This is a genomic window from Ralstonia pickettii (genome assembly GCF_001699815.1).
Lineage (GTDB): Bacteria > Pseudomonadota > Gammaproteobacteria > Burkholderiales > Burkholderiaceae > Ralstonia > Ralstonia thomasii.
On record NZ_MCGB01000097.1, the window covers coordinates 111,001 to 168,671 of the forward strand.

The 57,671-nt window shown below is 62.0% G+C and carries 49 protein-coding genes and 2 pseudogenes (1 of these 51 running past the window's edge); 33 read left to right on the top strand and 18 right to left on the bottom strand.

Annotated features, from left to right (window positions below; genetic code table 11):
- The 3 genes from BEK68_RS21365 to cadR all read right to left on the bottom strand — a co-directional run.
- A protein-coding gene (locus BEK68_RS21365; RefSeq protein ID WP_012435720.1) for a site-specific integrase crosses the window boundary here: on the bottom strand, positions 1-306 show its start. Its footprint begins 657 nt before the window's first position; only the first 306 of its 963 coding nucleotides appear in the window; the start codon lies at positions 304-306; the stop codon falls past the left edge of the window.
- 24 nt (positions 307-330) lie between these two features.
- On the bottom strand, positions 331-2,259 hold the full coding sequence (locus BEK68_RS21370) for an FTR1 family protein (protein WP_012435721.1): 1,929 nt from the start codon (positions 2,257-2,259) through the stop codon (positions 331-333).
- A gap of 144 nt (positions 2,260-2,403) precedes the next feature.
- Positions 2,404-2,835 carry a Cd(II)/Pb(II)-responsive transcriptional regulator gene (gene cadR / locus BEK68_RS21375; protein ID WP_009277754.1) on the bottom strand — a complete coding sequence of 144 codons (432 nt, stop codon included), beginning with the start codon at positions 2,833-2,835 and terminating at the stop codon, positions 2,404-2,406.
- A gap of 87 nt (positions 2,836-2,922) precedes the next feature.
- Here cadR and BEK68_RS21380 point away from each other — a divergent pair, with 87 nt between their 5' ends.
- Together BEK68_RS21380 and BEK68_RS21385 are read left to right on the top strand one after the other, a co-directional pair.
- The gene (locus BEK68_RS21380) at positions 2,923-5,325 is read left to right on the top strand and encodes a heavy metal translocating P-type ATPase (RefSeq protein ID WP_012435722.1); all 2,403 of its coding nucleotides are present in this window, start codon (positions 2,923-2,925) and stop codon (positions 5,323-5,325) included.
- Positions 5,322-5,927: a phosphatase PAP2 family protein gene (locus BEK68_RS21385; protein WP_009241695.1), complete on the top strand. Its 606-nt coding sequence runs from the start codon at positions 5,322-5,324 to the stop codon at positions 5,925-5,927. The genes BEK68_RS21380 and BEK68_RS21385 overlap by 4 nt, the downstream gene beginning before the upstream one ends.
- 51 nt (positions 5,928-5,978) lie before the next feature.
- On the opposite strand, the gene BEK68_RS21390 is transcribed toward BEK68_RS21385, so the two are convergent.
- The 7 genes from BEK68_RS21390 to BEK68_RS21425 all read right to left on the bottom strand — a co-directional run bounded on the left by BEK68_RS21390 (position 5,979) and on the right by BEK68_RS21425 (position 14,278).
- The gene (locus BEK68_RS21390; RefSeq protein ID WP_004635229.1) at positions 5,979-6,317 is read right to left on the bottom strand and encodes a copper-binding protein; all 339 of its coding nucleotides are present in this window, start codon (positions 6,315-6,317) and stop codon (positions 5,979-5,981) included.
- Positions 6,314-9,481: an efflux RND transporter permease subunit gene (locus tag BEK68_RS21395; protein ID WP_004635226.1), complete on the bottom strand. Its 3,168-nt coding sequence runs from the start codon at positions 9,479-9,481 to the stop codon at positions 6,314-6,316. Before BEK68_RS21395 ends, BEK68_RS21390 begins: the two co-directional genes overlap by 4 nt.
- Complete coding sequence (locus BEK68_RS21400) at positions 9,478-11,028, bottom strand: efflux RND transporter periplasmic adaptor subunit (protein ID WP_004635224.1); 1,551 nt, start codon at positions 11,026-11,028, stop codon at positions 9,478-9,480. The genes BEK68_RS21395 and BEK68_RS21400 overlap by 4 nt, the downstream gene beginning before the upstream one ends.
- A complete protein-coding gene (locus BEK68_RS21405; protein ID WP_004635223.1) occupies positions 11,025-12,329 on the bottom strand; it encodes a TolC family protein in 1,305 nt (434 codons plus the stop codon). The genes BEK68_RS21400 and BEK68_RS21405 overlap by 4 nt, the downstream gene beginning before the upstream one ends.
- A 71-nt stretch (positions 12,330-12,400) precedes the next feature.
- On the bottom strand, positions 12,401-12,820 hold the full coding sequence (locus BEK68_RS21410; protein WP_009277756.1) for a hypothetical protein: 420 nt from the start codon (positions 12,818-12,820) through the stop codon (positions 12,401-12,403).
- A 150-nt stretch (positions 12,821-12,970) separates the two neighbouring features.
- Complete coding sequence (locus BEK68_RS21415; RefSeq protein ID WP_004635218.1) at positions 12,971-13,171, bottom strand: hypothetical protein; 201 nt, start codon at positions 13,169-13,171, stop codon at positions 12,971-12,973.
- A 606-nt stretch (positions 13,172-13,777) separates the two neighbouring features.
- The gene (locus tag BEK68_RS21425) at positions 13,778-14,278 is read right to left on the bottom strand and encodes a hypothetical protein (RefSeq protein ID WP_004635214.1); all 501 of its coding nucleotides are present in this window, start codon (positions 14,276-14,278) and stop codon (positions 13,778-13,780) included.
- 185 nt (positions 14,279-14,463) lie between these two features.
- Between BEK68_RS21425 and BEK68_RS21430 the strand changes: the two genes are divergently transcribed.
- Genes BEK68_RS21430 through BEK68_RS21450 form a run of 5 tightly spaced genes read left to right on the top strand, consistent with a single transcriptional unit; the run spans position 14,464 to position 18,407 of the window.
- Entirely contained in the window at positions 14,464-16,917 is a 2,454-nt protein-coding gene (locus BEK68_RS21430) for a heavy metal translocating P-type ATPase (protein ID WP_004635213.1), read from the top strand.
- Positions 16,914-17,132: a hypothetical protein gene (locus BEK68_RS21435; protein ID WP_004635211.1), complete on the top strand. Its 219-nt coding sequence runs from the start codon at positions 16,914-16,916 to the stop codon at positions 17,130-17,132. The genes BEK68_RS21430 and BEK68_RS21435 overlap by 4 nt, the downstream gene beginning before the upstream one ends.
- Positions 17,133-17,146: 14 nt before the next feature.
- Positions 17,147-17,446 (top strand): YHS domain-containing protein, encoded by a 300-nt coding sequence (locus BEK68_RS21440; RefSeq protein ID WP_004635209.1) that lies wholly within the window; start codon positions 17,147-17,149, stop codon positions 17,444-17,446.
- Positions 17,447-17,490: 44 nt separating this feature from the next.
- Positions 17,491-17,742, top strand: coding sequence for a DUF2933 domain-containing protein (locus BEK68_RS21445; RefSeq protein ID WP_004635207.1), 252 nt, complete (start codon positions 17,491-17,493; stop codon positions 17,740-17,742).
- 2 nt (positions 17,743-17,744) lie between these two features.
- Complete coding sequence (locus BEK68_RS21450; protein ID WP_004635205.1) at positions 17,745-18,407, top strand: methyltransferase family protein; 663 nt, start codon at positions 17,745-17,747, stop codon at positions 18,405-18,407.
- Between the two features lie 415 nt (positions 18,408-18,822).
- Here the strand turns inward: BEK68_RS21450 and BEK68_RS21455 are convergent, their stop codons facing one another.
- Entirely contained in the window at positions 18,823-20,706 is a 1,884-nt protein-coding gene (locus tag BEK68_RS21455; RefSeq protein WP_004635203.1) for a DUF3141 domain-containing protein, read from the bottom strand.
- Between the two features lie 186 nt (positions 20,707-20,892).
- The gene (locus tag BEK68_RS21460; RefSeq protein ID WP_004635201.1) at positions 20,893-21,138 is read right to left on the bottom strand and encodes a hypothetical protein; all 246 of its coding nucleotides are present in this window, start codon (positions 21,136-21,138) and stop codon (positions 20,893-20,895) included.
- Between the two features lie 490 nt (positions 21,139-21,628).
- Here BEK68_RS21460 and BEK68_RS21465 point away from each other — a divergent pair, with 490 nt between their 5' ends.
- From BEK68_RS21465 to BEK68_RS21490, 6 genes are all read left to right on the top strand, one after another.
- Entirely contained in the window at positions 21,629-21,853 is a 225-nt protein-coding gene (locus BEK68_RS21465; protein WP_004635200.1) for a hypothetical protein, read from the top strand.
- Between the two features lie 9 nt (positions 21,854-21,862).
- Positions 21,863-22,666: an outer membrane lipoprotein-sorting protein gene (locus BEK68_RS21470; protein WP_021197388.1), complete on the top strand. Its 804-nt coding sequence runs from the start codon at positions 21,863-21,865 to the stop codon at positions 22,664-22,666.
- Positions 22,663-23,367 (top strand): ABC transporter ATP-binding protein, encoded by a 705-nt coding sequence (locus BEK68_RS21475; RefSeq protein ID WP_004635197.1) that lies wholly within the window; start codon positions 22,663-22,665, stop codon positions 23,365-23,367. Before BEK68_RS21470 ends, BEK68_RS21475 begins: the two co-directional genes overlap by 4 nt.
- The gene (locus BEK68_RS21480; protein ID WP_004635192.1) at positions 23,364-25,856 is read left to right on the top strand and encodes an ABC transporter permease; all 2,493 of its coding nucleotides are present in this window, start codon (positions 23,364-23,366) and stop codon (positions 25,854-25,856) included. The genes BEK68_RS21475 and BEK68_RS21480 overlap by 4 nt, the downstream gene beginning before the upstream one ends.
- Complete coding sequence (locus BEK68_RS21485) at positions 25,849-26,994, top strand: hypothetical protein (protein ID WP_004635189.1); 1,146 nt, start codon at positions 25,849-25,851, stop codon at positions 26,992-26,994. Before BEK68_RS21480 ends, BEK68_RS21485 begins: the two co-directional genes overlap by 8 nt.
- Positions 26,995-27,090: 96 nt before the next feature.
- Entirely contained in the window at positions 27,091-28,788 is a 1,698-nt protein-coding gene (locus tag BEK68_RS21490; protein ID WP_004635187.1) for an ABC1 kinase family protein, read from the top strand.
- Between the two features lie 50 nt (positions 28,789-28,838).
- Here the strand turns inward: BEK68_RS21490 and BEK68_RS21495 are convergent, their stop codons facing one another.
- Positions 28,839-30,023: a methionine adenosyltransferase gene (locus BEK68_RS21495; RefSeq protein ID WP_004635185.1), complete on the bottom strand. Its 1,185-nt coding sequence runs from the start codon at positions 30,021-30,023 to the stop codon at positions 28,839-28,841.
- Positions 30,024-30,277: 254 nt separating this feature from the next.
- Here BEK68_RS21495 and BEK68_RS21500 point away from each other — a divergent pair.
- The 4 genes and pseudogenes from BEK68_RS21500 to BEK68_RS21515 all read left to right on the top strand — a co-directional run bounded on the left by BEK68_RS21500 (position 30,278) and on the right by BEK68_RS21515 (position 32,784).
- Positions 30,278-30,900, top strand: a pseudogene (locus tag BEK68_RS21500) (LemA family protein).
- Positions 30,897-31,754: pseudogene (locus BEK68_RS21505) on the top strand (TPM domain-containing protein); the annotation flags it as partial. The pseudogenes BEK68_RS21500 and BEK68_RS21505, both read left to right, overlap by 4 nt.
- A 1-nt stretch (position 31,755) precedes the next feature.
- A complete protein-coding gene (locus tag BEK68_RS21510) occupies positions 31,756-32,256 on the top strand; it encodes a TPM domain-containing protein (protein WP_004635178.1) in 501 nt (166 codons plus the stop codon).
- Positions 32,257-32,307: 51 nt separating this feature from the next.
- A complete protein-coding gene (locus BEK68_RS21515) occupies positions 32,308-32,784 on the top strand; it encodes a hypothetical protein (RefSeq protein ID WP_009241694.1) in 477 nt (158 codons plus the stop codon).
- Between the two features lie 156 nt (positions 32,785-32,940).
- On the opposite strand, the gene BEK68_RS21520 is transcribed toward BEK68_RS21515, so the two are convergent.
- The gene (locus BEK68_RS21520; RefSeq protein WP_004635173.1) at positions 32,941-33,189 is read right to left on the bottom strand and encodes a hypothetical protein; all 249 of its coding nucleotides are present in this window, start codon (positions 33,187-33,189) and stop codon (positions 32,941-32,943) included.
- 348 nt (positions 33,190-33,537) lie between these two features.
- On the opposite strand from BEK68_RS21520, the gene ppk2 reads away from it, so the two are divergent.
- Both ppk2 and BEK68_RS21530 read left to right on the top strand, forming a co-directional pair.
- A complete protein-coding gene (ppk2, locus tag BEK68_RS21525) occupies positions 33,538-34,398 on the top strand; it encodes a polyphosphate kinase 2 (protein ID WP_004635170.1) in 861 nt (286 codons plus the stop codon).
- 76 nt (positions 34,399-34,474) lie between these two features.
- Complete coding sequence (locus BEK68_RS21530; RefSeq protein WP_009241693.1) at positions 34,475-35,080, top strand: YqaA family protein; 606 nt, start codon at positions 34,475-34,477, stop codon at positions 35,078-35,080.
- A 112-nt stretch (positions 35,081-35,192) separates the two neighbouring features.
- Here BEK68_RS21530 and ftsH read toward each other — a convergent pair whose 3' ends face one another.
- Positions 35,193-37,133, bottom strand: coding sequence for an ATP-dependent zinc metalloprotease FtsH (gene ftsH / locus BEK68_RS21535; protein WP_009241692.1), 1,941 nt, complete (start codon positions 37,131-37,133; stop codon positions 35,193-35,195).
- Between the two features lie 378 nt (positions 37,134-37,511).
- Here ftsH and BEK68_RS21540 point away from each other — a divergent pair, with 378 nt between their 5' ends.
- The 11 genes from BEK68_RS21540 to BEK68_RS21590 all read left to right on the top strand — a co-directional run bounded on the left by BEK68_RS21540 (position 37,512) and on the right by BEK68_RS21590 (position 50,940).
- Entirely contained in the window at positions 37,512-39,107 is a 1,596-nt protein-coding gene (locus tag BEK68_RS21540) for an oleate hydratase (RefSeq protein WP_004635167.1), read from the top strand.
- 771 nt (positions 39,108-39,878) lie between these two features.
- Positions 39,879-40,172 (top strand): heavy-metal-associated domain-containing protein, encoded by a 294-nt coding sequence (locus tag BEK68_RS21545; RefSeq protein WP_004635162.1) that lies wholly within the window; start codon positions 39,879-39,881, stop codon positions 40,170-40,172.
- A gap of 73 nt (positions 40,173-40,245) precedes the next feature.
- A complete protein-coding gene (locus tag BEK68_RS21550; RefSeq protein WP_004635160.1) occupies positions 40,246-40,560 on the top strand; it encodes a DUF2933 domain-containing protein in 315 nt (104 codons plus the stop codon).
- Between the two features lie 23 nt (positions 40,561-40,583).
- Complete coding sequence (locus tag BEK68_RS21555; RefSeq protein ID WP_004635159.1) at positions 40,584-41,249, top strand: methyltransferase family protein; 666 nt, start codon at positions 40,584-40,586, stop codon at positions 41,247-41,249.
- A gap of 16 nt (positions 41,250-41,265) precedes the next feature.
- Positions 41,266-42,630, top strand: coding sequence for an MBL fold metallo-hydrolase (locus BEK68_RS21560; protein ID WP_004635157.1), 1,365 nt, complete (start codon positions 41,266-41,268; stop codon positions 42,628-42,630).
- A complete protein-coding gene (locus BEK68_RS21565) occupies positions 42,627-44,141 on the top strand; it encodes a thymidine phosphorylase family protein (RefSeq protein WP_004635154.1) in 1,515 nt (504 codons plus the stop codon). The genes BEK68_RS21560 and BEK68_RS21565 overlap by 4 nt, the downstream gene beginning before the upstream one ends.
- Positions 44,138-45,043: a ribose-phosphate pyrophosphokinase gene (locus tag BEK68_RS21570; protein ID WP_004635153.1), complete on the top strand. Its 906-nt coding sequence runs from the start codon at positions 44,138-44,140 to the stop codon at positions 45,041-45,043. Before BEK68_RS21565 ends, BEK68_RS21570 begins: the two co-directional genes overlap by 4 nt.
- Positions 45,044-45,185: 142 nt before the next feature.
- Positions 45,186-46,529, top strand: coding sequence for an SAM-dependent methyltransferase (locus BEK68_RS21575; protein WP_009241691.1), 1,344 nt, complete (start codon positions 45,186-45,188; stop codon positions 46,527-46,529).
- Positions 46,530-46,533: 4 nt separating this feature from the next.
- Positions 46,534-47,184, top strand: coding sequence for a DUF6629 family protein (locus BEK68_RS21580; RefSeq protein ID WP_004635145.1), 651 nt, complete (start codon positions 46,534-46,536; stop codon positions 47,182-47,184).
- Positions 47,181-49,625, top strand: coding sequence for a heavy metal translocating P-type ATPase (locus BEK68_RS21585; protein WP_004635142.1), 2,445 nt, complete (start codon positions 47,181-47,183; stop codon positions 49,623-49,625). The genes BEK68_RS21580 and BEK68_RS21585 overlap by 4 nt, the downstream gene beginning before the upstream one ends.
- A gap of 7 nt (positions 49,626-49,632) precedes the next feature.
- The gene (locus BEK68_RS21590; protein ID WP_004635140.1) at positions 49,633-50,940 is read left to right on the top strand and encodes an MFS transporter; all 1,308 of its coding nucleotides are present in this window, start codon (positions 49,633-49,635) and stop codon (positions 50,938-50,940) included.
- Positions 50,941-51,105: 165 nt separating this feature from the next.
- On the opposite strand, the gene BEK68_RS25220 is transcribed toward BEK68_RS21590, so the two are convergent.
- Positions 51,106-51,432 (bottom strand): four-helix bundle copper-binding protein, encoded by a 327-nt coding sequence (locus BEK68_RS25220; RefSeq protein ID WP_012435756.1) that lies wholly within the window; start codon positions 51,430-51,432, stop codon positions 51,106-51,108.
- A 577-nt stretch (positions 51,433-52,009) separates the two neighbouring features.
- On the opposite strand from BEK68_RS25220, the gene copC reads away from it, so the two are divergent.
- A complete protein-coding gene (gene copC, locus BEK68_RS25225; RefSeq protein WP_009277764.1) occupies positions 52,010-52,396 on the top strand; it encodes a copper homeostasis periplasmic binding protein CopC in 387 nt (128 codons plus the stop codon).
- Positions 52,397-52,518: 122 nt separating this feature from the next.
- Here the strand turns inward: copC and BEK68_RS21595 are convergent, their stop codons facing one another.
- On the bottom strand, positions 52,519-53,916 hold the full coding sequence (locus BEK68_RS21595; protein WP_009241690.1) for a heavy metal sensor histidine kinase: 1,398 nt from the start codon (positions 53,914-53,916) through the stop codon (positions 52,519-52,521).
- Positions 53,916-54,602 carry a heavy metal response regulator transcription factor gene (locus tag BEK68_RS21600; protein WP_012435757.1) on the bottom strand — a complete coding sequence of 229 codons (687 nt, stop codon included), beginning with the start codon at positions 54,600-54,602 and terminating at the stop codon, positions 53,916-53,918. Before BEK68_RS21600 ends, BEK68_RS21595 begins: the two co-directional genes overlap by 1 nt.
- 171 nt (positions 54,603-54,773) lie before the next feature.
- Here BEK68_RS21600 and BEK68_RS21605 point away from each other — a divergent pair, with 171 nt between their 5' ends.
- Both BEK68_RS21605 and BEK68_RS21610 read left to right on the top strand, forming a co-directional pair.
- Positions 54,774-56,669 carry a copper resistance system multicopper oxidase gene (locus tag BEK68_RS21605; protein WP_009241688.1) on the top strand — a complete coding sequence of 632 codons (1,896 nt, stop codon included), beginning with the start codon at positions 54,774-54,776 and terminating at the stop codon, positions 56,667-56,669.
- Positions 56,669-57,643, top strand: a complete 975-nt coding sequence (locus BEK68_RS21610) for a copper resistance protein B (protein ID WP_009241687.1) — start codon at positions 56,669-56,671, stop codon at positions 57,641-57,643. Before BEK68_RS21605 ends, BEK68_RS21610 begins: the two co-directional genes overlap by 1 nt.
- The last annotated feature ends 28 nt before the right edge of the window (positions 57,644-57,671 follow it).

The window sequence follows — 57,671 nt, forward strand, 5'->3', positions numbered from 1 at the left end:
CTTGGCGCGCCGCTCCTGCGCGGGGTGCAGTGCCTGGATGCCCTTGAGCACCTTGCGGACGTGCGGTGCTCGCGTGGGGTCGGGAAAGCCCTGCGAAACGTGCCACTGCGCGATCGCAGCCAACCGTTGGCGCAGCGTGTTGATGGAAAGCGTCTGTGCGTGCTCAGCCAGATAGCGTGCAACGCTGTCGGCGCTGGCCGGCAGGAAGCCACCCCACTCTTGCTCGAAATGACGGATGGCGGACTGATAGCTGCGCCGTGTGTGATCGCGGGTCGCTGCCTGCAGATACCTGTCGATATCCGCCATTGAACTCTCAAATCAAGGTAGCGACTACGCTTTGCTCGATGCCTTCTGCGATCGGAGGTTATACGCGAAGCTGAGCACAATGATCAGCAAGATCGCCACCTGTGCGATCACCGTCTGCATGGACGGGTAAATCCCCAGCACGTCAATACGCGGCATCGAAATCGGCGTGATGTGCAGAAAACCAACCTTCTGCAACGCCGCAACGCCCTTGCCGATCAGCACCACTGCCAGGACCGCGACCAGAGCCGAGCTGAAGGCAAAGAACTGGCGGATCGGCAGGCGCGCCGAGGAGCGCAGCAGCACGACGGCGATGATCGCCAGGATCGCAATCCCGGAGCCCAAGCCGGCCAGCAGGTAGATGCCGTTCCCTTCGCTCCACAGCGCGGCGTAGAACAGCACGGTCTCGAACACCTCGCGGTACACCGTCACGAATGACAGCACGAACAGCATGATCGCCGAGCGCTTGTTCAGCGCGGAGGACAGCTTCTGCTTCACATAGGCCTGCCAGCGACCGGCCAGGCTCTTCTGGTGCATCCACATGCCCACGCCGAGCAGGACCACGGCCGCAAAGATTGCCGAGAAGCCTTCGGTCATCTCGCGGCTGGCACCGCTCAAATCCACCAGGTAGGTAGCGACGGCCCACGTCAGTCCACCGGCGGCCAGCGCAACAATCCAGCCGGCATGGACGTATGGCAGCACGTCGGTGCGTTCGGCCTTCTTCAGGAAGGCCATCATGGCGACCACGACAAGCAGTGCCTCCAGGCCCTCGCGCAGCAGGATCGTCAAGGCGCCCAGGAACGTCGACAGCGGGTCGTTGGTGCCACCCAGTGCATCCTGGGCTTCAGTCAGCATCGTCTGCAGATGCTGCGCGATGTCCCGTACCTGCTCGGCCTGACCGGTAGTGATCGCGTTGCGATACAGGCCCATCATTTTTTCGATGTCCTGGAACAGCGACTGGTTCTTGGCGGCCAGGGCCGGTTCGACCGGCTCGAAGCCGTCGAGGTAGGCGGAGAGCGCCAGGCGCGAGGCAGTCGCTTTGTCGCCCTGGTCGAAGGCGGCTACGCTCTCTTTGAGCTTGTCCTTGGCGATTGCGAGACTGTCTGCGTTGGAGGCGTTCAGCACATCCGGCGCGCTTCTCAAATAGGCGGTCAATTGCCGCGCGGCATCCGGGCTGATCGTCTTGGCCAGCAACGCTTCTGGCGTCTGGCTGAGCTTGGCGAGCGTCGGCACCGCGCTATGCAGCTCCGGGCGGGATGCCCACAATTTGGCGCCGGCTTGCCGGTCCGCATCGGAATAGGACAAGGTCGACGCAAAATAGGCCAGTGCCCAGCGATCATCGTCAGTGAGCTGCGCGAAGCTCGGCATCGAGGTGCCCTCGACACCGCGCGTGATGATCTGCTGGAGGGCGAAGACGCTGCGCTCCTGGGCGCGCTGATGATCGGCCAGGGCTATGGGGGGCGGGCTCAGCTTGGCGGCCAGCGGACCATCGGCGTGTCCGGTGTTGCCATGGCAGGACGCGCACTGGCTTTGATACAGCGTAGCTCCATGCTTCAGGTCGGGCACCTTGCTGGGCGCCATCGGCACCGGGTAGGCGGCCAGCAAGCTGTCCGCGAGCTTATGCGCCTGTTCACCGACGACGGTGGGTGCGGCCTTGTCGGCGATGAGCGTGCGCAACGCGCCAGCATCCTTGAGCAAGGCTTGCGTCTGTGGCCCCGCCGGCAACTCGGCAATCTGGCGCTGCGCCGCATGCGCAAACTCCTGCATTTCGGCGTACTCATCGGCATTGGCCACCTGGCCGTCCTTGACGGAGCGACCGTAATCGACCGCCAGATAGTCGAGTAATTGCCAGACCTGCTTGGTCTTGTCTTGAGTGGACAGCGTGTCGGCGTACGCGCTTGAAACCGATGTCAGCAGGTAGAACAGGATGAGGGTGACGACGCGCTGCAGTTGCATGAAGAGCCTACCGGCGAAGCGGGAGAAATGGCTTTAAATGAGAATGATTGTAATTCATGTTTCGTGACGCAGATGTCGCGCTGGTCAAAAAACATGCGGCCGAAGGGGTCACATAGCGAACCCGTTCGGCCATTCCCCTTCGTGTCAGCGGTGCGTGCCGTCTCCAGTGCACGTGCCGCTACCTTCGGACAACCCCTGCAGGATTCCGCAAGCTTCTGCAGCTCGCCCGTCGGAACAGGTCTCGCGCAGCGCGCACAAATGGTGCTTTAACACCCCCAGTGCCTCGATACGCCGCTCGACTTCCTCGATGTGCTTGTCCAGGAGGGTGTTCACCGCGCCGCAATCCTCGTCCGGTCGCTCGCGGTAGCGCAGGAGTGTCCGCACGTCGTTCAGCGGCATGTCCAATGACCGGCAGTGGAGGATGAACTGCAGCCGCTCAATGTGCCGCTCGCTGTACAGCCGGAAGTTGCCCGAGCTGCGGTCCGGCGGCGGCAACAGGCCTTCGCGCTCGTAGTACCGGATGGTTTGAATCGGGCAGGCCGTGCGCTTGGCGAATTCACCGATCTGAATGTTCATGATGTCGGGCCGAAGTCCCTTGACTCTATAGTAGCTATAGAGTGTGTACTTGAGTCCAATCCATTTCAAGCGACAAAGGGAGGTGCTGTGAGTGATTGCGGCTCCAAGGGGTGCGGTTGTGCTGCCACCAACGTGGTGACGCCGGCGGACGGCGATGCGGCGGCTGTTGACCTGAAACGATCCCGCTACCGGATCGACAACATGGACTGCCCGACGGAAGAAACGCTCATTCGCAATAAGCTGGCGGCGCTGCCCGGCGTGGTCAACCTTGAGTTCAACCTGATGCAGCGTTCGCTGGCCGTCCAGCACCGGCTGCCATCCCCGGCGCCGATCGAGCAAGCCTTGGCAGCCGTTGGCATGCGAGCGGTTCGCGCCGATGAAAGCCCCGCCGGGCAGAGCACAGTCCTGACCATTCGTCAGATGGACTGCCCGACCGAAGAAACGCTGATTCGCGGCAAGCTGGCGGGCATGGCGGGCGTGTCAGACATGCAGTTCAATCTCGTCCAACGCACACTCGCCGTTCAACACGCTGCCGATGCGCTACCGCAAGTGCTGGCTGCCATTCAGTCGCTTGGCTTCGATGCCGAGGTGCGCGACCGCTCTGCCGCAGCACCGCTTCCCGAACAAGATGCCGCGCCCACCAAATGGTGGCCGCTTGCCATTGCCGGCGCGAACGCCGTCTTGGCGGAAGTGGTGTATTGGCTCAACGGTGGCAACCATTGGGTGGTGGTGATCCTGGCGCTGGCCGCGATCCTGACCGGCGGGCTGTCCACCTACAAGAAAGGCTGGATCGCGCTCAAGAACCGCAACCTGAACATGAACGCCCTCATGTCGATCGCAGTCACTGGGGCGATGGTGATCGGCCATTGGCCGGAAGCGGCGATGGTGATGGTCCTCTTCGCCTTGGCGGAGGTCATCGAAGCCCGTTCGCTGGACCGCGCCCGAGATGCGATCCGGGGGCTGATGGATCTCGCCCCGGAGACAGCCACGGTACAGCGCAGCGACGGCAGTTGGTCCGACGTCGATGCCAAGACCGTGGCCGTTGGCAGCCGTGTGCGGGTCAAGCCGGGCGAGCGCATCGCGCTCGATGGCACGATTCTGCAGGGGCGGTCATCCGTCAATCAGGCGCCGATCACGGGCGAGAGCCTGCCGGTCGAGAAGGCAGCGGGCGACTCCGTGTTCGCCGGCACCATCAACGAATCCGGGTCGTTCGAATATCGCGTCACCGCAGCGGCAAGCGACTCCACACTGGCACGGATCATTCACGCCGTCGAGGCCGCGCAAGGCAGTCGAGCGCCCACGCAGCGCTTCGTTGACCAGTTCGCCCGGCTGTACACGCCCATTGTGTTCGCGGTTGCGCTTGCGGTGGCCATCGTCCCTCCGCTGGTCTTCGGTGCGACTTGGCTGGACTGGATCTACAAGGCCCTAGTTCTTCTCGTGATTGCTTGCCCCTGCGCGCTCGTGATCTCGACGCCGGTGAGCATTGTGAGCGGCCTGGCGGCCGCCGCGAAGCGCGGCATCCTCATCAAGGGCGGCGTCTATCTGGAAGAGGGACGCAAGCTGAAATGGTTGGCGCTCGACAAGACCGGCACGATCACGCACGGCAAGCCAGCGCAGACGGACGTCGTGGCCTGGAACGGTGCGGACGCGTCCGCCGCCCAGATCCTGGCAGCTAGCCTGGCTGCCCGCTCCGACCATCCCGTCTCCCTGGCCGTGGCCCGCGCGGCGCAGGACCAAGGCCTAGCCCTGCGCGACGTCACCGATTTTGCGGCCTTGCCCGGACGCGGCGTCCGGGGCCATGTCAACGGTGCGCTCTATCACCTGGGCAATCATCGTCTGGTCGAGGAACTGGGCGTGTGTTCGCCGGCATTGGAAGCACAGCTTGCCGTGCTGGAAACCCAGGGCAAAACGGTCGTGATGCTGATCGGCCAGGACGGCGTACGCGCGTTGTTCGGTGTGGCGGACACCATCAAGGACAGCAGTCGCCAAGCGATCAAGGAATTGCACGCACTGGGCATCAAGACTTTGATGCTGAGCGGCGACAATCCGCACACCGCAGAGGCGATTGCGCAGCAGGTCGGTATCGACGAGGCTCGCGGTAATCTGCTGCCGGAAGACAAGCAGCGCGAAATCGAGCGCCGATCCGCACAAGGAACCATCGGCATGGTCGGCGATGGCATCAACGATGCGCCGGCGCTGGCACGGGCCGATATTGGATTCGCAATGGGCGCGGCCGGGACGGACACGGCGATCGAAACGGCCGACGTTGCGCTGATGGACGACGATCTGCGCAAGCTCCCGGCGTTTGTACGACTATCCCGGTCCACGGCCGGGGTGCTGAAGCAGAACATTGCGCTGGCGCTCGGCATCAAGGTCGTGTTCCTGGCACTGACCTTTACAGGCCAGGCCACCATGTGGATGGCGGTGTTTGCCGACATGGGCGCCAGCCTGCTGGTGGTCGGCAACGGGCTGAGGTTGCTGCGCAAATGAATTGGAAGTTCCTCGTGTACGACTGGGGCGGCTGGAACGTCGCGCTATTCCACGCCATCAACTCGGGGATGCCAAGCGCCCTGGACCCGGTGGCGTGGTGCTTTAGCCTGATTGGCAACTACTGGACTGCGCCGCTCTTGCTGCTGGGGCTCTGGCGGTGGTCGATATCAGCGTCGAATCCAGCGCGCGCGTGCGCTGTCAGGCAACGCCTCGTCACGTTTGGGTTGGCCTTCGCGCTTGCCCTGCTGGCCGCTTCCGCCTTGAAGTGGTGGCTGGATTTCCCACGGCCACCGGCGGTACTCGGCCACCTCGTGCACGTCATTGGTGAGCCGGAACTGCACTACAGCCTGCCGAGCGGGCACTCGACGTTCGCAGCGCTTGTGGTCGGGGCACTCTGGCCCTTGGTGGGTTTTCGGGGGCGTCTCGCGTTGGTGTTCTACGCCGCGTTGGTCGGGTGGTCGCGTGTTGCCGCCGGGATGCATTTCCCGGCGGATGTGGTCGCCGGCTGGATGCTCGGGGCTAGCAGCGTCGCTATAGCAGGGTTGTTGCGCTCAGCATTGATGTCACGACAAGGCGCCCTCGTGAAGGGACTTTCTGGCTGATTCCGCAGCATGCAGCGGCGCACGACCGATGGGCCGTGCGCCGCCGAGGGTTTACTTGCTCCGCAAATCGACGACGGTCGGCTGACCGTCGACCATATCAAAGACGGCCCACACCGCTTGGCCCTCCTTGAAGTGCTGCAGTGATGCCTTGTCCTTGACGGCAAACGTCATCGTCATGGCGCCCATGCCGAGATTGTCGATGGCGCCGTGCTTAAGCGTGACCTTGCCGGTGTCGAGGTAGATCTTGCGGACCTCTGCTGCCACGGGCTTGGGCGCCTGCTTGGTTTGACCAGCAGGCTTCATGTCCATACCTTCCATCGGCGTGGCCGCAAAGGCGGCTGGAGTCGACGCCAGCGTCAGGGCGAATACAACAGCGGAAACGTAGTTCATCGTGAGACCTTGTCATGAGAGGGTGGTTGGGGAATGGATTGCCCGCTGCCACGCCTGCGCAGCAGCAGGTAGACAGCAGGAACGACAAACAGGGACAGCAACGGCGCGGTGATCATGCCGCCGACCATCGGCGCGGCAATGCGCTGCATGACTTCGGAGCCTGTGCCGTCCGACCACATGATCGGGAGCAGGCCAGCCAGGATGACGGCCACCGTCATGGCCTTGGGGCGTACACGCAGCACGGCGCCTTCCTGAATCGCTTCCAGTAGCGCTTGGGTAGAAGTTTGACCGTTTTCCTGCCGCTCGGTCCAAGCGTGTTTGAGATAGAGCAGCATGATCACGCCGAATTCGGCCGCCACCCCGGCGAGCGCAATGAAGCCGACGACTCCGGCCACCGACAGGTTATAGCCGAGCAGATACAGCAGCCAGAACCCGCCGATCAGTGCGAGCGGCAGCGTGCCCATGATGAGCAGCGCCTCGTCGATACGGCCGAACACGAGGTACAGCAGCACGAAGATGATCAGCAAGGTGAATGGTACGACCACCTGCAGCTTGGCACTCGCACGCTCCAGGTACTCGAACTGCCCTGACCAGCTCAGCGCGTAGCCCGCCGGCATCGGCACCGCCTTGGTCACTGCTGCCTGCATGTCCTTCACCGCCGAGCGCAGGTCGCGCCCCCGGATATCGACATAGATCCAACCCGAGAGCCGGGCATTCTCGCTGCGCAGCATCGGCGGGCCCTGCACGACGCGGATGTCCGCGACGTCGGACAACACAATCTGCTGGCCCCGGTCAGTGACAATCGGCAAACGCCGCAACTGCTCCACGGAATCCCGATAATCGCGCGGATAGCGGAGGTTGATCGGGAAGCGGGCCAGGCCGTCAACCACCTCACCGACATTATCGCCACCGATGGCGGATGACACGATGCTTTGCACGTCGTCGATGTTCAGGCCGTATCGGCCGGCGGCCTGTCGGTTGATGTCCACGTCGATGTATCGTCCGCCGGACAACCGCTCCGCTAGCGCAGAGGTGACACCCGGCACGGTTTTGACGGTCTCCTCGATCCGAGTGGTCAGTCGATCGATCTCCTTCAAGTCCGTGCCCGCCACCTTGATGCCGACCGGGCTCTTGATGCCGGTGGCGAGCATGTCGATGCGGTTGCGGATCGGTGGCACCCAGATGTTGGACAGCCCCGGCACCTTGACCACGCGGTCGAGTTCTTCCACCAGTTTGTCGGTCGTCATACCGGGGCGCCACTGGTCGTGCGGCTTGAACTGGATGGTGGTCTCGAACATCTCGATCGGCGCCGGGTCCGTTGCGCTGTCCGCGCGCCCAGCCTTGCCGTACACGCTGGCCACTTCGGGAACCGTCTTGATGAGGCGGTCGGTCTGCTGCAGGAGCTGAGCCGCCTTGCCGGCCGACAACCCAGGCAATGCTGACGGCATATACAGCAGATCGCCCTCATCCAGCGGCGGCATGAATTCGCCGCCTGTGCGCAGGATCGGCCAGGCCGTTGCCCCCAGCAGCACAATGGCGATAGCGACCGTCGCCTTGGGATACGCCAGCACCTTGGACAGCATTGGCTGGTAGAGGCGGATCAGCCAGCGGCTGAGCGGGTTCGATTGCTCGCTCGGGATACGCCCGCGGATCAGGTAGCCCATCAGCACAGGCACCAGCGTGACCGACAACCCAGCCGCTGCCGCCATCGAATACGTCTTGGTGAACGCCAGCGGCGAGAACAGGCGGCCCTCCTGCGCCTCCAGCGTGAACACGGGGATGAACGACAGCGTGATGATCAGCAGCGAGAAGAACAGCGCCGGCCCCACTTCTGCCGCCGATTCCCCGATCACGTTCCAGCGCTCGTGGCCTGTGAGTTCGCGGCCGGGGTTGTCCTCGAGCCAATGCTCCAGATGTTTGTGCGCGTTCTCGATCATCACCACGGCCGCGTCGACCATGGCGCCGACGGCGATGGCGATGCCACCCAGCGACATGATGTTGGCGTTGACGCCCTGGTATCGCATCACCAGGAAGGCCGCCAGGACGCCCAGCGGCAGCGAGACGATTGCCACCAGTGCCGAGCGCAGATGGAACAGGAACACCAGGCACACGACAGCGACGACGATGAATTCCTCGATCAGCTTGTGCGTCAGGTTGTCCACCGCGCGCTTGATCAAACCGGACCGGTCGTAGACAGGAACGATCTCCACGCCTTCGGGCAGACTGGTGCGCAGCGTGGCGAGCTTGGCCTTGACGGCTTCGATCGTCTCCAGGGCATTCTTGCCTGAACGCAGGATGACGACGCCACCTGCCACCTCGCCCTGACCGTTCAGTTCCGCGATGCCACGGCGCATCTCGGGCCCGAGTTGGACGGTGGCGACATCGCCCAAATGCACGGCGATGCCCGCATCGTTCGTCATCAGGGGAATCTGCCGGAAGTCGTCGAGCGTCTTCAGGTAGCCGCTGGCGCGGACCATGTACTCGGCTTCGCCCAGTTCCAGCACGGAGCCACCGGTCTCCTGGTTGGCACCCTTGAGCGCTGCCAGCACCTTGGCCTGTGTCAGGTTGAACGCACGCAGCCGGTCCGGCTGCAACACCACCTGGAACTGCTTGACCATGCCGCCGACGGAAGCGACCTCCGCGACGTTCGGCAGGGCCTTCAACTCGAAGCGCAGGAACCAGTCCTGCAACGCCCGCAGTTGGGCCAAGTCGTGCCGGCCGGTCTTATCGACCAGCGCGTATTCGTAGATCCAGCCCACGCCGGTGGCATCCGGGCCCAGCGCCGGTTTGGCCGCCGCAGGCAGGCGGGACTGCACCTGGTTCAAGTACTCCAGCACGCGCGAGCGTGCCCAATACAGGTCAGTCCCGTCCTCGAACAGCACATAGACGAACGAATCGCCGAAGAACGAGTAGCCGCGCACCGTCTTGGCGCCCGGCACCGACAGCATGGTGGTGGTCAGCGGATACGTGACCTGGTTTTCCACGATCTGCGGCGCTTGGCCAGGGAACGGCGTGCGGATGATGACCTGTACGTCCGACAGGTCGGGCAGCGCATCGAGCGGCGTGCTGCGCGCGGCCCACAGACCCCAGGCCGTCAGCATGACGGTCGCTAGCAGCACCAGGAAGCGGTTGCGGATGGACGCGAGAATCAGCCGTGCGATCATGGCTTGCCCCCCTGATCCGCGCCGGCCGGCTCGACCGAGGACAGGACTGCCATGCCATCGTCATGCAGTTGGAACCGGAAGCGCACACGGTCCCCAGGCTTGAAGCGCTTTGGCAGGCCGGAGGGCGGTGCGGCAAAATCCATTGTCATCGCGCTCCAGTGCGCGGACGGAATCGCGCCATGTGAGATCGTCAGGCCTTCGCTGGTGACAGCCTCAATGCGGCCGACGCCTTCATGCTCGATGGCGGCCGCTGCGGGCGCGGAGGCCGCAGGTGGCGATGCCATGCGTTGGGCGGTGCCGCGCAGGCTAGCTTCCGAATCAATCAGGAACTGCCCGGAAACCACCACCTTCTGTCCCGCGCTCAAACCGTCGGTCACTTCGGTCTGCCCATTGGCTTCGGCTCCGGTCTTGACTTCGATGGGGTTGAAGCCGCCATTGCCGGCGTCCACCATGACGATCGTGCGCGTACCGGTGCGAATCAACGCCTCCGTGGGGACCAGCAGCTTGTCCGGGCCGGCTTGCGCGCCAAACCGCACGTTGGCGAACATGCCGGGCAAGAGGCGGCGGTCCCGGTTCTGGAGTTCGACGCGCACCTTGACGGTTCGCGTATTGGCATTGACGTCGGGCAGGATGGCATCCACCTTGCCGGTCAGCGCGTGTCCAGCGATTGCCGTCGCCGTGGCCGTCACCGCCTGGCCCGGGCGGATGGCCGATGCTTGGCTCTCGGGAATCTCCGCCAAGACCCACACGGTGGACAAGTCGGCAATCTTGAAGAGCGTCATGCCGGGTGCGACAGCCATGCCGTCCCGGACCCCGACCTCGGTGATGACGCCATCGATGTCGCTGGAAATCGCCAGCCGTGGCTGTGGCTTGCCGGTGGATTCGACCAGCCGGATCTGCGCCTCCGTCATGCCGGCCTGGCGCATGCGCAGCAACGCTGCGCTGCGCAGGTCCCCCTGCAGGGCGTTGGCCGTACGCGAAACGGCCAGGTACTCCTCTTGTGCGGCGACCCATTCCGGCGCGTAGACGACGATCAGCGGTTGCCCGCGCTTGACCGGGTCTAACGTGGTTTTCGCGTACGCCCGTTCGACAAAGCCGGCGGCGCGCGCTTGAATGATCTCGATGCCGCGCTCGTTGATGGCGATATTGCCGGGCACTTCCAGCATGGCGTCCAGCCGGCCGGTCTTGACCTCAGCCGTGCGCACAGCAAGATTCTGTGCCACACGGCCATCAACCGTGACGGCGGCGCTCCCGCCGGCGCCATTCTCGTAGACGGGGGCAAGCGGCATGTCCATGAAAGGTGATTTGCCTGGTTTGTCGAAACGCTGGCCAGGTGCCATGGGGTCTTGCCAATAGAGAATCCGCTTGCCCGTCTTGGGATCGATGTCGCCCGCTTTGAGCGGGGCATCGGCGGCTTGGGCAGATGCTGCCGCCTGCGTGGGCGCGCTCCGCTGTCCCTGCCTCACGCCAAGGTAGTAGGTGGCGCCCATGCCAAGGCTCGCCAACACCAGACTGGCTGCAATGCGCGCAAAGATGGTTCGGTTCATGGTTGAACTCCAACGTTGGAGGTCGGCTGGTTTGCCGTGGGGAGCGGTTTGAGGAAGGCGAGCTCGGCCCAGAGTTGGGCCGTCGACGCTTCGAGCTTGAGACGTTCCAGCGCAAGGTCGAGTGCCTTGCGGCTTGCCTCGGCGACCGCGGCGAGCGAACCGCTTCCAGTCCGGTAGGACGTTAGCGCTGCCTCGGTTTGCGCGCGCGCTAGCGGGACGGTCGTGGTTTGATAGCGATCCAGGCGGCGTTGGTTCAGTCGCAACGTCTCGCGCTTGCCCAGAATCTGGCCCACCATGTTGCGCCGCAAGACTTCTGCTTGAGCGCGCGCGGCATTGGCTTGCGCCAGCTTGGCCGAGACCTCGCGGTCCTGGCGGTTCTTCTGATCCCAGGGAATCGGCAGGGAGACGTTCAACGACACCATGTTGGCGTAAGCCGGTCCGCGCTGGCTATACATCAGCTCCACCGTCACGTCGGGTGTCTTGGCCGCACGAGAGACACGTCCTTCAGCGTCCGCCATGGCGGCTTGCGCGCTGGCAGCGGCCACATCGGGCAGGGTATCGATGGCCGCGTCGTCCAGCGCGTCGAGCCACTGCGGGACGTCGAACCTGGGGGGCGCGGCGGGCGGGCGGCTGGATGCGTCGCCTACCCAGCGCCGCAGCATGGCCTTGGCAGACGCTTCCGTCGCCCGGGCCTCGTCGGTCCGGTCTTGCAACTGCTGCCGTTCAAGGCGTGCAGCTACGATGTCGGCGCGTGAGCCGCGATTGCCGCGATAGGCCGCCTCGGCTGCCTCGACCTGCAAGGCGACAGAGGCTGTTTGTTCCGCCAGCAGTTGAACGGTACGTGCGGCATACCAGCGGTCAAGCCAGGCTTGCGCTGTGCTGCGCTGGACGGCTGCCAGCGCGGCGACACGCTGTGTTTCGGCCGCGGAGGCCTCGGCGTTGAAACGTTCCGCACGGGCACGGCGCTTCTCGGTCCGCGTGAGCTCTTGCATCACGCTGACCGAGCGCATGGTCATGAAATCGGTGCCGATGGAGAACCGGTCGCTGCCATCGGCGGGAACATTGTTCACGCCGAATTTGAGGACAGGGTCGGGCAGTTGGGCTGCCGCCACGGCCATGTCGAGCGCCGACTGTACACCGGCGCGGGAGGTTTCCGCGTCGGCGGAGCGGGACGATGCCAAGCCGATCGCTTCCTGCAAGGAGAGCGCATCGGTCTGGCTATACGCCAGATGACTGCTTAAAAGCAGCAGGACGGCGAGCGCGAGCAAGCGCCCACCGCGTGGGGGAAAACGCAAAAGCATAAAGCCTCCGGAAAGCAACGACCACCTTGCCGGTTAGGCGGCAAGGCGTGAGAGATACGTCGCTTCGGAGGCTACGTGCGGAAACAGCAGTTCAGGATGGGAATCGGGGGTGGTGGTGCACGGGGCGCCACATCGGCGAGCAAGACCGATTGGCCGTCCGCCATGATGACTGGCTCGGCCGTGATCATCCGGATCAGGACGGGCAGGAAGATGGGAATCTGCGGCGATACGTGATTGGCCGACTTGGTGCCGCTCTGGCAGTGCTCAAGACAGAGGCCGTCATGCTGGTGCACATCCTGCTGCGCCTGCATGGCCATCTCGGGGCACGACTGCACCATGGCACCGGCGTCGGTCGCATCGGCCATGGTGGGCATGACCTCCGCTGAGCCGCGGCTTGCCGCACAGGCGTATGCTGCCGCTGCCAGTTGAACTGTCAGGAAAGCGATGACTAGGAATCCGGCGAACCACGGCCGGCGAAGCGATGCGCGCACGTTCTGCAGATGATGTGATTGGATCGAATGGTAACAGCGGCTACGCGCGATGTGCACGCGGACGCGGCTTATGATCGAACGGGTTGATCTGCCGCAAACGTGCCATCGCGCGATGGGCGTCCTGCCGATAATGCAGAACGCCCCACCGTGTTATTTCGGCGCTTGAATCATGTCTTGGCAGGGCTGCGGCATCGCAGGCATGCCAGCGCTTTTCTGCGCTTGCGCTGCGCGGATCTGCGCAAGTTTCGCGTTGCGAGCTTTCTCGATGACCTGCCAGTCTGGCCCGGCAATGGCCGTCAACGATGTCAAAACAGCCGCCAAGCCGACAGCGGAAAGAATGACCTTCTTCATGGTGATGCTCCAGTGATTTCACGCGGGGCCGGCATGAATGCCGGCTTAGCAATTTGCGTGGCGTATTCGCTTACGCCGCTATACGGATGCCGCACTGCAAAAAGGCGCGATCCGTAAAGCTAAATGGAGCGGGCTCGGGGTGGCCGTTCGAGCGGCACAGGAACTGCGGAAATATAGACAGGCTCCTGGGCGGGAACCAGGATGTGCATCCCCTTGGCGCCGAGCGGCATCGCTGGGCTGGAAAGCGCCCCGATCACAGCGCAGAAAGACACGCAAGGAGCGGTGTCCGTGCAGTCGGAACCACTCTGGGCATGGCCGTCACCGGTGATATGGCAGGGGTGTCCTTTCTCGGCTTGTACGACATCATGCGCTGTCGACAGCCCTGGCAGACCCACAGCGCCGTGCATCTGCATTGATGCCATGGGGAGCCCGCGCGCAGGCAACGCCACGGCAAGCAGCACGATCATCAGCATGCGCCAAAGGGGATTCATCGCGCGCGGATTTTTGTCAGATGTTGCGTAGGTTCAAGCTAACGGTCAGCAGGTATGCGTCACGCACGCCTGTTGACCAATTCTGGGCAGTATTCACCTTCCCACAATGGCAACGTCAAGGTTTCTTTGATGGTTCCTGCTGTTTGAGCATCTGGTCCATCATCATCTGCATCATGTCCATGCGGTTTTCCATCATGTTCATGCGCTGCTCCATGGGCATGCCCGAGCCGCCCATCATCGGCGCCGCACCGCCGGCCCCCATCCCTTGACCGCCCATCATGTCCATCATCATCGGGCCGCCCATACCGTGCATTGTCTGCATCGTGTCCTGCATGGCCTGCATGTGCTCGGCCATCAGACGTTGCCGTTCCTTCGGGTCCTTGGTCTGATGGATCTTGTCCATCTGGGCCTGCATCTTCTTCATCTGCTGACGGGCTTGCTCGAAGCGCTTTTCCGTATCCGCAGAGTTTGCCGTGGCAGGGGCAGTCTTCGCTGGGGTTGCCGCACTAGGCTGGCTCGCTGCGGCGGGGTGGTGCTCGTCAACGGCCCAGACCGATGCACTGGCGATCAGCAGCGCGCCTGCTACAAGAAAGCCAACATGCTTGTTGTTCGTCATGGTGCTGCCTCCTGAAATGATGGGATTTCATTTTGATATGCGATCGGTGGTCGCCAGTTGACGTATCACAACGAATTGCTCTCGCTTGACCCGTATCAACCTCCCGTTCCGGGCGTGGAACACACTGCAATCGTAGTTGTGCCCAGACCTAATCAAGTTAAACAATCAGCACATCCGAGGTTGGCATGCCAAGCGATTCCATCGGACACCATCGTGGCGATCAAGTGGTCGGTCGGCAGAGCGCGCTGCGCATCGCTCAACCGGTCGTCGATGCCGGTCGCGTGCGCGATCCGGTTTGCGGTATGGAGATTTCCCCTGCGCAGGCAGCAGCCAGCACGGAAGTCGGGCATCAGCGCTATTGGTTCTGTTCTCGGCACTGTGAGAAGACTTTTCTCGCTGATCCGGCGCGATATCTCTCGCATGACGCGCATGACGCGCATGACCACGACGGCGCGGCCCATGATCACGCGCCAACCGGAGTTGCTGCGGTGTCCGCAAGCACGAAGCAACTGGCCAAGGACCCCATCTGCGGAATGATGGTTGACAAGGCCACTGCCTTGTCCGCAGAGCGAGGAGGGCGAAAGTACTACTTCTGCAGCGAGAGCTGTCTGCACACGTTTGAGTCGCCGGAGTCCGAACTGAAGGCGATGAAGACGCGCGTCACCATTGCCTTGACCGGTGTGCTGGCGTTGGCGGTGTTACGCGCCGGGGCGTTTCTGGCCTTGGCTGCAGGTGCGACCCTGCTGACTTGGGCGCCCATTCCGGCGCTGCCTTGGTTCACATGGGGAATATGGCTGTTCCTGCTGGTGACCCCCGTACAGTTCATTGGAGGTTGGAGCTTCTACAAAGGCGCGTGGAACGCGGTCCGCACGCGCAACATCAACATGGATTTCCTGATCGCGCTGGGTACGTCGGTAGCGTACTTCTACAGCGTGGTCGTGTTGTTCTTCCCATCCTGGTTGCCGGTGAAGGTGGCCGAACGCGATGTCTACTTCGAGGTGTCCGCGGTCATCATCGCTTTTGTGCTGCTGGGCAAGTACATGGAGGAGATCATCAAAAAGAAGTCCTCCGCCGCAGTCCGTCGCCTGCTTGACCTCAAGCCCGCTGTGGCGCACGTGATTCGCGATGGCAAGGAAGTCGAGATTCCCGCCGAAAGCATCATGGTCTCGGAGCTGGTAGTGGTCCGCCCCGGCGAGAAGATTCCAACCGATGGCAAGGTGACGGACGGGCAAACCAGCGTGGACGAATCGATGCTGACCGGGGAGTCGATGCCAGTTGACAAGAAGCCTGGGGCAACGGTGATCGGCGGTACGCTGAACCGGTCAGGCGCCTTTACGTTCCAGGCGACCCGCATCGGTGCGGATACGGCGCTGGCGCAGATCATCAAGATGGTAGAAGACGCGCAGGCAAGCTCGGCACAGATTCAGCGGCTGGCCGACCAGGTGACCGGCTATTTTGTGCCGGCGGTCGTGGGCGTTGCACTGCTGGCTGTCATCGGATGGACGCTCGCGGGGCATTTCCCGCAGGGGCTGCTCGCCTTTATTGCCGTGCTTATCATCTCCTGCCCGTGCGCTCTGGGTGTAGCGACGCCTGCCGCCTTGATGGTCGGCGTGGGAAAAGGCGCGGACGCCGGCATCCTGATCCGCGGCGGCGAAGTGCTCGAACGCGCTGAGAAATTGACCACCGTTGTCTTTGACAAGACGGGCACGATTACGCGCGGCGAACCGACCGTGACCGATATCCTGCCGCTTGGGACACACCAGGAAGCCGAGCTGCTCAGTATTGCTGCAGCGGTCGAGTCCGGCTCGGAGCATCCGCTGGGCGAAGCGATCGTCCGTGCCGCACAGCATCGTGAGCTGGCGACGCGTAAGGCGAACAACATCCAGGCGCTGTCGGGGATGGGTATTCAGGGGGCCATCGACGGCCAGCAGGCCTGGCTAGGAAACCGGCGCATGCTCGCGCAGCAGGCCATCTCAGTCGATACGATTGAAGCGACGCTGGCCGGGCTGGAGGCTGATGGCAAGACAGCGATGCTGGCGGGGATCGGGCATGAACTGCTTGGCATCATCGCCGTGGCCGATACGGTCAAGCCAGAGGCGTCAGAGGCCATTGCCATGCTCAAGTCGCGCGGCATCAAGGTGGTTCTGCTCAGTGGGGATAACCAGCGCACCGCGCAAGCTATCGGGCGGCAGGTCGGCATCGAGCGCGTAATCGCAGAGGTCATGCCGGAAGACAAGGTCAAGACCATCCAGGGCTTGCAGAAGGACGGCGAGGTGGTTGCCATGGTCGGCGATGGGGTCAACGACGCGCCCGCGCTCGCTGCGGCGGATATCGGCGTCGCTATCGGCTCGGGCTCGGATGTGGCCAAGGAGACCGGCAGCATCATCCTGATCCGCAATGACGTACGCGACGTGGCGGCTTCCATCGAGTTGTCCCGCGCCACGATGCGCAAGATCAAGCAGAACCTGTTTTGGGCCTTCTTCTACAACACCATCGGCATTCCGGTGGCGGCTTTCGGCCTGCTCAATCCCATCCTGGCGGCGGCGGCGATGTCGCTGTCCTCGCTTAGCGTGGTGGCGAATTCGGCCATGCTCAAGCGCGTGCGGCTGACAAGTAAGGCGCAGGAGGTGCCGGCATGAAACCCGCTGTCTGGTTCTGTGCCGCCGTGGCGACGGCGCTGGCCGCCGCCATCCTCTATTGGTACGGAATCTCACTGTTCTCGGTGCTGGTTGCGCTGATTCTCCTGGCCTGTCCGGTCTGGGTGATCTGGATGAGTTTGCGTCTTTCACGGCAAACCAGACGAGAGGTTGAGGCGGCAGTGGAGCGGGAACTGAAATCGCGTAGGAAGTCGTAAGACGGAGGTGGAAAATGACCTGGCTTTCGCAAAACCTGATCTGGATCGTGCTGGGCGGATTGGTGGTGGTGTTCCTTTGGCGCAGCCAAGCGATGCGCTCCAGAGGCGGCGAGGGTGCCGGCATGATGCACGGCGCTCCAGATGCAAACAGTGACCCAGTGACCGGAAACCGGGTTGACCCGACCCACGCCATCACGGCCAATTTTGAAGGGAAGACGTTCTACTTCGAGTCTGAGCAATCTCGCGCGGTCTTTCAGCAGAATCCTTCACGTTTCGTCCACCAACACCATCGCCATCACGGCGGGTGCTGCTAGCCAGCCTTTTTTCAAGCCGATTGCCTGTGGACGAGGAGGCTCGCATGAATGATCAAATGAACCCTGAAGATGGGCCGCACGCGGCGCACAGGACAGTCTTCAGGTCCAGGTGGGTTTTGATAGGCTTCCTGCTTGTGATCGCCTATTTCCTGTTCACGGAACATCGGGCACACGTGATCCCGTTCCTGCCCTTCCTGTTGCTCGCTACTTGCCCGTTGATGCACCTGTTCATGCACCACGGCCACCAAGACGAAGGGGGCGAGCCGTCAACGCACGTACATCCAAAGGGAGAGTAACGATGCAGCACGACACACAATCCGGCTACGGGCTCTGGTCGTTGGTCATCATCAACTCGGCCATCTTCATCATCTTCGCTTTCAGCTTCACCAAGCCAAAGACCTCGCGTGACTGGCGGTCCTTCGGGGCCTTCTCGGCGTTTCTCGTGGCGCTGTTTACGGAGATGTACGGGTTCCCACTGACGATCTACTTGTTGCTGCCCTGGTTGAGCAAGCATTTTCCCGGTATCGATTTCCTCTCTCACGACGCGGGGCATTTGCTGGAGGTGATGTTCGGCTGGCGCGCTAATCCGCATTTCGGGCCGTTCCACATCCTAAGCAACCTGCTGATCTTCGGTGGTTTCATCATGCTCGCTTCCGCCTGGCGGGTGCTGTATCTGGCGCAGCAGCAGCACCGTCTGGCCACCGGTGGACTCTATACCCGCATGCGCCATCCGCAATATGTGGCGTTTGTCCTGATCATGCTCGGCTTCCTGCTGCAGTGGCCGACGTTGCTCACGCTGATCATGTTTCCAGTGCTGGTCTGGATGTATGTTCATCTCGCGCTGACTGAGGAGCGAGATGCGCTGGCCGAGTTCGGCCGGGCATACGAAGCGTATTGTGAGCGCACACCACGTTTCATCCCCCGTTGGAGCAGTGGTGCGTCGAAGGCGTCGTCTCATTGATCACGACATCCTCGGCAGGAGGCAACCCTTCGCAGCCGCTGTAACAGAGTCCGCCACTCTGATCCTCTTCTCCACGTAATGCACGTTGGCTTGGCTGGCGGCGCCCGAACCTTTCGTGGATTTCATGGGCACGCTTTTCCATGGCGTAGATTTCAAGCATCTGCCGGCCAACTGCTCACGTGATGGTCCCTTCTGTATCCCGCCATCATGTTTGTAGTACGGTTCTTTGCGGCGGGCGCCTTCTTTTAGTCGCCGCACAACGGCCAGTTAGGTCAAAGAGAAAGCGCTGCCCGCTGAGGCTCGCGTTGCTAGTGCGCTTGGCCGGCAAATTCGAGCGCCCGTTGATTGGGCCATTGCCCATGTCTGGATCATCACAACCGCCCATTGGATATGCAGCTAAGAGTCGCCGGAAACCTCACCGCACGTCAGTGTCGCAAGCGCTGCAAGCTTGGCGAACCGTTGCTTCTCCAACGTCGCAGTCACGATGGTCTGATGCCGGAATATAAGACTGCGCAAACGAGTAGGGCCAAGATGGCCCGTAAAGCCACTGGAATGCCGTCTCGGCCACCAAGTCGCGCACTGACCGACCTGTCTCAAGTGTGTGTGTCAGCGTGGCGCTAAGCGCTTCTTCCGAAGCGCGCCAGATATTGTCTTCCCCGGCTTTTCGCCTGGAGGCCCTCACGCCCGCAGCCATGGCGGCTACGAGCAACAGCCATGGTTGGAACCGCTCGGACCATGCATAGCGCGTCCAGCGCATCGGATGGCTCCATTTCAGCCATTCAGCGCTCCACGGCGTTGCCAGCGCGCGCACGGTTGGGCTCCAGAACTGGTCATACAGCCGTTCGTTGATTTCCGAGACGGCGCGCACATGCTCGAACAGGGCACGCGGGTATGGGAATTGAATGTCTTCGACGCGACGCGGCTCAAACGTGACCCCGCGTTGGGAGTTGTTCTGTGGCGGCGCATCGGAGTGTTCCGACAGCTTCATCTCGTACAAGCCGGGCGGCAGCGCCTCAATCGCATCGAGGCTTTGCAGGATCGCGCGATGCTCGTGACGCGCCACGCTTGCGGAGACGAAAATGCCGAGGTGTCCGACATGCGGGTTGGTGAGATACACGATTCGCTGGCCGGCGGCGACCAGAGCTTCCGTACTTTCGTACACGACGGGAATCCAGCCGAGCGCCTGGTGCGGTGGCGTGATGTTGTCGCCGTACGAGGCAAAGATGACGATCGGTTTGCAAATGCGCCGTAAGTCGACCGTGCACTTACCGTCGACATGCACTTCGCCGGTTTCCAACTTGTTGCCGACAAAAAGATCCTGGATGGTTGCGACCAGTTCTTCCCGGCTGAGAAAGTAAAAGCCATTCCACCAGCGCTCGAATTCCAAAAACCGGTCACCTTCACCATCCGGATCGGCGAAGACAGTGTAGAGCTTGGTCCAGAGCGCGGACTCAGGCTTGAGTGCCTCGAAGTTCTGTACCAGCCATGCACCGTCAAAACGGCCGTTGCCCAGATCGGCAAGAAAGTTTGCTGACCACACGCCGCCGGTGAACGCCCCGAGCAGGCGCATCGGGTTGACGCCTGCTTCGCCGGACCAGTACGAGAGCGGGGAGCCGTTGAGCACCGCAGGGCAGGCGACGCGCTCGCAGCAGTGGGCAGACAGGAGCATCACTTCCCAGCCGGCCTGGCAGTTGCCGTAGAGCACCGGCGCCTGCCCGTCATGCCGTCGCGCGACCTCCTCGACGAAGGTACGAAGCGCGTTCAGGACGTCGCCAAGGGTCTGTCCGCGGCAGGGGGCCGGGAAGAAGCTGACAAAGTAGACAGGATGGCCTTCGGCGAGGGCCATGCCGACTTCCGAATCGCGCTTGAAGCCCCCAATGCCCGGTCCGTGACCGGCACGCGGGTCGATGACGATGACGGGGGTTGCATCCGCCCGAACCTGTCGCTCCAGGTGGTCGGTGCCACAGCGCGTGATACGGAGCAGGGCATAGTTGGCCGGGCGCTCGAAGGTTCGCGCATCCAGTAGCAATTCGTAGTCGAAATGCAGCGGTGGCGGCAGGCCGGCCTCCTCATGGGCCAACATATTGTTGGCGCGTTGCCGCAGGATATCGATGAACAGAATCCACCGCTGCGTGACATCCACCCAGTAGTCCCACCCTTGCTCAAGAGGGGGCTCGGCAGGTGCCGGCTGTGGCTCGGCCTGGTGGTCCGGTTCGCTAACCAACCGCAGCGCCGGGGCTGCTACACCCGGCGCCGATCGGGCCGGACGTCGTTTGCGCTGTACCGTACGGTCTGTCATCACACCACCTCATCACTTCCTGTGAAAGTCGTGATGTCCGTCACCAGACAGTGCGGACACGGGCTGCAAATCATGCGGTGCAACTGCATGGGCCTTGTAGGCCAGCTTAGCCGCATCGGGCCGAACTTCGTTGTCGCAGGTCAGGTGAATTGAAGCGCGGGCTCTTTTCTGAGCCCGCGCGCAGACTTACTTGGTATCGGGATGGAAATGCTTGGACTTGTCCCTGCCCTTGGTGTCCTCGGCGGGGGCGGCCGCCGGCGCGCTGGCGGCGGAAGCGCCAGCTTTCTCGGCGACGTGCGAATGCGGTTTCATTTTGTGCGCGCCGGAGGCTTCGGATGCCATGGGCATGTCGTTGTCCGTGGCAAATACGCCGGCCGACATGGATGCGGCGGTTGCAAGCAGCAGTGCGGAAAGGATGGTTTTGCGGTTCACGTTGTGTCTCCTAGCGATAAAAGTTGGCGGTTCAGTTTTGCAGTCCATTCTGGGTGATGAGGGGCCACTATTGCACTGACTCCTGCTGGATAGCGACCGTGGCTTGATCCATGTCAAGCCGGATCGGCGCTCCATGTCTCATTTCACCCAGCCAATAGCAGGATGTTTGGTCTCGTACGCCATGCCCCAATGCTCTTGGGCAGGGGCGGTGGGTGCGGGGATGGTTTCCATGAGCGGGGTATCGGCAGTCTGCCAACTGCTTCCCGATGGGAAGCTGACCGGAAGGTGACTTTTCTGTCATGCATTCCAGTTGCTTGATCTTCAGGTGCATGTTTCTGGCACATGGGGGCTGAAATGGCGACGGGTAAGCTATTACCTGCTACGCAATTGGATCGAATATGCCTTGATCCAGGTAAAGCGATGCCGCCCATAAAGGTGTAACGTGAATTGTGCTTGGGGTTACACCTTGGGTTTCACGAGGAGGTGCACGATGATGGTTCACGGGTTCGACATGGCCGGCTATGGTCTCGCTCACTGGATCACGTTTGCCGTCATGGCGGTGGTATTGCTGTATCCCATCGGCCGAATCCTGATGCGGATCGGGTTGTCGCCTTTTTGGGCCATTCTGGTGCTGGTGCCATTCTTCAACCTGATCGGGCTTTGGGTGCTGGCATTTGTCGAATGGCCACGGCAAGGGTCTGGCCGTCCTGGCTAGTCGGATGCCATGAAATCGTTCAGCTGCCCGGATGGCACCATGGTTCGCAAGGCCATTCCCTCTCTGGTGTCCGCGTGCCTTGTGGCGTTTGCTGCCGCATGCATGGTGGGTGGGGCTTGGGCTGAGGAACCAGACGGCCGCACGCTCGTCGATCGCGTCGATACCCTGCTGTGGGGCAAGACGCTGCAAGGCGAGTTCCAGATGACGATCACCACACCGCGCTGGCAGCGCGCGCTTGACCTGCGCGCCTGGATGGAGCGGCCGCGGCGCTCGTTCATCCGCGTTCTGGCGCCGGCCAAGGAGGCCGGTATTGGGTCGCTGCGTATCGGCTCGGAGATGTGGAACTACCTGCCCAACATCGAGCGCACCATCAAGATTCCGCCGTCGATGATGCTGCAGCCCTGGATGGGCTCCGACTTCACCAACGACGACTTGGTCAAGCAAAGCAGCGCCGTGGATGACTACACGCATCGGGTTCTCCGCACGGAGGTGCTGAACGGCGCCGCGTCTTACGTGATTGAATCGATTCCCAAGCCGGATGCCGCCGTCGTGTGGGGAAAGATTCTCTACTGGATTCGGCAAGCGGATACGATTCCGCTCAAGCAGTATTACTACAACGAGCGCAACGAACTGGTGCGGGTCCTGACGTTCTCCGACGTTGGCCCGATGGGTGGCCGCACCATTCCGACCAAATGGGAAATGCGCCCCGTGAATGATCCAGGCCACGCAACCGTGATCGTCGTCAAGGCCGCGCGCTACGACCAGCCGATTGACGACGAACGCTTTACGCAGCGCAATCTGCAAAAGCCATGAATGCTGCAGCCGATACAGTCGTCAAGCTCGTAGGTGTCTCCAGGCTGTATCGGCAAGGTGCCAGCGTCGTGCATGCGCTGCAGCATATCAATCTGGAAATCCGCAAAGGCGACTTTGCGGTGCTGGTAGGGCCGTCCGGCTCGGGCAAGACAACGCTCCTGAACGTGATCGGTGGCTTGGACTCACCCACCGAAGGCCATGTCTGGGTCGACGGCAGCGAGATCGGGACACTGGGTAAAGCCGCGCTTTCGGACATCCGCTTGCGCAAGATCGGCTTCGTCTTCCAGGAGTTCAATCTGATTCCCGTTCTTTCCGCGCTAGAAAACGTGGAATTCGTGATGCTGTTGCAGGGGGTGCCAGAGATGCAGCGCCGGGACCGCGCCATGACGCTGCTCAAGGAACTGGGATTGGAAGGGATGGAGCACAGGCGTCCGCAGCAACTCTCCGGTGGGCAGCAGCAGCGCGTGGCGGTGGCGCGCGCCATCGCGGCCGAGCCGATCATCGTGCTGCCCGATGAGCCGACCGCCAATCTGGATTCCAAAGCCGGCGCCGCGCTCATGGACATGATGAAGGCCATGAATGAACGGCGCGGCGTGACGTTCGTGTTCTCCACCCACGACCCGATGGTGGTCGAACGCGCGCGGCGGGTCATTCGCCTGCGTGACGGCCGGATCGAAGCCGATGAGCGCCGACCGCCATGATGCTGCTGCCACTCGCCGTGCGCAATGTGCTGCGCAACCGCAGGCGTTCCGCCATCACCATCTCGTCGATCGCCATCGGCCTAGCGGCGATGATCTTCAACTGGGGATTCACCGCTGGCATGAACCGCGAGATGGTCGAGAACACCACGCGGTATTTCGCCGGCGATGCGCAGGTGCATCTCAAGGGCTACCACGACGATCCGATCCTTGATCTCGCCATGCCAGACTCGGCCCCCATCCTGCATGCCGTGCGCAACGAGGCTGGGGTGGCAGCCGCCAGCATCCGCCTGGAAACCAAAGCGCTGGCCAGCCGGGGCGACAAGTCGCGCGGCCTCATGCTCGTCGGCGTCGAGCCGGCAGACGAGGCGCAGGTGACGATGCTCTCGGACGCCATCGTGGCCGGGCAGCCGCTGACGACCGGCGCGCCCGGCGTGCTGATCGGGGAGATGCTTGCTGAAGCGCTCGCGGTGCGGCCCGGGCAGAACATCGTGTTCGTGGGGCAGGGCTACGACGGCTCGATATCGAGCGGAAAGTATCCGGTGCGCGGCATCTTCCGCAGCAAGATCGACGATCTCGACGGCTACGTCGCCGTGATGCCGCTGCCTGTTGTGCGGGAGTTTCTCTCCGCGCCCGGTGGCGCCACCGCCATCGCCCTGCGGCTGCGCGAGCGCTCGCGCCTGGAGCCGGTCAGCGCGGGGCTCGCCGAGCGCCTGGGAGATCGTTACGAAGTCGTGGGGTGGCCACGGCTGCTACCGATGGTAGCGGTCAGTTCGCGCTTTCACGAGGTCACGACCTACGTGGTGCTGTTGGTGTTCTTCGTGGTGGTCGTCTTCGCGGTGGCGAATCCTGTGCTGATGTCCGTGATGGAGCGCACGCGCGAATTCGGCATCATGCTTGCCGTCGGCATGAGCCGCACGCGCGTGCTTCGGCTGGTCCTGTATGAATCGATCCTTCTGGGCATCGTTGGCCTGATCGTCGGCAACGCCGTCGGCTGGACAGTGACGGCGTATTTCGCGCGCGCGGGTATCCATCTGCACGGTTTTGAAGCCGGGCTGCGCACGATGCCCGGGCTGTCCGACGTCGTCTATCCGGTGGTGAGCGCCGAGCGTGGCGTCGTGCTGTCAGTGGCGGTCTTCGTCATTGCCGGGCTGGCGGCACTGTATCCCGCTGCCAAGGCCGTGCAGTTGCGGCCCATCGAGGCGATTCGCGGGCTACCCGCTGCCATGCGGGTGTCGTCACGAAACACGGGCGATTCCCGCTTGCCGGTGTTCGTGCTGCTCGCACTGCGCAACCTGCTGCGCAATCCACGCCGCACGGCCCTCATGGCCGCAGGCGCTGCCTTCGGCATCGTGGGCTTTGTCTTCATCCTGGGGTTTTTCGACGGATTCTTCGACCAGACGATCGAGAACTCCACGCGTTATCTGACGGGGCACATCCAGGTCGAACGCAAGGGCTTTCGCAAGGATTATGCCCCCGAGCTTGCCATCGACGATGCCGTCTCGCTGCTGCAAGCCGTCCGGGGCACGCCTGGCGTGATTGCGGCTGCGCCGCGCACCCAGGTCCAGGCGTTGGCCAGCACGGCCTCGAAATCCGAAGGCATCATGCTCATCGGCATCGATCCGGTGGCGGAGGCTAAGGTCACGTTCATTTCCCGCACGGTTGTCCAGGGACGGGCGCTCATACCTGGCGCCGATCGCGAAGTCATGATTGGCCGCAGGCTCGCCGACAAGCTCGGTGTCCGCCTGGGCGAGAAGATCGTCGTCATGGCCCAGGCCGCCAACGGCGAGCTCGGCACGGCAGCCTACGGGGTGGGGGGCATTTTCTCGACGGAAAGTGCCAGTTTCGATGGCGCATTTGCTTTTGTCACGCTGCCAGCGGCGCAGTCGTTGCTTGCGCTCGGTTCACGCGTTTCCACCATCAATGTCCGGCTGGAGGATCGCGCGCACGTGTCCGCTGCCGTTGCCCTGCTACGCGCGCGTATCGGTGGCACCGACGTGACGCTGATACCGTGGCAGGAACTCTTGCCGCAGCTCGAAGACATGGTCCGGCTCCTGCGCGTGGTGAGCAGTATCATCCTGGCGGTGCTGCTTCTGGTGATTACCACGTCGGTCATCAATACCGTGTTCATGGCCGTCACCGAGCGCACGCGCGAGTTTGGCGTGATGCTGGCGCTTGGCACGTCGCCCGCCGCCTTGAGGCGCATGGTCGTATATGAGTCCATCGCCTTGCTGTTGATCGCGTCTGCCGTCGGGTATGGCGCCGGCATTGCGCTGGTGCTGTATCTTGGGCATGCCGGTATGGACCTGTCGAGCTTCTTCGCCGGATATTCCGCCATCCCCGGGTTGACCGGCATCGTTTATCCGCGCATTTTCGGTGCGACGGTGGTCCCGCCGGGTATTGCGCTGTTGATTGCCGGCGTGCTGGTTTCGCTCTATCCCGCGGCCAAGGCGGCGCGGCTCGATCCAGTGCAAGCGATACGCCATGTTTAAGCAAGCCGTGCCGTTCGGACTTCTGGCGGCTCTGGCCTTCGGAGCCTCGGCGCAGGAGACGTCGCAGTCCGGGTTGAAATTTTCCGGTTACTACAAGAGCTTGCTGGAGGAATCGGAAACCATCGTGCCCGGCGGGCAACGCTATCTGCTCGATCTCAATCGCCTGCGGCTGCAGTTGCAGGGCAAGCTCTCCGAGCACGTCGCCGTGGATCTGCAGTACGACAACGAATTGCTGTTCGGCAGCTACCTGCACACCGCACAGTTCGCAAGCCAGAGCAGTCTCGCGCCGGATCAGTACCTGGATCTCGACGGCAATTACCTGCGTGGCGGCTCGTACTACGGCCAGCACCGGCTGTATCGCGGCAACGTCACCCTGTCATCGGGCGACACCGATGTGCGCATCGGGCGGCAGCGCATCGCATGGGGAACGGGCCGTTTCTGGAGCCCGCTCGACCTGCTGAACCCCCTGAACCCGACTGCCATCGAGCGCGAGGAGCGCGTGGGTGTCGACGCGGTGCTGGCCGAGCACAAGCTGGGGCCCATCTCCCGCATCAGCGCTGTGTACGCGCCGGGGCACGGTGGCGCGGACTCCAGCGCGGCATTCAATTGGCACGCCAACACGCATGGCGTGGACTATTCCATTGTCGGCGGGCGCTTCGGCAATGAGCAGGTCGCCGGCTTCGATCTCGCGGGGCAGATCGGCACGGCGGGCATTCGTGGTGAGTTCACGCAAGTGCGTGCCAAGACTGGCTCGACCTATCAACGTGCCGTTCTCGCGCTCGATTATGCGTTTGCGAACACGCTCACGCTTAGCGCCGAGCTCTACTACAACGGCGCCGGCACGACCAATGCCGCCGCGTACGATTTCACGTCGCTGTTGACCGGCAAGATTCGCAGCGTTGCCAAGCACTATGCTGGTGGCTACATGAGCTACGAAATCACGCCGCTGCTCAAGTGGGAGGGCTATGTGGTGGTCAATTTGGACGACCATAGCCGTTTCGTTTCGCCCCTGCTGACCTATTCGATCAAGACGAATCTCGACTGGCAGATCGGCGCCCAGTTCTTTATGGGCAGCAGTGGCAGTGAGTTTGGACATTTCCATCACATCTACTACACGCAGATACAGTGGTTCTTCTAAAACGATAGTGCTTGCCGGCTGTCGACGTCCGGAAAGCTGGGCTCGGATGCGTGCATGGCGCGGCAATGGGGAAGGTGGGCAACGAGGAGAAGGAACATGGGCGTCATAACGCATGCGAATCCCGAACCAGCGGTGCGCGAGCGGGTGCCCGCTGAACTGCCACGGCTCTTGTACATCCTGCGCGCATTGGCCGGGGCAGGGTGGGCGCATTATGTGGAGCGGCTACGGATTGGCCGTGACGCACTCGAAGCTTCAGTTGAGGCGGTGCAAGCGACCGATCAGGATGCAAAGCGGCTGAGAGCTACGCTCGAAGGGCTGGGGCCCGCGTTCGTCAAGTTTGGCCAGCTTCTGAGCCTGCGGCGCGATATGTTGCCGGAGGTCTATATCGAGGAGCTGCAACGGCTCCAGGATGATGTCGCTGTTTTCCCTGGCGAGCAGGCGCGTGAGATTGTCGAGCGTGAACTGGGCAAATCCGTTCACGCGTTGTTCACCAGTTTCGATGAGACGCCCCTGGCTGCCGCGTCGATCGGCCAGGTCCATACGGCGCAGTTGATTGACGGCACCAGCGTGGTGGTCAAGGTGCAGCGCCCCGGCATCGAGCCCATCATTCATGCCGATGTCAGGATCATGCGCTTCTTGGCCCGTCAACTGGAGCGGTATGTGCCGGAGAGTCGCCGATTTGGCCCGGGCGATCTGGTGGAAGAGTTTGCCCGGCTCATCAACGAAGAATTGGACTATCAAGTCGAGGCGCGCAACGGCGATCTCCTGAGGGAGAATTTGCAGGATGATAAGCACGTCTTCGTGCCCCGCATCTTTTGGGAGCAGACCAGCCGACGTGTCTTGACCATGGAGCGCAGTTTCGGCAAGAAGCTTACGCATATTCCGTCGTCCGAACAGGAGAGCCGACGGCGCGTGGCGCAGGCGCTGATGGCATCGTTCTTGAAGCAGGTCTTCGAGGACGGCTTCTTTCACGGCGACCCGCATCCGGGCAACGTATTTTTGCTGGAGGACGGCCGGCTTTGCTTTCATGACTTTGGCATCATGGGACGGCTGTCCGCCTATGATCAGGAAGCCTTGGCCCAGTTGATTCTCGCCGTCAGTTCCGGCGAGGTGTCATGGATGGTGGATGCCTATTTCGAGATGGGGGTGGCGACCGAGGGGGTGGATCGTGAGGCATTTACCCGCGATGCTTCGCAGGCACTTGACGCATACTACGAAGCCGCCGGGAAAGGCTATTCGTTCGGCGAAATTGTCCGCCAGTTTGCGCTGCTCAGCCAGCGCCATCGGATCAAACTGCCGCGCCAGTTTCTGCTGGTCTCGAAAGCGTTCATGCTGGTCGAATCGCAAGCGTTGACGCTCGCCCCGGACTTCAACGCACTCGCGTCCTTGCGGGAATATGCGCCGCATTTGCTCGGCCGCAAACTATTGCAGGGGGCGAATGTACAGACCGAGTTCAGCAGGGGATTCCGCACCTTGCGCGCGCTGCATCACGCCGCCGCCTTGCTGCCCGACATTCTGAACCGCACGGTGGAGGCGCTCAGCAGCGGTAAGGCGACGCTGCATATCAAACACGACCAGTTGCAAGGATTGGAAGCGCATATCGACCGTGCAAGCAACCGGCTGAGCTTGAGCTTGATTATTGCGAGCGTCGTGATTGGCTCCTCAATCGTCATGGCGTTCCACAGCGGTCCGCACTATGCGGGCATTCCAGTGCTGGGGCTTCTGGGTTTCGTCGTCGCCAGCGTGATGGGCCTCGCTTGGGCGGTTGCGATCCTGCGATCAGGAAAGTTCTAGAGGCGCCGCTACAAGCAATGGGGCCTCGAAAGCAACGATGCAGCGCTCCGCTAAAAGACGGCGATGGCACCCGTGGCCAACTCCCGTATCAGCGCTGGAAGCGCCGCCAAATGCTGCGCGGTCAGCTCGCGAACTTGCCGCTGCCGCGCAGCGGAGAACCCACCCGCCGCTGCAAGGTCGATCGCCACCAACTGAGGCTGGTCGACCGGGTGGCCGATTGCCGAGAGCAGCCTGACCGTCACTTCATCCACGCCTTCGATGTCGGCATGAATGCTCGCCGCCAATCGATGTGCCAGCACGTTGTAGAGCTTGCCGACATGCGCGGCCGGATTCTTTCCCGCTGCCGCTTCCAATGACATCGGGCGGTACGGCGTGATCAAGCCGTTGACGCGATTGCCGCGGCCGACCTCGCCATCGTCGCCGTGCTCCGCACTTAACCCGGTCACGGTCAGGTAAATTCCGCTCTCGTCAAGCGTAGCTGGGTCATCCAGGGTGTTGATCCCGATATGGCACGCCGTCGGCAGACACCCAGCCAGGTACGCTGCCAATCGGCCCTTGAGTGTGAAATAGTCTTCAATACTTCCCACGTCTCGGTCGACGAGTGCGAGCGCCACGGTAAGGCCGAAGTGCGCGCCCAGCCGGTGCCCCATGATCTTAAAATCCGCCCCAGCCGCATCAAAGGCGCTGCGAAATTCGTTGGAGCGCAGGACGCGCGCAGCGCAAAGGACCGTGTCTTCGAGTCGGGAGCGGGGTGCGTACCCGACGCCGAAGGAGGTGTCGTTGGCCAGCGGAAGCGCCGCCTGCTGGATAACACGCTGAAGATTCGGCGCCGAAGGCCTCAAAACAAGCTCGATGCCGATGTCATTGCCTGCCTTTCCCAAGGTTGCCACCAGGTATTCGCGGATGGATTGCTCGACGAGTGACGTGGCCGAAGCCGACGGCAACTCGGTCACGGGGCCGCAGACGATCAGCCGCGCGGGACGCAGAACTTTGCCGCCGCCGAACCGTGGCTGGCTGATGCCTCCGATTAACAGCGCCTTATCCAGGTTGAAGTGCTGAATCGCTCCGTATGCTTGCAGATAGGCTCGGGATAGGGCGCAGGCTGCCGCCTCGACGGCGCCATCGCACAGGCTGTCCGGATGGCCGAAGCCCTTGTGCTCGGCAATTTCGGTTTGTGTGGCTTCCAGCGTCGACGTGGTCGAGATGGAGAGTGCAATTTCGCCGACAGTCCGCATGATAAGACGCTCCTGCCCAAATCCGATTGGGTCATTCTATTCACTGGCAGTCCAGTTTGGTATTAAGACCGTCCCCTCGGGGGTCGCGATTGTGGGCCTTGAGCGACATCAACAAATTCGCCGCCCGAGTGACTAGCATGGAAACAGGACACCCGGAGCGGCATGGGCTCTTGTGTGGCAGGAACGGCATGGTTGGCCCATGCGCGGTGTTCCCATGCCTCCGGGGCTAAGAATCTCGAAAATGGAGGTGTCTGATGCGAGCAGCATGGTCAGTCGTTGTTGCGGTAATTTTGGCAATCAGCCTCTCGGGGTGCGGCTATAACACCATTCAAGCGCAGGATGAACAGGTCAAGGCAGGCTGGTCTGAAGTCGTGAACCAATACCAGCGGCGCGCGACCTGGTACCGAACCTGGTCAACACGGTCAAGGGTTACGCAAGTCATGAGAAAGAGGTGTTGACGGAGGTGACTGAGGCTCGCGCGCGTGTCGGCGCCATCCAAGCCTCGCCTGCGTTGCTCAATGATCCGCAGGCGTTTGCCCGATTCCAGTCGGCGCAGCAGCAGTTGACCGGATCGCTGTCCCGACTCCTTGCCGTGTCGGAGAACTACCCGCAGTTGAAGGCAGATGCTGGGTTTCGCGATCTGCAAGCACAGCTTGAGGGGACCGAGAACCGGATCACCATTGCACGAAATCGGTACATCCAATCGGTACAGAGCTACAACGTGACCGTGCGCTCATTTCCATCGAATCTGACCGCGAAGGCCTTCGGCTATCAGGAGAAGCCCAATTTCACCGTTGCCAACGAGACGGCCATTGCCAAGCCGCCCCAGGTGGAATTCGGTTCGCCGTCCGCCAGTGCGCCGGGGAGCTCCAAGTGAACCTCCTCAAAATCGCGCGTGGCTTGCTTGTGGCAGCGGCTGCGCTCGTCTCTTTTGGGGCGGTTGCCGAAGTTGCCGTGCCACCCTTGACGGCGCGGGTGACTGACCAGACCGGCACACTCACGCCTGGGCAACTAGCAGAGCTAGAACAGACGCTGCAAGCCTTCGAAAACAAAAAGGGCGTGCAGATCGCTGTACTGATCGTGCCCAGCACACTGCCCGAAGCCATCGAACAGTATTCGCTGCGCGTGGTCGAGCAATGGAAGTTGGGGCGAAAGCGCGTCGACGACGGCGCACTGCTGATCATCGCTAAAGACGACCGCACACTTCGCATTGAAGTCGGGTACGGGTTGGAAGGTGTCCTAACCGATGCGACAAGCAAGCGCATCATTAGCGAAGTCATCTCGCCGCGGTTCAAGACTGGCGATTTTTATGGCGGCGTGAAAGACGGTGTTCAGAGTATGCAAGCCGTGATTGAGGGTGAAGCACTGCCGCCCCCCTCACGGTCGACGCGCGACGGAGGCGTATCCGTTCGGTCCTATATGCCTGTCATTCTGGTGTTGACGTTGGTGTTTGGCGGCGCGCTGCGAGACTTCCTTGGCCGTTTTCCGGGGGCGGTTGCAGCGGGCGGCGCCGTCGCCCTAGTCGCTTGGTTGCTTTCGGGCGCCATTTTTGTCGCGTTTACGGCGGGAGTGATCGCGCTCATCTATACGCTATTGGGTCCGGGCATGGTTGGGCACGGAGGCTCTTGGTCTACAGGCTCACGCTCGGGCCGCGGGGGATTCGGCGGTGGCAGCGGCGGTTTCGGTGGAGGCGGCGGTGGTTTCGGTGGTGGTGGTGCCTCGGGAAATGGTGATGGAAAACATCAAGCGAATTCTTTCCCATCTACTGACGACGCACTGGCGCGTCAGGCGAGCGTTCCCGCGCAAGGCGATGCGGGCCATCGGGCAAGCGATCGCTCAAAGCGAGTCGTCCCATGTCGGGCATCTGTGCTTTGCCGTGGAAGGCGCGTTGAGCTTCTCTGCGCTATGGAAGGGGGTGACGGCGCGGGAACGGGCTCTTGAAGTCTTTTCGCAACTGCGTGTGTGGGACACAGAGCAGAACAACGGCGTCCTGATTTATCTATTGCTGGCGGACCGCAGTGTCGAGATCGTTGCCGACCGTGGCATTCACGCGCGGGTTGGTGCTCAAGGATGGCAGGCGATCTGCAGCCAGATGGAAGCCGCGTGTCGGCGCGCCGAATATGAGCGCGGTGTGATCGACGGGATACGATCCATCACGCTGCGCCTGACGCAGCATTTCCCGGCGCGCGACCGGCGCGAGCAGAGGTTGCCCGGCAAGCCGGTCATCCTGTGAAGACGCAGAAATCTCTGTTTGATATTTGCGAAGTCGCGGTAGGAGGTGAATATGTTGTCTCTGCGCTCATTTGTTCCCTACGCTGCGGTGATTTGTGTCTTGGCGCTGCCGTCGGTGGAAACGCTCGCGCAAGCGCGGCTCGAACGTGAGGGCGTCGTCCTCTACTGGGGGTTGATTCCCGCCGCCATCGCCTCGGAAAGGCTCGACTTGGAGGAGTCGCATGGCGCACCTTCACCGGGAGGCGGCCGCCCTCACCACTTGCTAGTGGCGTTGTTTCGTGCCGACGGCTCCCGTATCACAGATGCCGTGGTGCGTGCGCAACTCAAGGAAGTCGGGATCGTTGATTCGCCGCCGAAGTATCTGACGCCCATGGTTATCAACGGCCAGGTTTCCTACGGCCAGGTGTTCACCTCGGTGCTGAGTGGGCGCGTGTATTTCCGCGTACTGGTGAAACTTGTTGACCGAACGAATGACATCGAATATCGGATTTCGGTCTCGCCTCCGCACATCGGCGGAAGTGAACCTTGATACCGGATGGAGCATGGCCGATACTGTGCCGACCAATGCATCTCGGCGGATTCGCCAAGCCTGTAAGACGATGATTGGACGTCGAAAAGGTCAGCAGCGACCAAGACCTGTCAACTCAGGTTGAGGGCCATGATCGCGTAGACATTTCGTAATGCCTCAACTCGACGAGCCACCGGTGGCCGGATAGCGCGTGTCGCCCGTCCATGCGCCGTCCGAGTAGATCTCAAACTTTCCAGCCTTGGCGCCATCAGTGTACGGATCGCGCGCGTCAGCAGCCCGCGCCCCGTCGGTGTAGACGTCGCGCTGAGCGAGGGCCCCGTTGCTGGAGGTTGCTGCGCTGGAAATGTTCGCGCCGAGAGAAATCAGCGCGGCTGCGATCAAGACGGTCTTCTTGGTGTGGTTCATTGCATTCTCCTGAAGTGGTTGGACTCAAAGGACTTGCTATGGGAGCCACTATAAGAATCCGCCCCTGACCGAGCGATGACGACCACATTACGAGAGCGTCATTCGGGCAAAGGATCGCGCAATAGTCGCGCTGATCCATGTCCTCCTGAATTCGACCATACATCGGAGGGCGCTTGACTCACATCAACCGCGCAAAATTGGCAGGTGCTTAAGCTTGTTCACCCGTTCGTAGGTTCAAAATGTGGTTGTCTGCCCATTTGAGCGTTTCGTAACAACGAAACCGCCATACGGCTGATGACGCTCTGGAGCGTTACTCCCGTTTCCATAGCCAACGCCGGAGGTGCGCATATGGCAAAAGGCAAGTCGAAGAAAAAGACCACTTCATCGGACGCCGAACACGTAACTGGCTTATCGTCCAGCCAGGCGCGAGTCGATGCTGCCAAAGGAGTCCAGGGTCGCGAGGACTACGAGGCGCAACTGCACCTGCTGCAAATTGAATTGGTCAAGCTTCAACGGCATTTCATCGGGTGTGGTGACCGCATCCTTGTCCTGCTGGAGGGGCGGGATGCGGCAGGCAAAGACGGCAGCATCAAACGCATTATCGAATTTCTCAGCCCCCGCGAGACGAGGGTGGTAGCGCTGGGTAAGCCGTCAGATCGCGAGCGCACCGGCTGGTATTTCCAGCGCTACGTGCCCCATCTTCCTCTCGCCGAAGAGTTTGTCCTCTTCAACCGCAGCTGGTACAACCGGGCAGGCGTTGAGAGCGTGATGGGCTTCTGCACTGCTGAGCAGTATGACGAGTTCATGTACTCCGTGCCCCACTTCGAGGAAATGCTCGTCAATTCCGGTATCAAGCTGCTTAAGTACTACCTCGACATCAGCAAAGCCGAGCAAGCTCGCCGACTTGCCGAGCGGCGCCGCGATCCGCTCAAGCAGTGGAAGACGAGCCCGGTCGACGCCGTGGCGTTGAAGCATTGGGATGCCTATACGACGGCACGCAACGCCATGCTGATGCATACGCACACGGCTGCCGCGCCATGGCACATCGTGCTCGCCGACGACAAGCGCACGGCCAGGCTCAACTTGATTCGTCACATCCTGTCGCGGCTGCACTACGCGGGCAAGAAGAACAAGCTGGTCGCTCCCGATCCTGAGGTCGTGTTCGAATTTTCGAAGGAGTGCCTCGATGCGAAACGTCTCGCATCCTGATGCTATCCAGCAGACGCAATCGATAAGGAGGAGACGCTTGAAGGTCGTCTGCGTGAGCGATGAAGGCAACTGAGCAATGCTACGCCTGAGCCTGCAGTCCGGTCTGCTCCGTGCCCTAACCCGGCGGGCCGACTCGCGCGCGTTCCCACTGGTGGTTGCCGGGGCAGCACTGGCGGCGGAACTGTCGATGTCGGTTCCATTTGCCAGCCTGCTGATGGCCGCAGTCCTGTTGGCGCCGCGCCGCTGGGTGTCCATCGCGACTTTGGCCAGCCTGGGGGCCGCTGTTGGCGCTCTCGTGCTGTACCTCGTCTTTCATCACCTGGGGTGGAACCGGTTGTTCGCTGCCTACCCGGACGTGGTGCGATCCACCGCGTGGCGTGATGCGACCCACTGGCTCGAACACTACGGCGTCGTATCGCTTTCGGTCATTGCCGCATTACCGGTGCCTCTCACCCCCGCTCTCATGTTTGCGGCGATCTCGCGACTTCCGGTCGCAGAGGTCATCGCCGCACTGTGGCTCGGCAAGTTGGCGAAATACCATGTTTACGCCTGGCTCGCCTCGCGATTTCCGGATCGGCTTGTGCGCCACGGCCGGCGCCATGTCGATACGTTGCGGGCAGTGCTCGGCAACGGCACGAAGGCTGACGGTGGCACAACCCCCACGCGGGGAGGGCGTCGGTAGCTCAATACACCATCGGGGCGCCTGTCTCACGTGGTGAACGCATTGATTGCCGGCAGCCGGCCGCGCTTTGGCGTGGTTGCGTTCTTGGCATGCCATGGCATCAATCTTCGCTCTATGTGCCTTGCGTTTTTTGGTCCGGTTTCCCCGTTGCAGTTGACTCCTCGATATTCGCGACGGGCTTGGGCGGAGGCATTGGCGTCACCTTCGCTGACAAAAACATGTCCAGGTCTTGGCGGTCAACCACTTCCTTCTCGAGAAGTAATTGGGCCAGAGCATCGAGCTTGGTCCGCTGTCCTTCCAGCGTCGCTTGTACGCGATGACTTGCTTCTGCCAATAGCTTACGGACTTCAGCATCAATCATCTGTGCGGTGCTCTCGCTGTATTCATTGCGTTCGCGCTGCATTAGCCCCGTCCCAGCAAAGAGCGGGTTCGGCATATTCTCGTACGTGGCCAGGCCCAGCTGGTCGCTCATGCCAAACTGGGTAATCATCTGCCGAGCCATGTCGGTTGCGCGCTGCAGGTCGTTCTGTGCGCCCGTGGATACGTCGCCGAAAATGAGCTGTTCCGCAATACGGCCACCGAGCAAGACATCGAGCCGGTCAAGCAGTTCGCTGCGCTTGAGCAGGTAGCGGTCCTCGGTTGGGGTCTGTTGCGTGTAACCCAACGCCGCAACGCCCCGCGGAATGATGGAAACTTTGGAGACACGGTCAGCCAGCGGCCGATGCTCCGCGACGATGGCATGTCCTGCCTCGTGGAATGCGATAGTTTCCTTCTCCTTCGGATTCATCACGCGGTTCTTTTTTTCCAGGCCGCCGACGATCCGGTCAAGCGCCTCGTCGAAATCTGCCATCTCGACCATTTGCTTGCTCTTGCGCGCGGCAAGGAGCGCGGCTTCGTTAACCAAGTTGGCAAGATCGGCACCTGCGAACCCCGGGGTCCGTCCGGCGAGTTTAGTCAGGTCGACCTCAGGAGCGAGGACAACGCCCTTGACGTGAACTTTGAGAATCTGCTCCCGTCCCTTGAGGTCAGGCCGGTCCAGTGCGACGTGGCGGTCAAAGCGACCGGGGCGAAGCAGGGCGGGGTCCAGTATCTCGGGTCGGTTTGTGGCGGCCATGATGATGACGCCTTTGTTGCTATCAAAACCGTCCATCTCGACCAGAAGCTGGTTCAGTGTTTGTTCGCGCTCCTCGTTGCCGCCGACCGCATTCAGTGCTCGCGTCTTTCCGAGTGCGTCAAGCTCATCAATGAAGATGATGCAGGGGGCTTTGGTTTCGGCTTGCTTAAAGAGATCGCGGACCCGTGCTGCACCCACACCAACGAACATCTCGACGAAGTCGGAGCCGCTCATGCTGAAGAATGGCACGCCGGCTTCGCCTGCCACGGCCTTTGCCAATAAGGTCTTGCCAGTGCCCGGGGCCCCAACCAGCAGCACGCCCTTGGGAATTTTTCCGCCCAGGCGCTGGTACCGCTGAGGATCTTTCAGGAAGCTAACAATCTCCGACAGCTCCTCCTTGGCTTCGTCGATTCCAGCCACGTCGGCAAAAGTCACGCCGGTCTCCTTTTGCATGTAGACCTTTGCCTTGCTCTTGCCAATTTCCATCATGCTGCCGGCGGCGCCGCCCACGCGCTTGATGAGAAAGCTCCAGATACCGAAAAAGATGACGGCCGGCACAACCCACGAGAGGATCGTGCTCAGCCATTTGTTGTCGGGCTGCCCGACGAAGCGCACCTTTGCCGCTTCGAGCTCCTGCACCAGCTCAGGATCGGCCACTCGAAGCGTGGAGAAGGCGTGGTCGCCCTTTGCCTCTCGGCGGATTTCCTCGATCTGCTGCTTGGCAAGGAGATTGTCGATACCTTCTGTCGAGAAGGTTCCGCTGATAGCCTGCTCACCAATAGCCACGTCCTTGAGCTTGCCAGCCTTCAGTAGGACCTTGAAATCGCTGTATGGGATCGTCTCGACATGCCCCGACACGAAGAGCGTCTGGATTGCAAGCATGGCCAGTATGGTCACGAGCACGTACCAGAGGGAGAACTGTTGCTGTCGCGGTTCCATGGGATTCTTCTCCAAGTCGACCTTATTGAAAGTGAGTCTGGTCTCCAATGCTGGGAAGGTTGGTGGGCGGCCTGGGTAGGCGCCGGACAACCGCGCATTGGTATGCGTTCCCAGTATTGACGCTTGGAAATCGCCGAGGTTGACCTTCATCAACCCGCGACATTGGGGCCGCGCGCGCGGGCGCAAGCGCCGTGGCTTCTCCATGGTTGTGCCCAGCCGATAGGGGATGTGTCGCGGAAAGCAAACATGACAAATCCATTACGGCGGCATGAGACTCAACAGCAACTTGCGCTGGCGCAAAGTATCGATCGCATACCCACCTAAAGTATTCCCAAGTCGCGTTGCTCATTGAGCATCCACACAGAATCAGAGGATTCCATGGCTGAGGTAACGAAGAACGAGCACCGTAGCGCATACCTGGTTGGCAGCGGCATTGCGTCATTGTCGGCTGCCGTGCTGCTGATTCGCGACGCAGGCTTCAAGGGGGAGAACATCCACATCTTGGAGGAACAGCAGGTGGCCGGTGGTGCGCTCGATGGCTCCGGTGATCCGCACAAAGGCTATGTAACTCGGGGCGGTCGCATGTTCACCGAAGAGACTTATGTCTGTCTGTGGAACGTGCTCGACAGCATTCCGTCGCTGGATGATCCGAAAATCAGTGTCAAGCAGCAGGCCTGGGCCTTCAACGCCGAATGGCGCTCGGATTCACACGCCCGGCTGATCGACGGGCAACGCCGTATCCTCGACGCTGCCGATCTGGGTTTCAACCTCCATGACCGGTTGGAGATCATGCGATTGCTGGCCACGCCAGAAGGGCTGCTGCATACGCTTCGCATTGAGGACTGTTTCTCGCCGCACTTCTTCGAGACCAACTTCTGGGCCATGTGGCGTACGACCTTCGCCTTCCAGAACTGGCACAGCGCGATCGAACTCAAACGCTATATGTTGCGCTTCTTGCAGGAGTTCCCGCGTATCCACACGTTGGCCGGCGTACGGCGCACGCCGCTGAACCAGTATGACGCGATCGTGCGGCCGATGGAGCAATGGCTGAAACAGCAGGGTGTGGTGTTCGAATATGGCACAAAGGTGGAGGATGTCGACTTTGTTGAAACCGGTGACGGCCGGCGAATTGGACTGCTGCGCGTGGTGCGCGGCGGACAGCCGATGGCCTATGACGTGCGGCAAGAGGATCTGGTGCTCATCACCATCGGCTCGATGACCGCCGACGCGTCTTATGGGGACGACCACCATGCACCGGAACTGGTGCGCGACAAACGCGATGGCGCCTGGACTCTGTGGGAGACCATGGCCCGTAAGGAACCTGGGCTCGGGCGGCCGAATGCGTTCTGTGGCAACGTCGACGAAAGCAAGTGGGAGTCGTTCACCTTGACGATGCGCAGCCCGGCGCTTGTGCACCGGATTGAGACCTTTACCGGCAATGCGCCAGGCACCGGCGGTCTGATGACGTTCAAGGATTCGAGTTGGCTGATGTCGATCGTCGTGCCTCACGCGCCGCACTTCGCCGGACAGCCGAAAGACATGTACACCCTGTGGGGCTACGGGCTCTTCGTGGACAACAAGGGCGATTACATCGACAAGACGATGGCCCAGGCAACCGGCCAGGAAATCCTCACCGAGCTGCTGCACCATTTGCATTGCGAGGACATTCTTGACGAGGTCTGTCGTACCACCACTGTGATCCCGGTGATGATGCCGTACATCACCAGCGAATTTGAGCGCCGCGAGCCTTCGGATCGGCCGCCAGTGATCCCGCACGGAGCGAAGAACTTCGCGCTGCTTGGGCAGTATGTTGAGATCCCTCAGGACGTAGTGTTCACCGTCGAATATTCGGTTCGCGGCGCGATGCACGCGGTTTATGGGCTGCTGGGCTTGAAGAACGAGATCCCGGCCATTTACCACGGGATTGCTGACCCAGGCGCTGCGTTTGCGGGCCTGAAGACGTTGTTGAGTTGAACCGTCGGACGGTTTACGGTTGATTTGTATCAACCGGAGGTTGGACATCCGCGCCTAGGCTGACTCTGTGTGACCGTTCCTCTCTTTGGGCAGAAATCATGTTCTTCCACTCCCGACATCTACGCCGCTGGGCAGCTCAAATGCTACTGGTGTGGCTGTTGGGTCTGGCCGTCGGCATCGCAAACGCGTGCGCTGTCGCGGATGCAGGTAAGGCCGCAGCGCCGGCATCTGGCCACGTGTCAGCCCACAGTCATGGACACCATGCGGATGCCGACGATGATGGCTGTGACGATAGCGGCAAGATTGCCTGCCACAGCTTCTGCGAAAAGTCCTCAACCAGCATTCCCCGTGTGCTGTCGGATCATGACAAGCCTCTCATTCCGGTGGCCGTGCCATTACCGATGAGCATGGCATCCACGCCGGAGGTGGACCGCTGCAGTGTGCACCGTCAGTCCAATCCCCGGCCAGCGGACAAGTTCGCGTCTATACCAATCGTCTTCCTCCGGTTGACGCTATAGCGCTCTGTCGCTGTTTGGCAGTGCGCGGCTTTGTCTTACGTATCGCCTTGACGCGCATCCAGTGCGGACACCGCCAAAGGTGCGTTGCAACACGCCGTTCCATCGTCAATGCACTGAACAAAAGCGGCCTTGGTCGGCATTCGCCCCGAGCGTCTCGATTGCGTTCTTTCTCTACTGCCGGAAAGTGTCTGGCGCTGTGTTGAACGCAGTCGCAGTGAGATTTTCAACGTCACCTCCTAAAAGGATTTCTTCCATGGACACTATCGAACTGAAGATCAAGGGCATGAGCTGCGGCTCTTGCGTCTCGTCGGTTACTCATGCACTGCAGCGAGTGCCTGGTGTGGATGCCGTCGACGTGGATCTGGCGCGCGGTATCGCGCGCGTCAGCGGTAACGCCCAGGCCGCGCCCGCAATGCTGGCCGCGCTGGCAGCAGCCGGTTACGAAGCCGAGTCGCTTAGCACTGGCGCCGGAGCGAAGACGGAGCATGCCCACCATGGTGACGTCCCAACCGGCACTGCTCACAAGAGCGGTGGATGCTGCCACTGATAGACCGCTAGGAGGGGCGGCCGGGCAGTGCACCGATCGGCGTCCCTAACCTTGACCTTGCGAAGGAGTTCTCATGTCGTCGCTTCGATCTCTCTCCAGGCACCGCCAGTCGGGCCGCATCGGTTCAGGGGCCATCTTCATTGCGTTTGCGTTGATTGCCCTGTTCTTCCTGTTCACCGAGCACCGGGCACATCTGTTCGGCTGGTTGCCGTTTCTTCTACTGCTGGCTTGTCCGCTGCTGCACCTCTTCCACGGGCACGGTGGCCATGGAGGGCACGCAGGTCACGAGGACCAGCCGCGCGGTTCCGATTCCGGAAGTAGCCGCCCATCGGGGTCGACGGCCAGCGAACAACCGCCCGTTCAGGGCGCTCAGCATCACCACCACTAAGTTCTTCTCAGAGGAGCGCCATCATGGACCAATCGACACCTCCCGCCTATGGCTTATGGTCGCTGGTAATCATCAATTCCCTCGTTTTCATCATCTTCGCGTTCAGCTTCGCCAAGCCACAAAGCCCGCGCGACTGGCGTTCGTTTGGCGCGTTCTCTGCGTTCCTGGTGGCGCTATTCACCGAGATGTACGGCTTCCCGCTGACGATCTACCTCCTGTCGGGTTGGCTGAGCGCGAAGTTCCCCGGCGTGAATTTCATGTCGCATGACGCTGGCCACCTGCTGGAGGTGATGTTCGGCTGGCGCGCCAATCCGCATTTCGGGCCGTTCCATCTGCTGAGCGCTATCTTCATCGGCGGTGGCTTTTGGCTATTGTCGGCCGCTTGGGCGGTGCTTTACCACAACCAGCGGAGCCATACGCTGGCGACCACCGGCGCCTACTCCCGTATCCGGCATCCGCAGTATGTGGGCTTCGTTTTGATCATGTTCGGTTTTCTACTGCAGTGGCCGACCATCCTGACACTGCTGATGTTCCCAGTGCTGGTGGTCATGTACGTGCGTTTGGCCATTACGGAAGAGAAGTGGGCGGAGCGCGAATTTGGGGAGGAGTGGGCGCACTATGCGTCGCACACCCCGCGGTTCATCCCGAATTTTGGCGACAAGCAAGCGGATCGCCACCACCACGCATGACAAAAAGGGGGAGGCGATGAAGCTCAGTTTTCACGGTGCGGCCGGCACAGTGACCGGCTCAAAGTATTTGGTGGAGCATCAGGGGCAGCGCCTGCTGGTTGATTGCGGGTTGTTCCAGGGCTACAAGCAGTTGCGATTGCTGAACTGGGAGCCGTTGCCGTTCAGCGCCGCCGACATCGATGCGGTGGTGCTGACACACTCCCATCTGGACCATGCCGGTGCGTTACCGTTGCTCGTGAAACAGGGCTTCCGGGGCCGGATTCTGGCGACGCCCTCGACAATCGAACTATGCGGTCTGCTGTTGCCCGACAGCGGGAGAATCCAGGAGGAGGACGCCGCCTATGCGAACCGGCATCACACCTCCAAGCACGCCACGGCTTTGCCGCTGTACACGGAGGACGACGCACGTCGCGCAATGGAACAGTTGCACCGATTGCCTTTCGACCAGTGTGTGGACGTCGTCCCCGACGTTACGGTGACCTTGCGCCCGGCTGGGCATATTCTCGGCGCGGCCTCGGCCGAACTGACAGCGGGGCAGACGACAGTGCTGTTCTCCGGAGACGTTGGCCGCCCCGACGACCCGGTGATGCGTGCGCCTGCGCCGGCTCCCAAGGCAGACTACATCGTTGTCGAATCGACTTATGGGGACCGGCTACACGAACCGGTACCCAATGCGCAGGCCGTGCTCGGTGAGGCGATTGCTCGCACAGCACACCGTGGCGGCATGGTCGTGATTCCGGCGTTTGCGGTGGGGCGTGCACAGTTGCTGCTGCATTTGATCCACAAGCTGAAGCAACAGGGCGCGATTCCAGACCTGCCTGTTTTTCTCGACAGCCCGATGGCAATAGATGCAACCGAGATCTATCACCGCCATCACGCCGAACATAAGCTGTCGCTCGAAGATTGCCTCGGGATGTACAAAGCTGCGCGCATGATCAGGACCCCGGAGGAATCGCGGGCGCTGGCTGGGCTGGCCCTCCCGGCTGTGATCATCTCGGCCAGCGGCATGGCCACCGGCGGCCGCGTGCTGCACCATCTGAAGCATCTGGCGCCGGACCGGCGCAACACCATCATCCTGGCCGGTTATCAGGCTGGGGGGACACGCGGCGCGCGGCTGCAGGCTGGTGAGCGAAGCCTGCGCATTCACGGTGAGGACGTCGCCGTGCGTGCCGAAGTGATTTCACTGCAGGGCATGTCGGCGCATGCCGATGCAAGCCAATTGATCGAGTGGCTGGGCAGTGCGCCAGCGGCGCCGCGCTCGGTGTTCGTCACCCATGGCGAGCCGGGGCCGGCTGATGCGATGCGCCAGCGCATCGAGCGGGAACTTGGGTGGTCCGCCAGCGTTCCGTTGTTGGGACAGCACGTGGAGTTCGATGTATGAGGAACCCTCGCCACAGGGCAAGTCTTGCCGTGCGTCGGATGGGCATCGAGACGCAGCAGGAATATGTCGTCTACATGCATCGAGACTGCCATGTTTGCCGCTCCGAGGGTTTCGAGGCGCAGACGCGAGTACTGATTAGCCTGAACGGACGCTCGATCATCGCCACGCTGAACGTTGTCGATCCGACCTTGCTGGAGTTGGGGGAGGCGGCGCTTTCGAACAGCGCGTGGCGAGCGCTGGCGCCCGCGCCGGGCGACCGGATCACGATCTCGCATGCCCCGACGCTGGACTCAATGAGCCAGGTGCGGGCGAAGATCTACGGCCACAGGCTCGACGCGTCGGCTCTGGACTCGATCATTAGTGACGTCGCCGCTGGCAGCTACCCTGGGACACATATCGCCGCTTTTCTAAGCGCCTGCGCCGGCGGGCGGATGGATTTGCAGGAGACGATCGATCTGACGCGAGCGATGCTGGCCGCGGGCAAGCGGCTCGACTGGGGGCATGCACCGATCGCGGACAAGCACTGTGTGGGTGGATTGCCGGGAAACCGCACGACGCCGATTGTCGTGTCGATCATCACCGCGGCCGGGCTCACGATGCCGAAGACGTCGTCAAGGGCCATTACCTCGCCGGCTGGCACCGCCGACGTGATCGAAACGATGACGCCGGTGGCGCTCGATTTGGAGCAGATGCGCCGCGTTGTCCAACGCGAGGGCGGCTGCTTTGTCTGGGGAGGCTCGCTGGCGCTCAGCCCGGCCGACGACATGTTGATCCGCGTCGAGCGCCCGCTGGACCTCGACAGCGACGCGCAGCTCGTGGCATCTGTGCTGTCGAAGAAGATCGCTGCCGGCGCTACCCACTCCGTGATCGATGTGCCGGTCGGGCCGACCGCCAAGGTGCGCAGTGACGCAGACTACGAGTGCCTGAAGCAAATGCTGGAGCAGGTAGCGCAGGCCTTTGATTTGCACTTGCAGGTAGTGCGTACGGACGGGACGCAGCCGGTGGGCCGTGGCATTGGTCCCTCACTGGAGGCGCACGACGTGCTGGCAGTCCTTCAGCGTGCCGAGCGCGCGCCCGAGGATCTGAGCGTGCGCGCTGTCGCATTGGCTGGACAACTGTTGGAATTTTGCGGTCACAGCGAGCCGGGTACTGGCGTCTTGGTCGCTCAGCGGTTGCTTGATAGCGGCGCCGCGTGGGCCAAATTCCAGGCGATCTGCAAAGCGCAAGGGGGCTTACGCGAGCCGCAGCGGGCGCGGCTACGCGAGCCTGTGCTGGCCGAACGTGACGGGATGGTACGTGAGATCGACAGCCGGCGGTTGGCTCGCGTGGCCAAGCTCGCCGGGGCACCGAAGGCACCCGCTGCCGGGCTCGAACTGCATGTCAAGCTGGGGGATCGCGTCGAGCGAGGTATGCCGCTGTTCACCGTGCATGCCGAAGCGCTCGGCGAGTTGGACTACGCGTTCGACTACCTGGAGGCTCACCCGCTGATCGATGTGGGAGATTCGAGATGACGCCACTGATTTTTGCCATGCCGGGCAATGAAGCGATGGCAGAGAAGCTGGCTTCGGCGTTGGGCGCAGAGCGCGGGACTACGACGGTGCGGCGCTTTCCGGATGGAGAGTCGTATGTGCGGGTGGAGTCTGCCGTGGAGGGGCGGCGGGTCGCCATCGTCTGCACGCTAGACCGGCCGGACGACAAGCTGATTCCGTTGCTGCTGTTGGCGGCGGCCGCCCGGGAGAACGGTGCGACCGACGTTGGTCTGGTCGCACCTTACCTCGCCTACATGCGACAGGATAGTTGCTTCCAGCCGGGTGAGACGGTGAGTGCACGGCATTTTGCAGCCTGGTTGTCGCGTGGATTTGATTGGCTGGCAACAGTCGATCCCCACTTGCACCGCATCACCAAGTTGTCGCAGGTCTATGTAATCCCAACGCGTCACGTCCACGCGGCGCCGGCTGTGGCGGCATGGCTGCGCGCCCATGTGACACGCCCGGCGCTTGTGGGCCCTGACGAGGAGAGCAACCAATGGGTGGCCGATGTCGCAAGCAGGGCGGACGCGCCCATGGTGGTGCTGCACAAGGTCCGCAAAGGTGACCGGGATGTCGAGGTTTCGGTGCCGGATGTGGAGCGCTGGCGCGACCACACGCCGGTGCTGGTCGATGACATTGTCTCCACCGGTCGCACGATGGCCGAGACCATTGGTCATCTGCGGCGCGCGGGCTTGGCCGCGCCTGTGTGCATCGCGATTCACGCGGTGTTTTCAGGCAACGCGGTTCAGGATTTGGAGTCCACTGGGGCCGGGCTGGTGGTGAGCTGCGACACGGTTGTCCATCCCACCAATGGAATCTCCGTTGCCCCGGACCTAGCGTCCGCGGTTCGTGAACTCATGCAAGACCCCGGGGGTGCCACATGAGTGCCAAGACTCCGCACGTTCACTTCGAGATAGATCTGGCCGGATTTTGCAAAGCCGCGATTCCGATGTCGGGTTGGCGCTTCATCGTGTCAATTGGCGGAGAGGACCGCGACGAGCCATCAACCCAACGGGAGGGCAAGAGATGAACAGCACCAAGGCATTTATTGGCAGCGTTCCTTCGACCGACACCGAGCCGGCGCTACGCATCCTGCGTCGGTTGCTCGCTGGGATGGAGAAGCCGCCCGCACTGCGGCTGTGGAACGACACGCTGCACGGGCACGATACGGCGGTCGATTTCACGTTGGTGGTGCGGGACCCCAGCCTGTTGCGTCAGTTGGTGGTGGCGCGCAGTCCCCTTTTATTGGCTGACGCGTACTTTCGGGGCGTGCTCGACATCGAGGGAGACCTGTACGGCGCGCTCCGGTTGAAGAACCATTTCGAGTCGATCCAGTTGTCGTGGCGCGACAAGCTCGCGCTGTTAAAGGACGCGTTAATGCTGCCCGCTCCGGACCTGGGTGAGATCAAACCGGATGCGGGCTTCGCATCCCGGGTCGCCCGGCGCTTCGCGCACCGGCATTCGCGCCACAGCGATCGCGCCGCGATCTCGTTCCACTATGACGTGTCCAACAAGTTCTATGGGTTGTGGCTGGACGAGGAGCGGGTGTACTCCTGCGCCTACTTCGAGCAGCCCTCCGATTCGCTGGACACGGCGCAGCGCAACAAGCTTGAGCACGTTTGCCGCAAGCTGCGCCTGCGGCCCGGCGAACGGCTGCTGGATATCGGCTGCGGCTGGGGGGCGCTCGTATGTTGGGCCGCGCGCGAGCACGGTGTGCACGCCCACGGCATCACCCTAAGCGAGCGACAGCTCGAATACGCCCGCGAGCGCATTCGGATCGAAGGGTTACAGGATCGCGTCACGGTGGAGTTGCGCGATTACCGTGATCTGGAAGGCGAGGGTGTCTACGACAAGGTTTCCAGCATCGGGATGTTCGAGCACGTCGGCCTGCGCAACCTGCCGGCCTACTATGCGGTGGTGCGTCGGATGCTCAAGCCGGGCGGCCTATTCTTGAACCACGGCATCACGCACGACGAGGAAGGGTGGAACAAGACAGCTGCCACCGAGTTCATCAATCGCTATGTATTTCCCGACGGCGAGCTTGATTGCATCAGCAACATCCAACTCGGCATGGAGCGCGCGGGCTTTGAGATCCATGACGTCGAGGGACTGCGCCCGCACTACGCGATGACCTTACGGCACTGGGTGCATCGCCTGGAGGCTCAGCGCGATGCGGCGATCGCTGAAGTTGGAGAAGCCGCCTATCGCGTCTGGCGCCTGTACATGGCGGCCTGCGCGTTGGAGTTCGAGGCCGGTGGCTCCGGCATCTATCAAATCCTGGCGTCCAATCGCCACCCGGGTAAATGGCCTGTGCCGATGACACGGCGTGATCTGTACCGCAGTCGACCGCATTGGGATTGGGGGAACTAGCGCTATGTGCTTTTCCGCGACGGCCAGCTTTGGCTCCGGCACGCTACTGCTGGCAATCGGCACCGTGACGCTGCGTATGGCGCGCTGCCCGGCGGAGCGCCCTTATGCCGCCATCCCATTGCTGTTTGCGATCCAGCAGCTTGTCGAGGGGGTGGTCTGGCTCAGTTTTGGTGGCCCCGCTTGGCTTAACTTTGTTGCTACGCAGGTGTACTCATTTTTCTCCCACGTACTGTGGCCGGTGTACGTCCCCTTAGCGGCATGGCTGCTAGAGCCCCGGGGTCCGCGCCGCCGAGGGTTGTTGGCCTTTGTGGTTATGGGTCTGGCTGTGGGTGCATACCTGTTGTACAGCCTGGTGGTCAACCCGATTCAGGCGCGCCCGATGGCAGGCCATGTGGACTACCAGTCCCCGCATTTCTACATTGTCGCGTCGATGACGCTGTACCTGCTTTCCACGACGGTGAGCCTGTTGCTCTCCAGCCATGTTTGGGTCAAGGTGTTCGGGGCGCTCACGCTGGCCGCTTCGTTCACCGCCTACGTTTTCTATGCCCATTGGTTCATTTCGGTGTGGTGCTTCTTCGCCGCGCTGCTGAGTGGCGCTGTCGCACTGCACTTCATCGCACTGCGTTCGATTCCCCAACAACGGATTCCCTCATGAGCACAACCAACACATTCGAGGTGGCAGGGCTACTATCGCCGCTGGCAGCGCGCGGCGTCGAAAAGCACCTAGCGCAGATGCCGGGCATTGAGCATGTCTCGGTCAACGCGGTGGCCGGATCGGCCACGGTGACGTACGACCAGGGGCGCATTGATCCGGAACGCATCCGGGCGGCAATCCAGGACTGCGGGTACCACTGTGCGGGCGAAATGTTGCCCCGGCACATGTGCGGGCCGATGGAGCATGCTGTGGCGCCGGCACACGCGCACGGCCATATTCAGCACGAGCATCCTGAGCGGCACGTACATGCCGCTGGTGGGCCGGCCACAGCGGAGGCGCCCGTCGCGCACGACCACGCCGCGATGGCTCACGGTGGCATGGATGCAATGGCCCACGAGATGGGCCATGGCCCCGGTATGGATGCCAAGGGGATGGCGCGCGACATGCGCAACCGTTTCTGGGTCTGCCTGGCGTTTACGGTGCCGATCTTCCTGTATGCCCCGATGGGCATGGATTTCATCAAGCTGAAGCCACCGTTCGGCTTGGATTTGGGGCTGTGGCTGTTCCTGCTCGCCACCGCTGCGGTGATCTACCCCGCGTGGCCGTTCTTCGTCGCCGCCGCGCGTGCGTTGCGCAATGGCGTGCTCAACATGGCGGTGTTGGTGGTGCTGAGCGTCGGCACCGGCTACGTCTTCAGTGTCGGCAGCACCTTCATTTTCGGCGGTGCGCAGTTCTATGAGGCTGTGTCGGTGTTGCTGGTGTTCATTCTGCTGGGCCACTGGCTGGAGATGCGCGCGCGCGCAGGAGCGTCGGAAGCCATCCGCGCGCTGATGGATTTGGCCCCGCCAAAGGCCACTGTCTTGCGCGCCGGCAAGGAAGTGACTGTGGCGACCGCCGAAGTGCTGCTCGACGACATCGTCCTGGTGCGTCCTGGCGACAAGATTCCGGTTGACGGCGAGGTGCTCGAGGGCGGTTCTCAGGTGGACGAATCGATGCTCACCGGCGAGTCGATGCCGGTGAAGAAGATGGTGGGCGACAAGGTGATTGGCGCGACGATCAACAAGAGCGGCAGCTTCCGTTATCGTGCGACCAAGGTGGGTGCCGACACCGCGTTGGCGCAGATCGTCAAACTGGTGCAGGAGGCGCAGAATTCCAAAGCGCCAGCGCAGTTGCTGGCCGACCAGGCCTCACAATGGCTGGTCGTGATCGCCTTCCTGATCGGTGTGGCCACTTTCGCTGTCTGGTACTTCGTGCTCGGGCAGCCGGTACTGCTGGCACTGACACTCACGATCACGGTGTTTGTGATTGCCTGCCCAGATGCACTGGGGTTGGCGACGCCGATGGCGGTGATGGTGGGTACCGGCCTGGGCGCGATGAACGGCATCTTGTTCAAGAATGCTGCGGCGCTGGAGGACGCGACACGGCTAAATGTGGTGATCTTCGACAAGACCGGCACCCTGACGCTTGGCGAGCCGGAAGTGGTCGATATAGCGGTGGCCCGGGACGTAACGCCAGACGACCTGCTGCGCGTTTCAGGCTCGGTCGAAAAGCTCTCCGAACACCCGCTTGCGGTCGCGATCCTCAAGCGTGCCGGCGCACTGGCCTCCGAAGCGGTGACGGATTTCACCAACATCGATGGGCAGGGCACGCAGGCGGTGGTGGCCGGTCGGCTGGCCCTGCTCGGTAATCGGCGGTTGATGGAGGCCAATGGCGTTGACCTTGGCGCGCTCAAGGCAGATGCCGACCGTCTGCAGGGCCAAGGCCGCACCGTGGTGCACGTCGCACACGGCGGTCGCCTGATCGGTTTGATCGCGATCGCCGACGCAGTGAGGCCGTCTTCGGCCGAGACGATCAAGGCACTGCATGGCCGCGGGGTGCAGGTCGCAATGCTAACCGGTGACAACCGTTCGACCGCTGAGCGCATTGCGAAGGAATTGGGCATCGACATCGTGCTGGCCGACGTGCTGCCGGGCGACAAGGCCGCAAAGGTCAAGGAACTGCAGGGGCAGGGCAAGAAGGTCGGCATGGTGGGCGATGGCGTCAATGATGCTCCGGCGCTGACGCAAGCCGACGTGGGCTTCGCGATCGGTGCGGGCACCGATGTCGCGATGGAGAGTGCCGATGTGGTCCTGATGAAAAGCGATCCGCTGGATGTGGTCGGTGCGATTGAACTGTCCCGCGCGACCTTGCGAAAGATGCATCAGAACCTGTGGTGGGCGGTCGCCTATAACGTAGTGGCGTTCCCGTTGGCGGCCGGCGTACTCTACCCATTCACGATCAGCCCCGAGGTGGCGGCGATTACCATGTCGGGCAGCTCTGCGCTAGTGGCGATTAACGCGCTAATGCTCAAGCGAACCCGGCTGACTGGAATCCGACGCGCAAGCGCGGCGACGGTCCACAACGGCGTGACCGCTCCGGTGGCCGCTCACGGCGCGGGCTGAAGGCATCATGCTTAATCAATCGTCCGCCACTCCCGCACCCCTCGATGCGCGGGCCGTCAGGCCAGCGTTGGTCGTGCTGCTTGCTCTGGTATTTGTTGTCTCTCTCGGCTATGGAGTCGGGCTGCCGTTGCTGCAGTTGTATCTGGCGCAGTACCTGCCTGGTGCGACGCGGCAAACGCTGGCGTGGCACGTTGGCATGCTGGGAGGAATCTACACGCTCGCGCTGTTCATCTTTGCGCCGTGGTGGGGCCGCCAGTCGGATCATCGTGGGCGGGCGGCGGCGCTGACTACCGGCTTCGCTATGTTTGTGCTGGGAACCGCGATGGTCGCGCTAATACCCAGTCTCATGGCGATCTATGGCGGTCGATTGATCGCCGGGGCGGGGGCAGCGGCTATCGTGCCCGGTGCCCAGGCCTATGTGACCGACATCAGCAATACCGAGGACAGGAGTCGGCGCTTTGTGCTGATCGGTAGTGCATCGTTCGTTGGCTTTCTCGCGGGCCCCGCGTTCGGTAGTTGGCTTGCCGGGCCGCTGATGGGCATGCCTGCAGGCCAGATGCCCAGTATGGTCAACTGGCCCGCGTTGGTGGTCGCATCGGTCGGACTGCCACTTCTGTTGGCGGTTCGCCGCTGCCTGAGCACGACCAAGCCGATCTTGCTCGACAGCGGCTCGGTGCAGATGACCCGGCAGCGCAAGCGCTTCGTTGCTGTATCGATGCTGTTAGCCCTGCTGGCGTCCTTTGCCGCAGGTACCTTCGAAGTCGGCTTCAGCCTGTTTGGTGGCCAGACACTGCGCCTACCCAACTCGATGATTGCGGTGATGTTTGTCACGTGCAGCCTGGCGATGCTCGCCGCGCAGGCTTTGCTGCTGCTTCCGGCAGTGCGCAAGCATATCGACCATCGCTGGGTTGCCGGCGCATTTGCCGGCTCAGCGGTGGCACTGGGCTTTGCCGCACTGGTGCCCGATGCCGCCGCGCTTGGGCTGCTAATCGCCGTGGTGGCTACCGGCGTCGGCATGATTGGACCGGTGCTGTCTTATGAGTTGCTGGAAGGTGACCGTAGTTTCGCTGGGTCGCTGTTGGCAAGGCAGGCAGCCGCAGGCAACCTGGGGCAGGCACTAGGTTCGGTGAGTGCCGGTACCCTGTTTGGATGGAATACGTTCGCTCCATTTTGGGCAGCGGCGGCTGTGTTGCTGCTTGGTAGTGTGGCTGCACTGCGTTGGTGGGGCGCGGCGCGGCAGGCTGAACGTCAGCCAGAGCAGCGCAGCTTTCAAGCAGAAGGAGAAAGGCAGACGAGGGAAGGGCGGGGCGCATGAACAACAATGAAAATTCCTCGTGCTATGTGCGCGCATTGTGCTTTTGAGGCCGCTTTCCAATGGCAGCGCACCGAACCGGCAATTCGTGGATGGTGTAACACGTGACGGCGGATGTGACCTATCAGCGCCATTTGCTCCTTCCAATTGAACTGGGGTTCAAAGCCGTTATTGCATAGCTCGACAGGCTTGCGCGCATTCCTCACACGCACGTGCGCAAGTTTGACAGTGGTCGTGTGCATGCTTCGCGCACTCTGCGCCGCATTTCTGACAGATGGTTGCGCATAATACGCAAACGGCTTTGGCTTGGCTGCTGCCGCGTGCCATATAACCAACGGCAGTCTGGCACAACTCCGCGCAATCGAGATCCAGGCGAATACAGTCGGCAAGTTCCGCCGGGCTTGGCTCGTTGAGGCAAGCCACAGCACAGTGCAAGCATGTGACCTGACACGCGTTACAGGCGTCGAGACATTCTTGATAGGTTTGGTGAGACATCGTCGTTCTCCTGGGTGGTTGGCGTACCGACATGGCATGCGCACCCACGAGAAAGCAAGGACGGCGCCTTGTGCCAAAGAGGCGGGGCACGTTGAGTCGCAAATGGCCAGATCTGTCCGAACCGTAATCGGACCGCCATGTGGCGGTCATGTGCGCTTTCCGCCAGTGGCCCATGGTGAACCGAAGTGTTCGCGCTCTCGGCGGAATGCGGTCGGCACGTGGAGACGCGCGTGCGCCACGACGACCACAAGGCCATGTCGCGGGGGTGTGCCGGATCGCATTGGGCAGCAAATCACCAACGTAGCAGCGCCACAGCAAAGTGGTCTAGAACTAGCCTCTGGTGGACGGTGTCGAGCCGGTGCCGAACCCGTACACCTCTATGCGTCGTGACATCACCCAGCGGGCGCTACCGCGCGCACCAACAACTTCGGTACGCATTGCCATATCGTGCTGTTTTGGGACACCGATTACCATCTCATCGCACGCTAGTTGCTCGTGGGTGGTCTGACCTGCATCAACAGGCTCCGTGTGCAACGACTTAAGCTAAATGCACATTCCCAAGAAACGGAGGTGCGCCATGTCCGCAAGTCGCCGCGCATTGCGAGGCTCAGTCACCGTCCTGTTCGCGATTCTGAGCGAGATCGCTCTCGGCCATCCAAAGCTGGTTTCATCGAGACCAGCGAACAATTCTGAAGTGGCCGCCCCAAAGCGAATCGAATTGAGATTTTCAGAGGAACTTGTATTCCCGCCTTCGGGAGGTAATCTAGTTATGGCGTGGCTGCCGGGCCGGGCGCTTCACGGGCCGATGAAGATTCCGGCTGAAGTATCGCGTGGCGGAGACGCCAAGACGGTCGTTATTCAGCCGACTCAACCTCTCATGGCTGGTTCCTATCGCGTTGACTGGCAAGCGGTCTCATCCGATGGGCATCCTGTCAATGGCAGGATCGTATTCCGAGTACGATGAAGCGCCGATCCTCATCGTTTGAGTCCATCGGAGTGGCGCGCGAAACCGGCGGCTGTTTCGGTTTGCGACCCAAAATGCCCGCCAAGCCCGGCTTGGCAGTAGTCGCCGCAGTGTGCAAAGAACTATACAGACAATATTGCGGCATCGATGCAACGCGGTAGGCGGATAGAGAACCGTGTGCGCCCGTCAATGCGCGCAACGGTGATGGTGCCGCCGTGCGCCGCAACGATCGCTTTGGTGATGGCCAAGCCAAGGCCGGCACTTTCCGACTCGGGCCGCGCGCGCGATTTGTCCGCCCGGAAAAAGCGCTCGAAGATAAATGGCAGCAGCTGCGGCGCGATCTCGCTGCCGTCGTTGTCTACCGAAACCGTCATGCCGTCGCGATCATCACTGACCGAGACGACCACGCGGCCATGTCGCGGGGTGTGCCGGATGGCGTTGGAGAGCAGGTTGCTCAACGCACGGCGCAGCATGAGCCGGTCTCCTGTGACGTGTCCATCGCCCCGCGTTTCGAGCAGGACAGCCTTGTCTTCTGCAAGCGCGTCATAGAAATCGAACAACGCGCGGATTTCGTCAGCGATGCGGATGTCTTCGGCGCTTGGCAGCGTCAGGCTGTGCTCCATCTTGGCGAGGTACAGCATGTCGGACACCATGCGTGCCAGGCGCTGCAGTTCCTCCGCATTGGAGGTCAGCACATCGCGATACTTCGTGCCCTCGCGCGGCTGGGATAGCACGACCTCCGTCTGCGTGAGCAGGTTCGTGATAGGCGTACGCAGTTCATGGGCGATGTCGGTCGAGAAGTCCGACAAGCGGCGGAAATCGTTCTGCAGGCGCTCCAACATGCCGTTCAGGGTCGCGGCAAGGTCCGCCACTTCGACTGGCACGGTATCAACAGGCATGCGTTCATCGAGCTTGTCGGCAGTCACCGTGCGCGCCCGCGAGGCCATGGTGCGCAAAGGCGCCAGGCCTCGGCGTGCAGCCCACCAGCCGAATAGGCCCGTGGCCAGCGCTGCGACGGCGATATAGAAAGCGAGCGTCCCGCGGAAGGTGTGGAGGAAGTGGGCGTGAATGTCCGTGTTGATCCCCAGCAGGACATCAAGCTCGCCCGATGATCCATCTCGCAGTGGGATGGCCGCGTGCATGCCCCGATATTGCTGACCGCCTTGCGCCCAAACGAGGGTTTCGCTGGTATGCCGCAACTGCGCCAGCGCTTGCGTTGCCGCTTGAAAATCGAAATCCTGGGTTACGTACAGCATGTGCCCGTCCGAACCCTGGATACGAGCTACGAGATCGGTGCGATGTTGGATTGCCTCGCGGATGCGTTCGGGGACCTGTTCGGCGGGACTCGATTCGACAATCTTTTCAATGACGCTGACGTTCTCGCGCAGCGCGGTGTAGTCCTCCACCGCAAAGTGCTGATCCATGGCCAGCGCAATCACCACGCCCAGGCCCAGCAAGACGGCTGCCGAACACAGCGAGAAATACGCGGTGAGCCGAGTGGTCAGGGAGAACTGCCCCATCAGGCCGCGTCCTCGGGCGCTTCCAGTACATAACCCATGCCGCGTACCGTTTGGATCAGCTTCGGCTCGAAGTGGTCGTCGATCTTGGCGCGCAACCGGCGAATGGCGACGTCGATCACATTGGTATCACTGTCGAAGTTCATGTCCCAGACCTGCGAGGCGATCAGGGAGCGAGGCAAGACCTCGCCACGGCGGCGGACCAGCAGCTCCAGCAGGGAGAACTCCTTGCTCGTCAGCGGGATCTTCTGGCCTCCGCGTGAGGCACGACGGCGAGCCAAATCCAGCACAAGGTCGGCCACTTGGATTCGGTCGGACGAGACGGCACCGGTTCCCCGGCGCAGCAGCGTGCGGACCCGGGCTAGCAACTCAGCAAACGCGAATGGCTTCACCAAGTAGTCGTCGGCGCCCATTTCAAGGCCTTTGACGCGGTCGGCCACGCTGTCGCGGGCGGTCAAGAACAACACCGGCACCGCCTGTTCCGCAGCGCGCAACGATTGGACGATCTGCCAGCCATCCACGTCAGGCAGCATCACGTCCAGCAACAGCAAGTCGTAGTCGCCCGACATGGCCAGATGGCGGCCGTCAGTACCGTTGCGTGCCAGATCGACCACAAAGCCGGCTTCGGTCAGGCCTTGCTGCAGATACTCTCCGGTTTTGGGCTCGTCCTCGACGACCAACAGTTTCATATCGCGCCTGAATCACTTCCTATGATTTATGGGCTGTAGAGTACCGCGCTGCAGGCGGCATCACACCAAGATGACGGATTTGTAATGTTTCAGTCAGGTCGGGGTAGCCTGGCGCTGGGTAGCCTGCACCCACCTTTCAGAGTCGGACATTTTGTTAAGGAAATCTCGATCATGCGCAGCAATCGTGCATCCGGCCTCGTGCTACCGAACCTGCCGCGGCGGCGGTTTGTGCAAGGTTTGGCTGCCGGCGGTGTCATCGCCGGTTTGGGCCTGGGTGGTTTCACTTCGGCGGCATCCGCTGCGTCCACCGCGCTGGGGACCGCACCAGTGCTGCGCGGCACCGAATTCGACTTGGTGATCGACGAGACGCCGGTCAACTTCACGGGCAAGCCGGCTATGGCCACGACCATCAATGGCATGCTCCCGGGGCCCACGCTGCGCTGGCGCGAGGGTGACACCGTCACCTTGCGCGTGACCAATCGCCTGCGCGAGCCGACGTCAATCCACTGGCACGGCATTGTCCTGCCGTTCGAGATGGATGGCGTACCGGGCATCAGCTTCCACGGCATTCCGCCCGGCGAGACCTTTACCTACCGCTTCAAGGTGCGACAAAGCGGCAGCTACTGGTACCACTCGCATTCGGGCTTCCAGGAGATGACCGGGGTCTATGGCGCCCTCATCATCGATGCCGCCGGCGGTGACGCGATCCGGGCCGACCGCGATTACAGCGTGCTGCTGTCGGACTGGACCGACGAAGATCCGATGCGCGTCCTCTCCAAGCTCAAGACGCAGGGCGACTACTACAACTACCACCAGCCTACGGTGGTGGACTTCTTCCGCGACGTTTCCAACGATGGCTGGAAGGCGGCCATGGAAAAGCGGGCCATGTGGAACCAGATGCGCATGAACCCGACCGATCTGGCCGATCTCTCCAGTGCAACGCTCACCTATCTGACCAACGGCGTCACGCCGGCCGGCAATTGGACGGGCCTGTTTACGCCGGGCGAGACTGTGCGGTTGCGCTTCATTAACGGCTCCGGCAACACGTTCTACGACGTGCGCATCCCGGGGCTGAAACTCAAGGTGGTTCAGGTCGATGGGCAGAACATCGAGCCGGTCACGGTGGACGAATTCCGCTTCGGCCCCGGCGAGACTTGCGATGTGCTGGTCGCGCCCAAGGACGACGCCTACACCATCTTCTCGCAGTCGATGGACCGTACTGGTTATGCACGTGGCACGCTGGCTGTCTGCCGGGGCTTGCAGGCTGCAGTGCCTGCGCTCGACAAGGTGGAATGGCTGTCCATGGCTGACATGATGGGTGACATGGGCGGTATGGGTGGCATGAGCCACGGTGGCATGTCGGGCATGGACCATGGTGCGATGTCCGGTATGAACCACGGCGGCATGCCCGGTATGGATCATGGCGACATGCAGATGATGGACGACACTGGCATGACCATGATGGACTCCGGCGGCATGCAGATGATGGACCACAGCCAGCATGCGGAATCCGGCGGAGCGGCTAACAGCTTGAAGGTGCCGAGCAAGACAGCACGGCACGCGCGCACGGAATACGGTCCGAGCACCGATATGCACGTCGACATGGCGCGCACCAACCTGGACGATCCCGGCGTCGGTCTGCGCAACAACGGGCGCCGCGTTCTGGTGCTCGCCGACATGCATACCATCGGCGGTCCGATGGATAAGCGCGGTCCGGAGCGCGAGGTGGAACTGCACCTCACCGGCAACATGGAGCGCTACACGTGGTCGTTCGACGGCGTGGAGTTCGGCAAATCGACACCTGTGCACTTCCGTTATGGCGAACGGCTGCGCGTCATCCTCCACAACGACACGATGATGACGCACCCCATGCACCTGCATGGTATGTGGAGCGAACTGGAAGCGCCGGACGGTACGTTCCTCGCGCGCCGGCATACCATCCCCGTCCAGCCCGCCCAACGGATCAGCTTTCTCGTCACAGCGGACGCGCTGGGTCGCTGGGCCTGGCATTGCCACCTGATGTTGCACATGGATGCGGGTATGTTCCGCGAAGTGGTGGTGGTCTGATGCTCGACTTTCACAGCGGATTGATCATGCACAAGCACGTAAGAACACTGTTGACTGTGGCGCTGGCTGCCGCCGGCATCGGCGTTGCCTCGGCCCAGGAAATCCAACTGATGAACGGGGAGACAACCCCGGCGTCCCAATCTGGCGCTCAGAATACTGGCAGCTCAATGCAGGGGATGGACCACGGCTCGATGCAAGGCATGGACCACGGCAGCATGAAGATGCAGGATGGTTCGGCGCCGCCCGACGCACGCGATCCCGATGCTTACTCGGGCGGATACCAGCTCGGCACCGGCAAATACGCACTGGGCGATCCCCGCCACATGATGATGATGGCGGACGCGCACAACTTTGGCTCAGTGCTGGTTGACCGGCTGGAGTGGGTGCACGGTAACGATGCCAATGCAACCGCCTACGAATTGCAAGCCCGGTTCGGCAGCGTGTACAACAAAGCGGTCCTAAAAGCCGAAGGCGATGTCTCAAAGGGGCGCTTCGAAGAGGCGCGCACCGAGTTGCTGTGGAGCCATGCCGTCACAACGTTCTGGGATACCCAGCTCGGTGTGCGGAATGACACGGGTTTCGGCCGACCCACACGCAACTGGGTGGCCTTCGGCGTGCAAGGTCTGGCTCCATACTGGTTCGATGTCGAGGCCACCGCCTATGTGGGCAATAGTGGACGCACGGCATTGCGTCTGTCCAGCGAATACGAGCTGTTGCTGACCCAGCGGCTGATCCTGCAGCCGCGCATCGAAGCCAACTTCTATGGCAAGCGCGATCCCGATCTCGCCGTTGGCAGCGGGCTTTCCAACGCGACGGTGGGCTTGCGGCTGCGCTATGAGTTCAGCCGCCAGTTTGCGCCCTATATCGGCGTCGAACGCAGTCAGGCATTTGGCGGTACCGCCAACATGATCGAAGCGGCCGGTGGGCGCCGCGGCGACACCCGTTTTGTTGCGGGTGTGCGCCTCTGGTTCTAGTTTTCTCAACTCCCAACCACAAGGGTGT

Bases quoted from the DNA above. Each gene is read 5' to 3' on its own strand.
- BEK68_RS21370 (WP_012435721.1), bottom strand. From the start codon at position 2,259: ATGCAACTGCAGCGCGTCGTCACCCTCATCCTGTTCTACCTGCTGACA.
- cadR (WP_009277754.1), bottom strand. From the start codon at position 2,835: ATGAACATTCAGATCGGTGAATTCGCCAAGCGCACGGCCTGCCCGATT.
- BEK68_RS21385 (WP_009241695.1), top strand. From the start codon at position 5,322: ATGAATTGGAAGTTCCTCGTGTACGACTGGGGCGGCTGGAACGTCGCG.
- BEK68_RS21390 (WP_004635229.1), bottom strand. From the start codon at position 6,317: ATGAACTACGTTTCCGCTGTTGTATTCGCCCTGACGCTGGCGTCGACT.
- BEK68_RS21395 (WP_004635226.1), bottom strand. From the start codon at position 9,481: ATGATCGCACGGCTGATTCTCGCGTCCATCCGCAACCGCTTCCTGGTG.
- BEK68_RS21400 (WP_004635224.1), bottom strand. From the start codon at position 11,028: ATGAACCGAACCATCTTTGCGCGCATTGCAGCCAGTCTGGTGTTGGCG.
- BEK68_RS21405 (WP_004635223.1), bottom strand. From the start codon at position 12,329: ATGCTTTTGCGTTTTCCCCCACGCGGTGGGCGCTTGCTCGCGCTCGCC.
- BEK68_RS21415 (WP_004635218.1), bottom strand. From the start codon at position 13,171: ATGAAGAAGGTCATTCTTTCCGCTGTCGGCTTGGCGGCTGTTTTGACA.
- BEK68_RS21425 (WP_004635214.1), bottom strand. From the start codon at position 14,278: ATGACGAACAACAAGCATGTTGGCTTTCTTGTAGCAGGCGCGCTGCTG.
- BEK68_RS21430 (WP_004635213.1), top strand. From the start codon at position 14,464: ATGCCAAGCGATTCCATCGGACACCATCGTGGCGATCAAGTGGTCGGT.
- BEK68_RS21435 (WP_004635211.1), top strand. From the start codon at position 16,914: ATGAAACCCGCTGTCTGGTTCTGTGCCGCCGTGGCGACGGCGCTGGCC.
- BEK68_RS21440 (WP_004635209.1), top strand. From the start codon at position 17,147: ATGACCTGGCTTTCGCAAAACCTGATCTGGATCGTGCTGGGCGGATTG.
- BEK68_RS21445 (WP_004635207.1), top strand. From the start codon at position 17,491: ATGAATGATCAAATGAACCCTGAAGATGGGCCGCACGCGGCGCACAGG.
- BEK68_RS21450 (WP_004635205.1), top strand. From the start codon at position 17,745: ATGCAGCACGACACACAATCCGGCTACGGGCTCTGGTCGTTGGTCATC.
- BEK68_RS21455 (WP_004635203.1), bottom strand. From the start codon at position 20,706: ATGACAGACCGTACGGTACAGCGCAAACGACGTCCGGCCCGATCGGCG.
- BEK68_RS21465 (WP_004635200.1), top strand. From the start codon at position 21,629: ATGATGGTTCACGGGTTCGACATGGCCGGCTATGGTCTCGCTCACTGG.
- BEK68_RS21470 (WP_021197388.1), top strand. From the start codon at position 21,863: ATGAAATCGTTCAGCTGCCCGGATGGCACCATGGTTCGCAAGGCCATT.
- BEK68_RS21475 (WP_004635197.1), top strand. From the start codon at position 22,663: ATGAATGCTGCAGCCGATACAGTCGTCAAGCTCGTAGGTGTCTCCAGG.
- BEK68_RS21480 (WP_004635192.1), top strand. From the start codon at position 23,364: ATGATGCTGCTGCCACTCGCCGTGCGCAATGTGCTGCGCAACCGCAGG.
- BEK68_RS21485 (WP_004635189.1), top strand. From the start codon at position 25,849: ATGTTTAAGCAAGCCGTGCCGTTCGGACTTCTGGCGGCTCTGGCCTTC.
- BEK68_RS21490 (WP_004635187.1), top strand. From the start codon at position 27,091: ATGGGCGTCATAACGCATGCGAATCCCGAACCAGCGGTGCGCGAGCGG.
- BEK68_RS21495 (WP_004635185.1), bottom strand. From the start codon at position 30,023: ATGCGGACTGTCGGCGAAATTGCACTCTCCATCTCGACCACGTCGACG.
- BEK68_RS21510 (WP_004635178.1), top strand. From the start codon at position 31,756: ATGGAAAACATCAAGCGAATTCTTTCCCATCTACTGACGACGCACTGG.
- BEK68_RS21515 (WP_009241694.1), top strand. From the start codon at position 32,308: ATGTTGTCTCTGCGCTCATTTGTTCCCTACGCTGCGGTGATTTGTGTC.
- BEK68_RS21520 (WP_004635173.1), bottom strand. From the start codon at position 33,189: ATGAACCACACCAAGAAGACCGTCTTGATCGCAGCCGCGCTGATTTCT.
- ppk2 (WP_004635170.1), top strand. From the start codon at position 33,538: ATGGCAAAAGGCAAGTCGAAGAAAAAGACCACTTCATCGGACGCCGAA.
- BEK68_RS21530 (WP_009241693.1), top strand. From the start codon at position 34,475: ATGCTACGCCTGAGCCTGCAGTCCGGTCTGCTCCGTGCCCTAACCCGG.
- ftsH (WP_009241692.1), bottom strand. From the start codon at position 37,133: ATGGAACCGCGACAGCAACAGTTCTCCCTCTGGTACGTGCTCGTGACC.
- BEK68_RS21540 (WP_004635167.1), top strand. From the start codon at position 37,512: ATGGCTGAGGTAACGAAGAACGAGCACCGTAGCGCATACCTGGTTGGC.
- BEK68_RS21545 (WP_004635162.1), top strand. From the start codon at position 39,879: ATGGACACTATCGAACTGAAGATCAAGGGCATGAGCTGCGGCTCTTGC.
- BEK68_RS21550 (WP_004635160.1), top strand. From the start codon at position 40,246: ATGTCGTCGCTTCGATCTCTCTCCAGGCACCGCCAGTCGGGCCGCATC.
- BEK68_RS21555 (WP_004635159.1), top strand. From the start codon at position 40,584: ATGGACCAATCGACACCTCCCGCCTATGGCTTATGGTCGCTGGTAATC.
- BEK68_RS21560 (WP_004635157.1), top strand. From the start codon at position 41,266: ATGAAGCTCAGTTTTCACGGTGCGGCCGGCACAGTGACCGGCTCAAAG.
- BEK68_RS21565 (WP_004635154.1), top strand. From the start codon at position 42,627: ATGAGGAACCCTCGCCACAGGGCAAGTCTTGCCGTGCGTCGGATGGGC.
- BEK68_RS21570 (WP_004635153.1), top strand. From the start codon at position 44,138: ATGACGCCACTGATTTTTGCCATGCCGGGCAATGAAGCGATGGCAGAG.
- BEK68_RS21575 (WP_009241691.1), top strand. From the start codon at position 45,186: ATGAACAGCACCAAGGCATTTATTGGCAGCGTTCCTTCGACCGACACC.
- BEK68_RS21580 (WP_004635145.1), top strand. From the start codon at position 46,534: ATGTGCTTTTCCGCGACGGCCAGCTTTGGCTCCGGCACGCTACTGCTG.
- BEK68_RS21585 (WP_004635142.1), top strand. From the start codon at position 47,181: ATGAGCACAACCAACACATTCGAGGTGGCAGGGCTACTATCGCCGCTG.
- BEK68_RS21590 (WP_004635140.1), top strand. From the start codon at position 49,633: ATGCTTAATCAATCGTCCGCCACTCCCGCACCCCTCGATGCGCGGGCC.
- BEK68_RS25220 (WP_012435756.1), bottom strand. From the start codon at position 51,432: ATGTCTCACCAAACCTATCAAGAATGTCTCGACGCCTGTAACGCGTGT.
- copC (WP_009277764.1), top strand. From the start codon at position 52,010: ATGTCCGCAAGTCGCCGCGCATTGCGAGGCTCAGTCACCGTCCTGTTC.
- BEK68_RS21595 (WP_009241690.1), bottom strand. From the start codon at position 53,916: ATGGGGCAGTTCTCCCTGACCACTCGGCTCACCGCGTATTTCTCGCTG.
- BEK68_RS21600 (WP_012435757.1), bottom strand. From the start codon at position 54,602: ATGAAACTGTTGGTCGTCGAGGACGAGCCCAAAACCGGAGAGTATCTG.
- BEK68_RS21605 (WP_009241688.1), top strand. From the start codon at position 54,774: ATGCGCAGCAATCGTGCATCCGGCCTCGTGCTACCGAACCTGCCGCGG.
- BEK68_RS21610 (WP_009241687.1), top strand. From the start codon at position 56,669: ATGCTCGACTTTCACAGCGGATTGATCATGCACAAGCACGTAAGAACA.